The following is a 57307-nucleotide window of genomic DNA, read 5'->3' on the forward strand; positions in this document are numbered from 1 at the left end:
TCAGTGCGGTCTTTCCGCGAAAGGCGGTCGCGAGCTGGACGAGCCGGCCGTCCTGATCGATCAGCGTCGCGCGCGGCAGCGGCTTGCCGATGTCGACCGCGATCACTTTGCCGACTTGGGGAAGGCCGGCGGCGAACGCGGGGGCTGCGACCGGATCGCGCAGCGTCCACGGCGTCGTCGAACGGTCGAGGAAGGCGTCGACGCCCGTTCCCGGCCGCAGCGAAATTGCCGGCGTCAGCCGAAAGCGGCGCGTTTTCGCGGGGACGGTCAGGGTGATCGCGTCGCCGCGCACGATGGCTTGCCCGTTGCCGAGCGGCGCCATGACCACGCCGTGAAACGGAAGCAGCGTGCCGAGCAGCAGCAGTAGACGAATCATTGCAAAAGCGTTCGCAGGTCGGCCGCGAAGTCACGGAGCGAGTCGTCGTCGCTGTGCACCACACGCTCGTCCCCCGAGCGGTCGATCAAGAACGTAAACGCGCTATGCTCCTCGTCGTAGTCATCGCTGCCGCGCTTGCCCGGGATTTTCTTCGACCACACGTGATAAAGATGCTCGACTCTGTCGATCTGGGCCTGCGAGCCGGTCAAGCCGACGATTTTGGCGCCGCTGAACTGCCGAATCCATTTGCGCATGACCGCAGGCCGGTCGCGAAGCGGGTCGACGGTGACGAACGCGATCTCGGCGGTCTTGGCGGTCGCGTGGTCGCGCTGCAGGGCATGGGAGAGCCTGGCCAGCGTATCAGGGCAAGTGTCCGTGCAGTGCGTGAACCCGAAGAGGAGCGCCACGACCTCTCCGCGCTGTGCGGCAAGCGTCCATGACCTTCCGATATCGCTGGTGAGGGTGAAGTTGGGCGCGGGGCTTGGCGGAAGCGCAGTTCCGGTGAAGTGCGGCGAGACCGCGCACGCGACCGGCAACGCAGAGAGAAGTACTGCAAGGGGGAGACGAAACGTTCGCTTCATCACCCGCCGGGATGGAGAATCGTCTGGATCATCATCCAAACGCCGAGCACGACGATGACCGCGGACAGTGAAAACGTGATCGCGTTGCCGAGTACGGTGTTGCGCCGGTCGCCGATCACGCGCTTGTCGTTGACCAGTACCAGCAAGAAGCCGAGCACGATCGGGAGCACGAAGCCGTTGAACGCCTCGACATAGAGCGTGATCGCGATGAGCGGCAAATTCGGAATCAAGACGACGGCGGCCGCGACCGCGACACACGCGACGTAGAGCGCGGTGAAACGCTTGGCGCGCAGGCCGTCGTTGAGCGAGCAGCGCCAGCCAAAAGCTTCGCCGAACGCCCACGAGGTAGCCAGCGAAACGACGAACGCACCGAGCATCGATGCGCCGATCAATCCGACGCCGAAGGTTACGCCAGCAAACCGTCCGACCAGCGGCTGGAACGCGAGCGCCGCATGCGCTGCGTCGCTGACCTGGATGTGGTGGACGAAGAGCGTCGCGGCGGTCGTGATGATGATCGCGCACATGATGCCTTGCGTGAGCACCGCGCCGAGCGCAGTATCGAACCGCGCGAAGTTCAGATCAGGCAGTTTCAAGCCCTTGTCGACCGTCGCGCTCTGTTGATAGAAGATCATCCACGGCATGATCACCGCACCGATATTCGAGGCGATCAGCATCAGGTAGCCGTAGTCGTGCAGCGGTTGCGAACCGAAGATGCCTTGCATCACGATCGCGTGGACCGGCGGATGCGCCGCGAACGCAGCCGGAATGAAGAGCAACTCGATCGAGCAGAGCGCGAACGCGAACACCTCGGCGCGTTTGTAGGACGCGGTGAAGATGACCACGACCAATGCGAGTGCCGCGAGGATCACGAGCGGTGCCGCCGGCAGTCCGAAGATCAGCGCCGCGCCCGCGATGCCGGCAAACTCGGTGACGAGCGCCGCGACGTTGGTGATCAGCATCGTACCGAGCGACACCCACGCCCACCCGAGGCCGTAGTGCTCGCGGATCAAGCGAGCGTGACCTTTGCCGGTCGTGATTCCCAGACGTACCGTCATCTCTTGCACGACGAAAAGCGGCACGATCAAGAGCAATTGCAAGAGGATGAGCTTGTAGCCGAACTGCGCCCCGGATGCGGCGGCGGTGGTGACACTGCCCGCCTCGGTGTCGGCGAACGCCACGATCAATCCCGGCCCGGTCACCGCCAGAAAACGCAGGATCAGCCCCCAGACGGAGCGATGCGGCGAGGCGCCGGCAGCGGCCGGCGTTTCCAGGGTGGCCATGGCCCTGTTAGGTTAGCCTAAATTAGGTATCAGACCCTCCATGAAAGATCGCTGTCCTTGCGATTCGAAAGGGCCCCGGTATGCCTCTCGCCGTCCTGCTCGTCCGCCTGCTGCTGGGATTGCTCCTCATCGGCGCCGGAGCGCTCAAGGTCGCGCACCCGGCCGACCTTGCCTCGGCGATCGCCGGTTTTCGCCTGCTGCCGCCCGAGGTCGTCGCGCCGATGGCCGTGATTCTGCCATATTTCGAAATGTTGCTCGGACTCTATCTGACCCTCGGCCTCTTCACCCGCCTCGCGGGCATCGTTGCCGCCGCGCAGTTCGTGCTCTACGCGGGCGCGATCGCCTCGGCAGTGCTACGCGGGATCCCGGCGAACTGCGGGTGCTTCGGACCCGGCGACGTCGCAGTCGCCGACTGGCCGCACGTCGCCTTTGACCTCGCCCTCGCCGCCGTGGCCGCGTTCATCGCTGTCGGCGCCCCGGGTACTCTTGCGCTCGATCGGAGATTGCGTTCTCGATGAACCAACGCGTGCTCGCCGTACTCTCGGCGGTCGTCATCCTTGCCCTCATCGTCGCCGGCGTGCTCTACGCCCGCCACGCGTCACAACTGCAAAACGCGTCGACCGCGCCGGTCAACGCGGCGGCGGAGATGGGACAAAAGGCGCCCGAATTCGCCATTCCCTCGACCGCCGGGTATTTCGATCTCGCCAAGGTCAAGAAACCGGTGTTCCTGGAGATCTTCGCGACCTGGTGTCCGCACTGTCAGCACGAGACCGTGGTGCTAAACCAGCTCTACGCGGCGTATGGCTCGCGCGTCGCGTTCATCGCGATCCCCGGCAGCGACACCGCGATGGACGGTTCGTCGCCCGAATCGCAATTCGACGTGCTCAATTTTCAGATTCGCTTCAAAGTCAAGTATCCGATCGGGGCGTACGATCCGAATTTAACCGTCGCCAAACTCTATCTCAAGGGCGGCTATCCGACGATCGCGATCATCGATCGCAACAAGACGATCACGTATCTGAACAGCGGCGAAGTCCCCTATCAGGAGTTGGCTAGCGCCCTCAACGCCGCGCTGAAGTAAGTCTAGTCTCCCGGGGGGAAGATGTAGTCCGGCGGCGGGACCGTCGGTTTTCCGATCTCGAGGACGATCTGTTGATGCGAACGCATCGGGATCGTGCGCAGGTCACCGTTGTAGAGCGCGCCGTTGACATACGCGATCACCGGACCCTTCAAACCCGCGACGTCGTCGCGCGTGAGCGGTTGGCCCCACTCGTCGAAAAGCATGCCCAGAACAAATCCGCTGCTGCCTTCCGGAGCGAAGACCGGCGATTCGATGTGGATGATGCCGTCCGGGAAGTGCGTGTGAATCCAATACAAGCAGCCCTGCGGAGGAACCGGCGCGGCGCCGAGCAGACGCGGCACTTGAACTTGCGTTCCGTGGTAAAAGAGCGCGAGATGCGTGTGGACATGGAGCGTATCGTACTCCATGCCTCCGCATGTAATGGTGTCGACCGGTTGACCCTGCCCGCCCGTCGGCGTATCGGGCAGCCCGTTTTTTTGCAGCTTGATCATCGGCTTGCCGATCACGTCTCCGTCGTGCAATTGGATCGGCTTTCCGACAAAGGCGCTCGAGGGTGCCGGGGTCGGGGTCTGCGTATCGTGCGCTCGCAGCCGCTGCTGCTGCATGTTCGAGAACCAGCTGGCGATGCCGAAGATCGCAATGACCACGACGACCAGAACGGCCGCGCTGATGTACACGATCGTCATCGGGTCGCGCTTTGGCGGAGGGGCAGAACCGCCGCGCGCTTGGCGGCGGCGCTCGGAACGGGAGTTTGACATCGGTCCTCGTTATCGGATGGAGAGGGCTTCTTGCTGCGCCGGGTCGAGCACACGCGCCGGCACGAGATAGTTGGTGACGTAATCCTGGACCGCCTCGGCGAGCGGTGTGAGCGGCGCGGCATAACCGCTCGAGCGCAAGCGTTCGATGATCGCCTGCGTCGAATATTGGTACTTCGCGCGCAACTGCTCGGGCATCTCGATGAACGTAATCCGTTCGGGGACGCCAAGCGCGGCGAAGATCGGACGAACGAGCTCGAGCCACGTCTGTGCGCGGCCGGAACCGATGTTGACCAAACCGGTGAGCGAGCTGGCTGCAACGTGGATCGTCATCTCGACCGCGTCTTTGACGTAGATGAAATCACGCCGCTGCTCGCCGTCGGCAAACTCGGGACGGTAACTCTTGAACAGCTTGACGCTGCCGCTCGCGCGGATTTGCTCGTAGGCTTTGTGAACGATGCTGCGCATCTCGCCTTTGTGGTCTTCATTCGGGCCGAACACGTTGAAATACTTGAGACCGACGATCTTCGCGCTCATACCGCTGTGCTGCGCGTAGAGATCGAAGAGTTGCTTCGAGTAGGCGTACATGTTCAACGGGCGCAGCGTGCGCAGATCGGCCTCGTCGGAGAGTCCGTCTTCGAGCCCGCCGTAGGTGGCGGCGGAGGAGGCGTAGACGAAGCGCGCTTCCGAGTCGAGGGCCCATTGCGCCAACGCCTTCGTGTATTCGTAATTGTTGCGTACGAGGTAATCGGCGTCGGTCTCCGTGGTCGAGGAGCAGGCGCCGAGATGGAAGACCGTCCCGACTTGACCGTAATAATCGGGTTGCTCTGCAATGCACTCGGCGAAGTCTTCCGCGTCGACGTAGTCGAGGAAGCGCAGCGGCACCAAGTGGCGCCACTTCTCGGAATCGTCCAAGCGGTCGACGGCGATGATGTTCTCGATTCCGCGGCGGTTGAGCGCCCAAACGAGCGCACTGCCGATAAGTCCGGCTGCGCCGGTGACGACGATCGGGCGTTGGAAGGAATCGTTCATCTGGCGAAGCGGGCTATTCCGCGCGCCAAAAGCGCGAGTCCTCCCAGGAATCCTTCAGCCGCTAGCGCGCGCAGGTCGCGCAGGTGCCGAAAAGCGTCACCGCATGACTGCTCACGCGGAACTTCGGCGGTACGAGGGTTCGTAGATTTTCGACGCACCCGGACAGATCGAAGACGCGGTCGCACTTCTCGCACTGAAAGTGATGGTGGTGGCCTTTGTCAGAGCGTTCGTAGCGAACCGGCTCACCGGGGATCTCGACGGCTTCGATCCAGCCCTCGCTCAAGAGCGCACTGACGGCTCGATAGACGGTTGCTACCCCCAGGCCGTCGATGTGTTTTGAGGCGGCCTCGAACAGCTCGGCTACGCTCAGCGGATGGTCGGCGTGTTCGAGGACGGCGTGGACGGCGTCACGCTGTTTCGTTTTTCGGCTGTTCTGAATCACCACAATCCCTCGCCCTACGGCATTTCACCCGAGCCCACCGGTCCCGCCTTCCGGCCGAGTCCGGGTTGACTTCATGATAATGATAACATATTATCATGTAGAAATCGCAAGTTCCCGAAGCGAGAGGATACCTCATGAAGCCGTTCCTGCGGCGTTGTTCCGGCACAGCGCTTATCGCTGCAGCCTTGCTCCTGTTCTGGGCTGTACCGTCGTTGGCGGGCGACCCGAGCGCGTTTATCACGGGATCGGTGATGCAGGACGGCAAGCCGGTTGCGGGCGCGGCGGTCACGGCCGCCGGAAATAACCTGACCACGCATACGACGACCGATGCGCGCGGTCACTTCCGCTTTCCGCCGCTCACGCTCGGGTCGTATCTGCTCACCGCCTCGTACGGTAACGCGACCGGAGCGGCGCGCGTCGATCTGACGATCGGCGGAGCCGCGATAACGATCCCGCTGGGAGCGCTCAAGCAAATCGCCGAGGTCGCCGTTCGTTCTGCAAGCACCGTCCACGGTAGCGGCGGCGACGTCGTGCTCAACAGCACCGCGCTCACCGAGATGCCCTACAACAACACCTTTTCGGAGATGATGATCCAAATGCCGGGTGCCGCGCGCGGCGCGAACGGCGTCGTGCACATGAACGGCGATCACGGCGTGATCGACTATCAGCTCGACGGCGTCATGCTGCCCGAGGAACTCAATCGCGACATCGGCGGCGAGATCAACCTGAACGACGTCTCGTACATCGATCTCATCGAGGGCGCGTATCCGGCGCAGTACGGACTGAAATTCGGCTCGGTGTTCAATATCTCGACGCGCGCGGGGACGGGGCCGGCGGGCTTCGACGGTAACGCTTCCTACGGCTCCTTCGGCACGGTCAACTCGACGATCGGCTTCCACTCGCCGCTCGCCGGCGGCGGCGGCTACGACATCGCGTTCAGCGGCATGCAGACGGACCGCGGCTTGGATCCACCCGATTTCAACTCGCCGCATAACCAGGCCAGTTCGGTGAATCAGTTCGCGCGTTTCACGCTCCCCAGCGGCGGAAACAACTACACGAACGTGACGTTCGTCCACAGCACGGCCACGTTCCAAATCCCGAATGACGTGGACTTCGGCGAGCCGGCGAATACCGACGACAACGAAAACCAAGAAGACGTGTTCCTTTCGGTGCAGTACCACCATTCGATCGGCGACGTCGGCGCGTGGAACTTCGGGCCGGCGTTCAAATCGTCGAACATCGAGGATTTCGGCGACGCGCCGGGCGACTTTGCCTACGGCGAAACGATCAATCTTACGCCGCCGCCCTACGGCAACGGCGGCACCTCGGCGGATTGCGCCATGGATCCAAATCCGAACTATCTGCCCACGACATGCGCCGTCTCGCTGAACGACAATCGCACCGCGTTCGACTACATCATGCAGAGCGATTTCACGCGCAGCTACGGAAACCACACATTCCAAGCCGGTGCGACCTACGATGGTACGCTCGTCGACAAGTATTACGCGGTCACACTGCAGCCGGACAACTTCCTTGCGCCGCTGCTTACGCCGGCCACGCCGGACGCACCGACTACCGTCGTCGACAGCGCGCCGAATATCGGCAACACGTATTCGACGTACGCGCAGGATACGTGGCGCATCTCGCCCATATGGGAAGCGGACTACGGCGTGCGCTACGATTTCTTCACCATCAAATCGACGTCGTTTTTCGACGGTTTCGGTTCGACCAGCCCGCGCCTGAAGCTGACGCGCTACTGGTCGAATCGCGCCAATGTCTACGCCTACATCGGCCGGTTCTTCGAACCGCCCTCGTTCGAGAACGTCAGCCCGCAGGCGGCGTACCTGCTGAACATCCCGCTGCAGTGTAAGGTGCCCACAGGTGCGCCTCTCTCCGACTGTCTGACACAGCCGGCGGCGCAGTACGATCTCAAGCCCGAACGCGACACGGACCTCGAAATCGGCGGTCATCTGCCGCTCGGCAGCGGCGACCTCGGTTGGCGCGTCTGGCAGAAGAACGCGAACGACCTGATCGACGATACGCAGGTCGGCGTGACGGCGCTGCACCAGGACATCAACTACGTGCTCGGGCGTATATCGCAAGAGGCGCTCAACTACACGCAGCCGCTCCCGCGCGGCGGACGGGCTTACGTAGCCTTCGCCCACCTGCTCTCGCTGAACAGCGGATGCGAGACGCAGCTTCTCGCGCCGTGCTACGGTCAGCCGACCGGCTTCACACCGGCCGACCACGAGCAGATCTGGACCATCAACGGCGGCTTCTTGCTGCGCGACATGCGCGGCGGATGGTTCTCGATGGACGAGGAGTACGGCAGCGGATTATCGTCGGCAGTGTGTCCGACGCAGATCCTGTTCTGCTCGGAGACGCCACACATCATTTTCGGTGCTGAGAAGGGCGTCGCGATCGGTCCGAAGACGGCCCTGACGTTCGACATTCAGAATCTTCTGAACGATCACTACTACGTAACGCTGCTGAACGCGCAGGGAAACCACTATGCCGCTCCGCGCACGTTCAGCGTGGGCGTGCGGTTCTCGCCGTGAACGCCGAGACTGATACGCGCGTACCGGTCACGGTTCTAACCGGATTCCTTGGATCGGGCAAGACCACGCTGCTCAATCGCATCTTGAGCGAGCAGCACGGCAAACGCATCGCGGTGATCGAGAACGAATTCGGCGAGATCGGCATCGATCACGAACTGGTAGTCGGCGCGGACGAGGAAGTCTTCGAGATGAACAACGGATGCATCTGCTGCACGGTGCGCGGCGATCTCATCCGGATTCTGCCCAGCTTGATGAAGCGCCGCGAGAAGTTCGACTACATCCTGATCGAGACGACCGGCATGGCCGATCCCGGACCGGTCGCTCAGACATTCTTCGTCGACGACGAGATTTCGTCGCAGCTCCGTCTCGACGGCATCGTGACATTGGTCGATGCGAAACATGTCTCCGAGCGTCTCGTCGACAGCAGCGAGGCCAAAGCGCAGATCGCCTTTGCCGACGTCGTGATCCTGAATAAGACCGATTTGGTCGTCGAAGCGGACTTGGCGCGGCTCGAAGCGCGAATTCGTTCGATGAACGGCGCGGCTCGAGTGCTGCGCGCGCAAGGCGCCTCGGTCGAGATGAACGAGATTCTCGACCAAGGGGCCTTCACGCTCGCGCGAGCGAAAGAAGTCGACCGCAATTTTCTCGAACCGGAATATCCGTTCGAGTGGGCGGCGATCTATGCGCTCGATGCGGGTAAACATAGGCTGATGCTCGCGCCGGGCCCGGATGCAACGATGAACCTCGCGGTTCGGCGGCTGGACGGTGCGGATGCTTGCGCACTCGAGGCGACGCTGCGTGAGGTCACGCTGGCGTTCTCTTCCGAACGGCGTACGGTGCTCCCTGACGGCGAAATTCCCGCCGACGGCTCGTGCGCCCAATTGCAGCTGCGGGGCTCGCCGATGACGTTTTCCGTCACGATCGCACAACGCGGCCTTTATGCGCTTTACACCGAGCACCGGCCCGAGGAATATGCGATGACGCTCGCGCCGGCGGATGGAGAAGCGAAGGTTCCATCCTTCAGCCGCTACTTCAAGCCCGATCACGAACACGATCGCAGCATCTCCTCGGTTGGCATCGAGCATGCGCAGCCGGTCGATGCGGACCGCTTCAACGCGTGGCTGCGCGAGTTGGTCGCCAAACGCGGGCAAGATATTTTTCGTATGAAGGGCGTGCTCAACGTGCAGGGTCACGACCGCCGCTGGGTCTTCCACGGCGTGCATATGCTGGTGACGGGAGGTCCCGATCGCGATTGGGGCGACCATGAGCGCGCGAACTCGCTGATCTTTATCGGACGAAACCTCGACCGGTACGAACTCCTCTCGGGGTTCGAGCAATGCCTGGCGTGAGCGCGGCGCTCGACGTCGAGATCTTCTGGAGCGCCGGCATCGAAAGTCACATCGCGGATCTGCGCTGGACGAGCGATCGTACGACGCTGGTCGCCGCGGGTGTCGACGGCGATATTGCCTGTATTGACGTAAAGAACGGTACGATCGCGCGGCGTTGGAAGGCGCACGATTTCAGCCTCTCGTCCATTTCGGTGGTTCCCGGCGGCGATCGCGTGGCGAGCTGCGGGCAAGACCGCGCACTTCGCATCTGGAGTCTGGTCGATGGTGCGCTGACGGCGGAGTGCGAGCTTGCCGATTCGTGGGGCGTACGCGCCGAGTTCAACCCCTCGGGTGATGTCATCGCGGTCGCTGCCGGCAAGCATTTGGCATTCGTTTCGCCGACCGGCTCGCTCGTGCGGCAGTATCCCCCGCTCGCGAGCACGATCAGCGACATCGCGTGGCATGGTGCGAGGCTTGCGAGCTGCGGCTACGGCGGCGTGCACGTATGGAAAACGGATCTCGATGCGCGTGCCGGCCTCTTCGAGTGGCGGGGCTCGTCACTTGTGGTTGCGTGGAGTCCCGACGGGCGCTTTCTCGCGACGGGTGATCAAGACCGTACGGTTCATTTTTGGATCGTGGCGCGCGGCAAAGATCTCGAGATGTCCGGTTATCCCGTCAAGGTGAAGGAGTTGGCGTGGAGCGCTGATTCTCGTTATCTCGCGACCGGCGGCGGCGCCGACGTAACCGTCTGGAATTGCAGCGGAAAAGGGCCGCGCGGCACCGAGCCGCTCGTCCTGGAAGGGCACGAGGATCGACTGAACGCTCTCGCCTTCTCGCGCAGCGGCATGCTCGCAAGCGGTTGCGACGGCGGCGAGATTCGCCTGTGGAAACCCCTGCGCGGCAGCGACTCCCTCGTGACCTTCGGGACGCCGGCCGCCGTTACCAAGCTCGCGTGGTCGCCCGACGACGCGCTGCTCGCGATCGGCGATGCAACCGGCGAGGTCCACTGCGCCGCGGTGCGCATGTAAGAGCAATCACGCGCGAACGCGCTCGTTATAGACGCGCGCGGCAAGATACGTCGACGCGGCGAGGACCGAGATGATGAATCCTACCGGCAGCGTGGTGTAGTATGCGATGACGATGCCGCCCCAGCTGCACGTCAGGTTGAGCACCACCGCGAGCACGACCGCCTGCAGCGGATTCTTCGCAAGCAACGTCGCGGCCGCAGGCGGGGCGACGAGGAGTGCAAACACGAGCAGGCTGCCGACGATTGGAATCGTCGCGGCCGCGGCCAAGGCCAAGCACACTAAGAACGCCGAGTTCAGCCGCGTCAGCGGGACGCCGCGCGCCCGCGCTCCTTCGAGATTGACCGTGGCAAAGAGCATCGGACGAAACAGCGCGCCCAGCATAGCGAGCGTTATCAGCGCGAGCACGGCCGTACCGGCGACGGCCGAACGGCTGATGCCGACGATCGACCCGAAGAGGAGCGAAAAAACCGAGGTCGCGTAGGTGTTGTTCAAGACCAGGAAGAGCGCGCCGGTTCCGAGCGCGGCCGTCATCACCAGCGCCGTTGCTGCGTCGCGGCGCGCTCCACCGACGCTCAACACGCCGAGCCCCGCTGCACCCGCGAGCGCAAATGCAATCAGTCCCCACAGCGGTTCCAGTCTCAGCAGAACGGCGCCGGCGGCGCCGGCGAAACTGATCTGAGCGAGCGCGTGCGCCGCAAAACTGTTGGCGCGCAGCACGACGAAAATGCCGACGACTCCGGTGAGCACGGCAATAGCACCGCTCGCGAGGAACGCGTTTTGCATGTACGCTTGGCTCAACACGACGCGAACCTACTCCGCTTCCTCGTCGATCAGTACCGAGAGGCGGCGTCGACGTACCTCGGCGCGTGCCGCGACGAACGCGGCAAGCGAGAGTGCGCCCACGAAAAAGCTCACCGGCCAGCCCTTGCCGCCCGGCGGCCAGTAGTAGCTCTCGTAGGCCAGAGCGATGCTGAGGGTGATGACCGCAAGACCGATCGCCATCGAGAGCGCGATCGCCGCCGAGGTTCGCTTCGTCAAATAGGTTGCGGCCGAGGCGGGCCCCACCAGCAAGGCGGTCGTCAACAATACGCCGACCAATTGCGCGGCCTCGGCGACGGCGACGCCGAGCAGCACCAGAAACGCGCCGCCGATGAAACCCGGTGAAACACCGCGCGCCTCCGCGCTGTCCGGACTGATCGTCGAGTAGAGCAGCGGCCGGTACAGCACCGCGAGCGCGATCAATGCCGCGCTCCCGATGACGATCGTAACGTGCAGCACCTCGGCCTGCACCGCAAAGATCGAACCGAACAGCAGCGACGCCGGTTCGCTGACGTAGCGCGTTTGAATCCACAAAAACAGCGATCCGAGGCCGAGCGCCACGGTGAGCACCGTGCCGGTCGCGATGTCGCGCTCGCGCACGCGATCGCCCAGGCGGCTGATCAGCAGACTTCCCAGCACCGAAAACGTCAGCAGTCCCCCGAGCGGGCTCACGCCGGCCAGCGTTGCCCCGGCACCGCCGGTGAATCCGACATCGGTGATCGCGTGACCCGCGAACGATGCGCGGCGCATCACCACGAACACGCCGATCGCCCCGCACAGGACCGCGACGACCGCGCCGGCGATCAACGCCGCGCGCACTTCCGGGTCCACGAGCATCTGCGCGATCACGGATGAGCGCACGATTCGTCGCCGGCGACGACGATGACGCGATCGCCGACGCGCACGACGTCGACGTGATAACCGTAGAGATCCGAGAGGACGTCTTCCCTCACGACGTCGGCGACCGTTCCCACCACAGCGTGGCCCGAAGCCAGGTAGAGCACGCGCGACATCACGCCGGTGAGCGGGTTCATGTCGTGGGTCACGAAGAGCACGGTCATACCGCGTTCCCGGGCAAGGCGCGCGACGAGATTGACGATCTCTTGCCCGCTGCGCATGTCCAGATTCGAGAGCGGTTCGTCGAGCAGCAGAATCTTCGGCTGCTGCAACAGCACCTGTGCGATGAAGAGCCGCTGCTGCTCGCCGCCGGACAGGCTCCCGATCGGCTTATCCGCGTAGTCGGTCGCGTCAACGGCCTCGATCGCCTTCGCGATCTCTTGGCTGCGCGCGCGTGAGGGCAGCGCAAACCCCCAGCGCTCGCCGTCGAGCCCGAACGAGACGTAATCCGATCCGCGCAGCGGCAGGTCGGGATCGACGACCGTGCGTTGCGCGACGTACCCGATCGAACGGTTTCCGCGCCGAACCGGGCGGCCGAAGATCGAGACGGTTCCGCTGCTCGGCCGGATCAGCCCGAGCAAGGTGCGCAGCAGGGTGGTCTTACCCGCGCCGTTGGAGCCGATGATGCCGATGAATTCACCGGCCTCGACATCGAAGGTGATGTCGTGAAGAACGACGCGATCGCCGAGGCGTACGCTCAAGCGATCGACCGAGATCGGATGATCGCTCAGTACACGTGCTCCGTCGATGTTCCGTTTCGAAGTGCCCGCCAAACGGCTTGGACTTCGGCGAGCATCCAGCTCTGGTACGTCTGTCCTTCCGGCATCGTTTCGTAGACGCCGACCACCGGTACGCGCGCGGATCGCGCGACTTCGAGCAACTGGACCGTTGTCGGCTCGACCGTCTGCTGATTGTACACGAACATGCGCACCTCTCGGCCGCTCAATAGCGTCCGTACCGCCGAGACATCCTGCGGCGCGGGATCGTTCCCCTCTTCGATCGCCAATTGAAACGATCGCGGCGTCTTGATGTCCAGTCCGATCGCCTCCGCCGTGTAGTTGAACACCGGCTCGGTCACCGCGATCGGCGTACCGGCGTACCGTTTGCGCAGCAGCGCGATCTGCGTCAGCCAAGGCTGCAGCGAGCGTACGAAGCGCGCGCGGTTGGCCTCGAAGACCGCGCGATGCGCCGGATCCAACCGCTCGAGCGCGGTCGCGATCGCGCCGGCGACGAAGGGCATCGTCTGCGGGCGATACCAAAGATGCGGATTGTCGCCGGCATGCAGTCCGAGCGACGCTCCGACGTCGATGACCGCGCGGCCCGGATGCGGCGAGGCCGCTTCGAGTTTCTGCATGAAGGCGTCGTATCCGACACCGTTCTGCACGATCAAATCCGCCGATGCGACGAGCGAGGCGTCGCGCGTATCCGATTCGTACGAATGAGGATCGGTGTTCGGATTATTCAAAATGCTGGAGACGCGAACGTAGGGACCGCCGATCTGTGCGATCACGTTCGCGTAAAAGTTCTCCGCACCGACGGCCTCGAGCGGCTTCGCGCTCGCGGCAGCCGTTCCGGCCCCGACCAGGATCGCAGCGGCAAAAAGCCGCCCAAGAAGCTTCCACATCTATCTGATAATACATTATCAATAGGCAGAAGGCAACAGAGCGGCTCAACGCCGGCCGGACGCTCGCCGCACGATGCGGCCGAACGCTTACATCTTTGACATCGACGCCGCCTTGGCCGTCACGTGGAAGATCGACGTGTTCCCGTTGACGTCGACGGTGACCGTGTAGCTGCCGTTGGGCAGATAGACGTTGTTACCGTAGTGCGTCGACTGCGCGCCCTTGCCGATCGCCTGCATTTCGACGATCGGCAGGTTGCGTGCGGGACCCGACGCCGGGGCGTAGCGGATCGCTACGGTCGCGGTCGTCTGCGCTTTACCGGTTGCATTGTCGTAGACGTGGACGATGAGGTGGTGATTCGGGTGCGTCGGGGCATCGAGCCGGACCGGCGCGGCGCCGCGGACGACCAGCATGCCCGCTTTCGGATGCTCCTTGGCATACTGCGCCTGAGTGTAGAACGGTTCGGCCGGGAGCAGCTGCAGCACGATGCGGTATGGGCCCGCAACCTTCGTCATCGTGACGCCGGCGCCCATATTCATCGCCAGCGCCGGGAGGCCGATGGCCGCGGCGATCGCGAGCGCGAGGACCGAAGTGAAACGTGCAAATTGGTGTGTCATGTGCATAGCCCTTTCTTAGGATGTAACAGTACGCAGAGTAGCATCGAGGGTCGTGAACGACGTTTCGCCGCTCGTGAGGTACCGAATGCGATCGTGAGCGATGACGACGATCGTGGGATAGCCGCCTTGGAGATAGCTTCTGGCAACACGTAGCGACGGATCGAATGCGACCGGGTACCGGACGTTGAACGCTTGGATGAAGGCGGCTACGTCCCGCGCGCTTTCGGGCGACTGCCGGTCGGAGCCGTATGGGCTCGCGGTTACGGCGATGAAGCGAACGCGCGAGGAATATTTTTCGTAGAGGCGATTCATCGTCGCAGTCTCCCGTTGGCAATGCGGGCACCACGTCGCGAAGAGTTCGAGAAGAACCGGCTTACGCGCGCTGCTCAGCGAGAACCGGCCGCGATCGGTGGTGACGCTGAAATTCGGCGCCTGATCGCCGGTCGAGATGAAACTGAGGATCGGAGCCTGGGATGCGGCGCCCTGGACGCTGTGCCGGCCGGTGACGACGGCAAAGATGCCGAGGCAAACGACGAGCGCGACGCTCCCCCAGATCAGGTAGGGGCGTGCCGATGGTGACGATTTGCGGCGTGCTGCTGCGCGCCGAGATTGGCGAGACATGTGCAATCCTTATTCGAGTTGGAGCGCCGGGGGGCGTGCCGGCCCCCCGGAGCTTCCCTAGAACGGTTCCGTTACGCGGAACAAGAACGTGCGGCCATTGGCGATTTGGGTCGTGTTGAACCCGTTCGCGATCTTGATCACGTACTGATGGTTCAGCACGTTCAGCACGTCGAGCGAGATGCCGAGCCCTTGCGAGTTGGGGCCTTTGCCCGGCAACACGGTACGGCCGGCACTGAAGTCCAACGTCGTGTGCGCGGGAAGCGTGCCGTTCAGGCTTGCGCCGTTGACGTTTTGGAATTGCACCGGAAAGCCGCTGCCGTAATCGCCTTGCAGCGTTGCGAACCACGCGCGGGCCGCGCCGAATCGCGCCGTGTAACCGGCGGTCGAATCGACGGTTTGCGAGTGATCCTCGATGCCGAGCTGTGCGGGCGAGGAGATGGGGAGACCTTGGTTGACGTCGACCGGGAAGAGGAACGTACCGCCCGAAATGCCGCCGGCGTACGAACCGGAGATCGTCGAGGTCAGGAACCAGTCGTTCCCGTTGCCTTGGCGATCCTGCAGCCGGATCTCCAGTCCTTGGTTGTGTCCGATCGCGTTGTTGTAGACGGCGAAGAGCGGCGTGTTGAGCAGCTGGGTCGTGTCGAGTACGTTCACGACGTTCTTCTCGAAGAGATTGACCCAACCGGTCAGATTGCCGTCGAACGTGTGCTGCACCCCCATTTCGTAGTAACTGTCCATCTCGGGTTGCAGATCGTAGACCGGCGTTGTCGTGGCGCAGCCGCTCTGCGCCTGGAAGACCACGCACGCGTCGCGCACGTCTTCGAGGAGCGGCGCGGCGTAGTAGCGGCCGTAGAACACGTGGAAGACGTTCTTGCCGCCATCGGAGATGTTCACCCCGATGCGCGGCTCTATCATATAGCCGCTGGTGTAGCCGGTCGAATGATCGTAGCGCACGCCGTAGTTGAAGACGACGTTTTGTGTCGGCTGCCACTTGTCTTCGGCGTAGAGCCCGACCTGAGATCCGGCTTGCGCTTGCAGCGCCGGCGGTGCGGCGTAGTATCCGTTGGGGTAGCCGTTGGCAGGCGTGGCGGGGGTCGGGGTTTCTACCGCGCCGGTCGTCGGGTTGAGCGTCCCCGCGAGCGCGCAGTCGACGTAATAACACGCAAACTCTTGCGATCCGGTCGCGTTTTCGCGGTTGATGTCCATGCCGATCTTCCAGGTGTGGCGATCGCTGGAATGGAGCTCGGAGACGCGCAGGCCGATGTAGTTAGCGTAGGTGGCCGACTGCAAGCCGACGTTGTTGATGTAGTTGGGCGTGTAGCCGTCGACGTTGCAATCCGGATAGTTGTCGGAATCCCCGTCGGGGGCGCAGCCGAAGTTCGGCCCCATTCCGAGCACGTCGTTGGGAAAATCGCCGTCGTAATCGACCCGCGTCGAGCGGTACCAAGGGATCAACTGGAAGACGCTGTTGCCGTCCTTGGACACTTGCGTGAAGTTCAGGTTGGCGAAACGGTCGTACTCGAGCTGCGTGTCGTCGGTACCGGCCGGCGTATAGATCGGGTCGTTGGGATTATTCGGGTCGGTATTGATCGGAATCTGGAACTGCGAGAACTGATTGCCATAATCAAAGGCAATCGTCGATTGATCGCTCAGTTTCGTGACCCAGCGCAGAAACTCGTCGTTCGCCGAGCTGGCGTCGTGAATGGCTTGATAGGTCGGCGCGTCGAGACCGCGATTCGTGCTCGATCCGTTGAGACTGAGAAAGAGCTCGTTGTTGCCGAAGCGCGAGACCGTATCGAATTCGCCAAGCGCCTGTGCTTCATTTCCCGCTCCGCCGGTGATCGTGCCGTACGTGCCTTGGGGAATGTCCTCGAAGCGGTCGGTGATGATGTTGACGACGCCGCCGATGCGGTCGCCGCCGTATTCAGCCGGGATTGCCCCGGTGAGCACTTCGATCGAGTTGATGGATTTCGGATCGACGATCTCGGCGAAGTTCGACGTGGTCGCGAGCGGTAGCGGCGCACCGTCGATGTCGTACGTCACGCCGTGAAAGCCGTTGATCACCGGTTCGTTGTACGAGAACTGCACCACGCCCGGAACCGTCTCGATGAGGCGATTGAGGCTATCGCGCACCGGCGAGGTTTGAATTTCGGATTGGTCGATCGTCGTGGCGGCGACGGGCGTTCCACCGACGCCGGCGGTTGCCGTGACCGACGTGACGGCGATCGTTTTGAGCAGATCGAGATCGACCGTTGCGACCGCATCGGTATGGACGTCGACGTCGACCGTACGAGCCGTCGCGCCGCTTTCACTGACGGTCAGCCGGTAATGCCCGAACGGCACTGCCGCGAATGAGTACTCACCACGTGCGTTGGTACTGGTGGTGAAGCGCTGGCCCTCACCCGCGAGGATGACGGAAGCGCCGGACTGCGGCGTACCCGACTGGGTGATGACACCGTGCACCAACCCGGTCGCCGCCGCGAGAAGGGGTGATGCGGAGAAAAACAGGCACGCGGCAGCGATTGCCGCGATAAGTCGAGACATAGGGTCTCCTCTGAAGAGTAGTGATGCTAAACGGGGAGAAGCATCACGCCCGGCGGCGGCCGGGCAAAGCGCCGGTAGACGAAAACGGCGCGGCGCGCAGAGGAGCGATGAGCGAACCGGCGGCGATAACACACCGGGCGCCGGACGAAAGGCCGGGACGCGATCGCAAAGGCAAATTCGGCGATCGCACGCAGCAGCCACCCGAAAAGGAAGGAAATCGCGGCGGCGGCGGCCGCGAGGCTCAGAGCGATCAGCAGGATCGGCGCATCGTAGGGGTGGGGCGGTTCTACGCTCTCGATGAGCGCGAACCAGATCGTGGCCGCGGCCGCAAGCAGGGGAAGAGGCGGTACAAGCGTGCGAAGACGCGCCGCCAGAACCGAGCCCGTCGCGTACCGGCGCGCGCCCACGCACGCCAGGCTGCCGGCAAGGACGGCGAGCACTCCTGCGCCCGTCAAGGCCAAGAGCTCGACCGCTTGGTGGTAGCCGCCGCCGACCTGGTGGCTCTCGCCGTAGCTCATGGCGTGGGCCAAGAGCGAAGCGAGCAACCCAAGGACTGCGAGGCCGGGCAACTGCCGGGGTCTCACGATTGTTACCATTCTACATGGGCCGCAGGGTGTGCCTGGAGCCCGCGTCGTATCAGGTGGGCCCGATCATGAATAGCCGTCTTCCCTTAGAGAACGCTGATACCGTCAGCTTGGTGTGCGCACTGCTGGTGCGCTTCCCCGAACTGGCATCGATTCGCTCGATGCCGGCCGAGGGCAGCGTTCGTCTCACCTTTGCCGTGCGCGCGCGGCTGGACAAGCGCGCTCAGGCGGCGCTGGGTGAGGCGGTCGAGGATCACGTCAACGGCTATCTATTGCTCGCCAAAGACGAGGCGCACACGCTGCGCGTCGAGTGTGAAGGCGATCGGTCGACGACCTTCGTGCACGTGACCCGGGATACCGAGAGCTTCTCAAAGGACGAACTCGAGCTGCTCGTTTCGCTGCTGCGCGAGCGCTTCGCCGACGCGCTGGTCCACAATCCGCCGCCCGAGGATCATTTGGACGCCGATCCGGCGGCACAAGACGAAGCGGCAGTCTACGCGATCGAGGCGCTGCGCGATCCGACGCAGTCCAAGAGTCTGGTCGGCTTCCGCGAAGAAGCGCGGGTGTTGGTCTACTTTTTGAAATCACAACGGAAAGCGAAGGCGTCGTCTCGCCGTTAGAACCGTTAACCCTGCTGTTGATCGGTGACGTGGTCGGCTCGCCGGGCCGCGACACGCTCAAACGCTGCGTGCCGTTGGTACGCGACCAGTATCACGTTCACGCTTGTATCGCCAACGGTGAAAACGTTGCCGGCGGCTTCGGGCTGACCGCACAAACGGCGGACGAGCTCTTTGCCACCGGCGTCGATTTCATCACCAGCGGCAATCACATCTTTGACAAACGCGACTTCAAGACGTACCTGGACTCGAGCGATCGGGTGCTGCGTCCGGCGAACTACCCGCCGGGAAATCCGGGGAGAGGTCACGGAACGTTCGTGGCCGACGGCACGACGATCGGCGTGCTCAACGTGATGGGACGCACGTTCATGCCGCCGGTGGACGATCCGTTTCGGTGCGCGGATGCGCTGATCGACGAACTTCGCGCGCAGACGCCGGTCGTGATCGTCGACGTGCACGCCGAAGCGACCTCGGAGAAGGTTGCGCTCGCGCGCTTCCTCGACGGCCGAGCCTCGGCGATCTACGGAACCCACACGCACGTGCAGACCGCCGACGAGCAGATCCTTCCGGGCGGCACGGCCTACATCTCCGACCTCGGGATGACCGGGCCGACCGACGGCGTGATCGGCATGGAGCAAGCGGCCGTACTCGATCGCTTTATCACCGGGCTTTCCGATCGCTTCAGCGTGGAGAAATCCGGAACCAAACAGTTCTGCGCCGCGGTCGTACGCATCGATCGGTCCAGCGGGCACGCGGTCGAGATCAAGCGTATCTTTCAACGTGGCATAGCATGACTGATGAAGCGCACGAACCAGCCCCGGGCACGCTGAAGGTCTCGGCCAAGAGCAACCCCAACGCGGTCGCCGGCGCGCTTGCCGCGGTCATTCGCGAGCGCGATTGGGCCGAGATCCAAGCCGTGGGCGCGGGCGCGATCAACCAGGCGATCAAGGCCGTCGCGATTGCGCGCGGCTATCTCAGAGACAGCGGCCTCGACGTAATCTGCATCCCTTCGTTCATTACGATCGCGATCAGCGAGAATGAGCGAACCGCGATCTCGCTTGCGATCGAGCGCCGCAAGTCGTGATCGTCGACTTTCACAGTCACACCTCCGAGAGCGACGGCACCCTTACCCCGCAAGAGCTGGCCGAATTCATGGGCGAGCGGCGGGTCGAAGTATTTTCGATCAGCGATCACGATACGCTCAGCGCCTACGGAAAATTTACGCCGCCGCACGGATCGGTGACGGTGAGCGGTGTCGAGATCAATACCACGTACCGCGGGAACGAAGTACATCTGCTCGGTTACGGGATGCAGGTGGATTCACCCGAGTTGCTGGCTGTGCTCGAACGCAATCGCCATGCGCGCCGCGAGCGCGCGGCGCGCATGGCCGAGCAATTGCAGCGCGCGGGGTACGGCGTTACGTTCGACGACGTCCTGCGCGAGGCGCCGGACGCGAAGGCCCTGGGCCGTCCGCACGTGGCACGGGCGCTGATCACGCGCGGGATGGCGCCGGATATCGATTGGGCATTCCGCAACCTGCTGCGCAGCGGCATGCCCGGTTACGTGCCCTCACTCTACATCACGCCGCAACAGGCGATCGAGCGGATCACCGCGGCGGGCGGTGTCGCCGTTTTGGCACATCCGGGGCGTCTCAAAAACCGCGCGCTGATCGACGAACTCGTTCCGGCGGGGCTGCGCGGTTTGGAAGTCTTTTATCCGCTGCACGATACCGAAGATATCCAAATTTTTCGCGCGACTGCGGCGCGGTACGGCCTGGTGATGACGGCCGGCGCCGACTTTCATGATATACGTTACCATACCGGCGGCGTGGGAATGGAGGTGGAGCGCGAGGATATCACCCCGTTTTTGAAAATGGTGACCTGATGAAATCCAAGAGCTTTGCACTGATTGCGGCAACGCTCGTGATGATGGTCCTTCCCGCTGCCGCAAGCCCCGTCAATCCCTCCGCGCAAACCTTGATGAGCGCCATGCATTGGCGCAGCGTCGGTCCCGGCATCGGCGGCCGCGTGGTCGCGGTCGACGGCGTTCCCGGATCGCCCGACACGTTCTATTTTGGCGGTGTCGACGGCGGCGTCTGGCGCAGCACCGACTACGGGCTGGTCTGGACGAACCTTACCGACGGGAAGTTGAACGCATCGAACAGCATCGGTGCGATCGCCGTCGCGCCCTCGGATCCGCGCATCATCTACATCGGAACGGGCGAGAGCGACATTCGGGGCGACGTCGTCACCGGTGACGGCGTTTTCAAGTCGACCGACGCAGGCGAGACCTGGCGCTACGCGGGTTTGGTGCGAACGCATACGATCGGCAAGATCGTGGTAGATCCGCACAATTCGAGCGTCGTCTATGCAGTCTCGATGGGCCACGTCTTCAAGAGCAATCCCGACCGCGGCGTCTTCAAGTCGACCGACGGCGGGGCCACCTGGAAAAAAGTGCTCTTCGTCAACGATAAGACCGGCGCGATCGACCTGGTGATGGATCCGCACGACGCAAACGTGCTCTATGCCGCGATGTGGCAGGCCTACCGCACGCCCTGGACCCTGCAGGACGGCGGGCCCGGCAGCGGGCTGTACAAGACGATCGACGGCGGTGCGCATTGGACGAACCTCTCCCGCACGCCCGGTTTTCCGAAGGGACTGCTCGGGCGCATCGGCGTTACGGTCGCGGCGAGCGACCCGCGCGTCGTGTACTCGATCGTCCAAGCCAAAGACGGAGGCATCTTCCGCTCGAGCAACGGCGGTGCGAGCTGGACGCGCGTGAACGACCACATGGAACTGCGTCAGCGCGCCTTCTATTATATGGCGATTTACGCTGACCCGAAGGATCCGAATACGGTCTACGTTCCGCAGGTCGAGGCCCTTTGGGTTTCGCGAAACGGAGGCCGGAGTTTTACGCGCCTGCATACGCCGCACGGTGACAACCATATCGTTTGGGTCGATCCACGCAACACGAACGTTCTTCTCGAGGGGAACGACGGCGGAGCAACCGTCTCCACCGACGGCGGCAAGACCTGGAGCGGCGACCACAATCAGGCGACGGGGCAGTTCTACCACGTCGCACTTTCGGACGATCGATTCCCGTTCCGCATTTACGGCGCGCAGCAGGACGAGGGTTCATTCGAAGGACCCAGCGCGAGCGCGGACGGCATCATTCCTACCACCGACTGGAAGCGCACCGCCTACGGTGAAAGCACGTTCATCGCGCCGCAACCCGGTGACTCGAAAGTGGCGTACGGCAGCGGCTATTTCAGCATCATGCTGCGCTACGATCGGGGCATCGATGAATATCAAAGTGTGAGCCCGTGGCCGCTCTACCGCGAAGGCGCGTCCTCCGGTGAACTCAAGTATCGCTTCGGCTGGACGCATCCGATCTTGTTCTCGCCGGCCAATCCCAAAGAACTCCTCGTCGGCTCGCAGTACGTGCTGCGCAGCGACGACGAGGGGCAAACCTGGCAGAAGATCAGTCCCGATCTCACCCGCAACGTTGCGACGACGGAGGCGCCGAGCGGCGGTCCGATCGATCTGGATCAATCCAGCGCCGAAATCTTTCCCGATGTTTCGGCGCTGGCCGTCTCTCCGCTCGACGGTAACGTGATCTGGGCGGGGTCCGCCGACGGACTGGTGCACGTGACGACCGATGGCGGCGCGAACTGGTCGCTGGTTACGCCGCCGGCGTTGCCGCAGTGGGCCGAGATCTCTTCGATCGAAGCCTCGCACACCGAAAAGGGCACCGCGTATCTTTCGGCGTCGCGCTACATGTGGGACGACTTTCATCCGTACGTGTACGAAACGACCGATTACGGCAAGCATTGGTACACGATCACGAGCGGTTTACCGGACGACCAATACGTGTTCACCGTGCGTCAAGATCCCGACGACGCGCAGCTGCTCTTTGCTACGACCAAGAGCACGGTGTACGTGAGTCTTGACGGGGCCGCGCGCTGGCAACCGCTCACGCTCAACCTTCCCAACGTCCAAGTGCGCGACGTTGCGATCGACACGCGTCAGGGTGAGGTCGTCGTCGCGACGCATGGGCGATCGTTTTGGGCGCTCGACAATCTCGCGCTTCTCGAGCAATTGACGAAATCGTCGGCGCAGCACGCGGGCGGAGCGCAGCTCTTCGCGCCGCAAGCGGCGTGGCTCACGCACGTGTACGGCTCGAGCCCCTACGGCGGGGGAACGGCGACCGGCAACGGCGAGAACCCGCCGTTCGGGGCGACCGTGTTCTTCTACGTGCCGAAAAGCTATAACGGCAGGACGCCGGTCACGCTGACGTTCCGCGACGAGAAGGGCAATCTGATCCGCCGTTTCGCGCTGCACCGCAAGCCGGCGCCGCGCAAGCCGCGGGAGCCGGACGAACGGTTCCGTCCCACGCAAGAGGCGGCAAAGGCCTACGAACGGCTCACCGCGATCGCGCCGGGAATGAACAGCTTCCAGTGGGATCTGCGCTATGCCGACGCGACCGAAGTGACCGGCTTTGAACCGCCGGTGGCGGCGGGTGGCCTCGACGATACCGTCGAGGGGCCGCAGGTCGTGCCGGGCAACTACACGGTAACGCTCGATTACGGCGGAGCGACCGCGACGACGAGTTTCACCGTTGCGCTCGACCCGCGTATCAAGCTGCCGGACGACGCGCTTGCGGCGCGCTTGGACCTCGGGATGAAGATCCGTTCCGCGTTGGATACGCTCGATCGCACGATCGACACCGCAATTGCGACTCGCGAACGTTTGCGCGCAGCGGTGGCCGCTCATAAGGTCAGCGCCGCCCGCGCGGCGGGTGCGCTGGCGCAGCTCGACGCCGCAATCGACGGGGTGGTGCAGCTCGACATCCACTCGAGCGAAGGCACGCTGCTGCACGAAGCCAAGCTGCGCAGTTACCTCGCGTATTTGGCGGCCGGGGTCGATCTGGCGTACGTGAAGCCGACGCCCGCACAGTACGCGGTCTTCGACCAGCTCAGCGGCCAGGCCACGACCGGCGAGGCGAAACTCAAGAGCGCAACGGCGGCGGGGAACGCGCTACTGTAGACGAGCAAACGGGATTGGTTCGGGCGGCTGCGCATCGCCCTCATCGGGGCCGACGTCGCGCCCGAGCCACATCACGTCGTACCAGCGTCCGGCTTTCCAGCCGACACGGCGATAGATGCCGATGGGTTCGAAGCCCAGCGCGCGGTGAAGGCCAACGCTCGCGTCGTTCGGGAGCGCGACACCGGCATAGGCGCGCCGGAAGCCCTGTTGCTCGAGCAATGCGAGGAGACGATCGTAGAGCGCGCGCCCGATACCGCGACCGCGAAAACGTTCATCGAGATAGACGGACACGTCGACCGCCCAGCGGTATCCGGCGCGCTCGCGGTGTCGTCCCGCATAAGCATATCCTGCAATCGCGCCGTCGCACTCGGCCGCGAGCCAGGGTGTCTGCTCGAGGGTGCTGCGGATGCGCCGTTCCATCTCCGCGTCATTCGGCGGCTCGTTTTCGAACGATGCGTGTGTGCCCGCGACGATCGGCGCATAGATTGCGGCAAAGGCCTGCGCATCGTCTACCCTGGCTACGCGAATGATGAGGCTCACGAGCGGGGTGCGAGCATGACCGCGACGGCGCGGCGCACCGATGCGAGCTGCGCGGCGGCTTCGCGCTCGTAGCGTTCGAGAGCGTGCGTTTGCGCGTCGACCGCAGCCCGGTCGTGCATGAAGCGGTGATTGATGCGCACGTTATAGGCGCATGCGGCGAGAGCGGCGTGGGCGAACTCCGCCGCACAGCCGATATCGCTGACGAGATTCTTGTTGTTCAAGTCGAGCGCGCTCTGCGTGAGACGCAAAATTTCGAGGGCGTTGAGCGCCACCGCCAAGGGCTCGGCGGCGGCGTGCGCGAGCGCAAGTTCCAGCGCCGCGCGGCGCGCTTGCTTCTCGGCGTCGGTGGATTTGGGCATGGCGCTGGCGGCGACCACCCGGTCGAAGGCCGCTTCGTCGCGTTCGCGCGCGCGCACGAGCTCCTCCCGCAGAGCGTCGGCGCGTTCGACCAGCTCGAGCGCGAGCTGGTGAGCTGCCGCGTATTTCGGATTGGCCGAGGAAATCCGCGCCACCATCGCCACCAGCGCGGCTCCGGCGGCTGCGACCATGGTCGCAGCGCTGCCCCCGCCGGGGGTTGGCCATTCGCTGGCAAGTTGTGATAAGTATTCGGGGAGCGTCTCCACGCCGGGGGCTTTCCGCACCCGGCTCGAAAAGCGCTTTCTCTCGCCCTTCGCTCGTTAGGAGTTCCATCGTGCCCGTCACGGAAAAGCTTGCTGGTGATGTCAAAGACCGCAGCTTGGCAGACGCCGGCCGCTCGCGTATCGCGTGGGCGGGAGCGTACATGCCGGTGCTTGCGCAAATTCGCGATCGTTTCGAGATCGGCAAACCCTTGCGTGGTGTGCGGATCGGCGCATGCCTGCACGTCACGACCGAAACCGCAAATCTGATGCTCGCGCTGCAGGCCGGCGGCGCCGAGATCGCGCTGTGCGCCAGCAATCCGCTCTCGACGCAGGACGACGTTGCCGCCGCGCTGTGCGAGTACGGCATCCCGACCTACGCGATCAAGGGCGAAGACAACGCGACCTATTATTCGCACATCGAGTCGGTGATCGCGACCAAACCACAGATGTCGATGGACGACGGCTGCGACCTCGTGACGACGATCTTCACCAAGCACAATCATTTGCTCAAGGAGATGATTGGCGGCTGCGAAGAGACCACGACCGGCGTGATTCGTCTAAAAGCAATGGAAAAAGACGGCGTGCTGCCGTATCCGGTCATCGCGGTGAACAACGCGCTGACCAAGCACATGTTCGACAACCGCTACGGCACGGGTCAATCGACCATCGACGGGATCATTCGCGCTACCAACGTGCTGATCGCGGGCCGGACGGTCGTCGTGGTCGGGTACGGCTGGTGCGGACGCGGCATCGCGGCGCGCGCCGCCGGGTTGGGCGCGCACGTCGTCGTGACCGAAGTCGATCCGCGCAAGGCGATCGAAGCGGTGATGGACGGTTATCGTGTGATGCCGATGACCGACGCGGCCAAGACCGGCGACGTGTTCGTGACGGTGACCGGCAACTACCACGTGATTCGCGAAGAGCACTTCCACCTGATGAAAGACGGCGCGATCGTCTGCAACTCCGGTCATTTCAACGACGAACTGGATCTGGACGGTATCAAGCGTCTTGCGAAGGGCGTCAATACGCCGCGCGCGTTCGTCGAACAGTACGAATTCCACGACGGCCGCAAGGTCTGCATTCTCGCCGACGGACGGCTGGTGAACCTGGCTGCGGGCGAGGGTCATCCGGCAGCGGTGATGGACATGTCGTTCGCCAATCAGGCGATGGCGGCTGCGCATCTGGCGAAGAATCACGCCAATTTGAAGAAGCACGTCTATGACGTGCCGGTCGAGATCGACGAAGAGGTTGCCAAACTGAAGCTCTCGTCGATGAACGTCGAGATCGACGTGCTCACGCCCGAGCAGGTGAAGTACATGGCCTCGTGGTCGGAGGGAACGTAGTATGGCCGAATATCGCAGACTCTTCACTTCGGAGTCGGTCACCGAGGGCCACCCCGACAAAGTTGCCGACCAGATTTCCGATGCGGTGCTCGACGCGCTGCTCAAAGACGATCCGTACTCGCGCGTTGCGGTCGAAACGTTTGCCATCACCGGACAGATTCACATCGCCGGCGAGGTGACGACCAAGACCTACATCGACATCCCGCGGATCGTACGCGAGACGATCGCCGACATCGGCTATACGAAGTCCGCCGTCGGATTCGACGCCGAAACGTGCGGCGTGAGCGTCTCGATCGACGAACAATCGCCGGACATCGCGATGGGCGTCGACAAGTCGCTCGAGGCGAAAGGCGGCCGCGACGACGAATTCGAGCAGACCGGCGCGGGCGATCAGGGCATGATGTTCGGGTACGCCTGCAAGGAAACGGTGGAGCTGATGCCGCTCCCGATCGTGCTTGCGCACAACCTGACCCGTCATCTGGCCGCCATGCGCAAGAACGGCGACATCCCGTACCTGCGCCCGGACGGCAAATCGCAAGTCACCGTCGAGTACGACGGCGACCGCCCGGTCCGCGTCGACGCCGTGGTCCTCTCGACCCAGCACGATCCGGATATTTCGCTCGAAGTGATCCGAACCGAAGTCACCAACAAGATCATCAAGCACGTGATTCCGAACGGAATGCTCGATAAGAACACCCGTGTCTTCGTCAATCCGACCGGCCGTTTCGTCATCGGCGGGCCCAAGGGCGATGCCGGCCTGACCGGACGCAAAATCATCGCCGATACCTACGGCGGCATGGCGCGTCACGGCGGCGGTGCGTTCTCGGGCAAGGATCCGACCAAGGTCGATCGCTCGGGCGCGTATGCGGCGCGCTGGGTCGCAAAGAACGTCGTCGCATCGGGGCTGGCGGATCGATGCGAGATCCAGGTCGCCTACGCAATCGGCGTTGCCGAACCGGTGAGCGTGCTGGTCGAAACCTTCGGCACCGCAAAGATCGCGGAAGAGCTGATCGCGAAGGCCGTCAAAGAAGTCTTCGATCTGCGTCCGGCGGCGATCATTCACTACCTGAACCTGCGCCGCCCGCTCTACAAGCAAACCGCGGCTTACGGTCACTTCGGGCGGCCCGACCTCGACTTGCCGTGGGAGCGGCTCGACAAAATCGATGCGCTCCGAGCAGCGACCGGGTTTACCGGTGAGGCCCTGCGCGTCCCGAACTTCGCGCAGTAATGAACGTGTTCTCGGCGCTCGCCGCCGTCATCATCGCGATCACGACGGTCCAGCACCCGACGCTCCTGCGAGCCGGGACGCGCATTCAGTGCGTGCTCGGCACGACGGTCGATTCGAGCACGGCGCGCAGCGGTGACGAGTTCATCCTGCGCGTCGCCGATGACGCCCACCCCTCGCTCTACGGTGCGGTGATCCAGGGCCACATTACGCACGTGCGTCAAGCGCGCGGGATCCTGCCGGCGGAGATTGCGTTCTGGTTCGACGATATTACGTTCTTAGATCGTACGCGCGAGCCGATTCGAGCGTACGTCATCGCACCGAACGTGACGCAGCGCGTGGCGGTGCCGCCTCAGGCGGCCGTTCCGCCGCCCGGACCGCCGCGCTTGCCGAATACCCAGAGTGGTCCGCCGGCCCGTTCGACGATCGTGTGGCAGACGCAGATCGGCACACGCGCCGGGCAGACCGCGCAGACCGGCGGCGTTGCCTATGCCGCAAAGACCGGCGTGCCGCTGGTCGCTCGGCAAGGAATGCTGGTCACGATCGAACTCGCGAGCGACCTCACGACTCCTTAATCTGGACCGGAACGCGGCGCGAGGTTCCGGCGTTTGGGTGGATAAGGAGGCGACATGAAGTTTCGTAACAGTTTCATGGCGGTGGTCGCCCTGGTTGCCTTCGTCGGCACGACGCTGGTCGCGTCGGCCCAAGAGTCGCTGACGCTCTATCAGGGCGCGCAGATCAACGCGCGCATGCGCACTCCGATCGACACGGGCAAAGCGCACGTGGGCGACCGGTTCGTAATGGACGTCGTGCCGCCGTATCCGAGCGGCAACCCCGCTTTTCAGGGGGCGATCATTGCCGGTGAGGTTACGAGCGTGACGCCGGCGGGGCAAGGACGCAAGCCCTCGATCGGTTTGCAGTTCGATTATCTTCGCCTGGCGGACGGCAGCACGGTCGATATCTCGGCCACGATGACCCAAGACCAGCGCAAACAGGAAGAAAAGAGCGGCGTCAAGGTTGCACTCTCGACGCTTGGAGGCATGTTGCTCGGCAACGCGATCGGGAAGACGATCTTCCACACCGGCGGCGGCGGCATTCTGGGCGCGGCCGGCGGCCTGCTTTACGGAATAAACGGCAAAACGAACTTTACGTTACCCGCTGGATCAAACGTGCAGATCACGCTTAACCAAACGGTGACGATTCGCCGCCAAGCGCCGAACACACAGCAGTAACGATATGCTTCTCGACGTCGTGCTGGCGTGGTTGCATTTTCTGTGTATCTTCTTTCTCGTCAGCACGCTCGTTGCGGAGCTCGTGCTGTATCGGCAACGAATGGACCGCTTCCGGTTGGAGCAGCTGCGGCGGGTCGATACGCTCTTCGGTATCAGCGCGGTCCTGGTAATCATCAGCGGGATCTTGCGCGTGACCTTGGGCCTCAAAGGCGCCGCGTTCTACATGCACAATCCGTTCTTCTGGACGAAGATGGCGCTCTTTCTCGCCGTCGGGCTGCTCTCGATTCCGCCGACGGTTCACTACTTGCGCCTTAAGCCCGCGTCCGACGGGGCCGGAAGCGTCGAGATTCCTCCGCGGGCGTTTCGCGCCACCTGGACGTTCCTGAGTTGCGAGATCGTGCTTTTGGCCCTCATCCCGTTCTTTGCGACCATGCTCGCCCACGGGTACCAGTAGGGTTAACTAATTTCTTAGTTGACAAACCGGCGGCCGGGAAGTAGCATGGAGGTATCAACTAATTATTTAGGAGATACCGGAAATGCTCGCTCGCTTCCTCGTCAGCTCGATCGCCGCCCTCGTGCTCGTTTTCGCCGGAATTGCGGCACTGGGGACTGCGATCACGCCGCCCGCGCTCAAGATCATCGCCACCGTCGTCGCATGCCCCCATCCCGATTCGAGCTACGTGGCCAGCTACGCGCGCACCTTATAGCCGCGGCCGACAAGGCTGCTTGCATCAACGCACCGCAATCCAGTAGAATCCCGCAGTACCCCTGCGCGTTCCGGATTAGCTCAGTTGGTAGAGCAGCTGACTGTTAATCAGCGGGTCGCTGGTTCGAGTCCAGCATCCGGAGCCAAGTAACAAACGACCACCCCACGATGGGGTGGTCGTTTGTTACTTCCACTCGTGATGCTGTGACGAGAACCGTCATCCTGAGCGAGCGCAGGATGCGCGAGTCGAAGGACGAGTCCAGCATCCGGAGCCATTTCGACCGGCAGAATCCTAGAGAAGCGGGGGATTCTGCCATTCCCCGGCGTGTCAACCTGCCGATTCTCGGTTTGGTGGCACAGAAGTGGCACGCCACGACCGAGGCGGCGGAAAGGTGCGCTATAAGGTGTCTTGTGGCACAGTGACGCTGGTCGCTGAGCCCCAAACAAGCTCCGATGCGCATTTCGCATCCTTACGGCGACCACAAGAACCTGTGACCCGATATCGTAACGATTGACCTACTCGACGGGTTTGCAAGGGGCCCATTTCCGTGGTGGCCGGCACTGGGTCGATATCCTCATCAGTCTTCTTGGCCGCCCCCTCGCGAATGCGATCCATATGTTAGTTGGTTTGAGTAATGTCGGCGTCCTCAGCAGTCGGCTAAGGAGGACGACGCGAGGCGCGAAAATGCCAACTTGTAAGACCCGCGTGTGGCATAATCCATTCGGCCCATAATTGGATTGACCACATTAAGTGTCGGCCCACCAAAAACGTCGCTCGCCAAGATTCATTTACTGGCGCGTGGATGCGCCGCAGGTGTCCTAATATTCGGCTGGAACAAAAAGTAACGGGTGTGGGCTTGGCAATTGTTTGCTCCCGCGCGCAATTCGTTAATCTTCACGTAACGGAGGATCGCTTTTGTGATTCGTGAGACTGCACGCAGAGACTTAGCACATCGTCTGATTCTGGCGTGGATCGTAGTGGTAGCGCTTCTCTTGACCTCCGTGGGAAGGGTTGCCGCCGTCACCGCGAGGTCTGCAGCAATTGGAAAACCGGCGACCGAGGCAATCACGAGCCTCTCTCAATCCCGCGAGGGCCAAGCGCCCACGTGGGTCATCGCGTTTTCGGCGGCTAAACCGCTACACCGAGTTTCTAACCAGGCGAGTGTCACAGAGCTGTTTTTAAGCAATACTACGTGCCCTTCGACTGCAGCAATACGCACGGAAAGCGTTGCTCGCGTCTCACCTAGCAATGCGGCGTACATCTCCTGTAGCGAGGAGGGAAACACTGCCGAGTTACAGTTTAGATCCGCGCTGAACGATCGAATATTACTTGCGCCGGGCGCTACGTCTCTTACAATTAGTATTCTTGCGGCACCCTCAATGGCCCAGAGGCGCCCTCACATCATTCCGAAAGGGACAACGCTGGGGAGGAATTTTTTCAACGTCGAGGGCCTGCAGCGAGCATCCGAAATGGAACAGTCTGCAGAGCGCGACAATCTCCAGCTCCTCATAAAGACCAACCGTGGCACGACCATCGCGAACAACGCGACTACCAGACTCGCCTCGCTACCGAAGCCGTTTCGACCGATTTTTCTTAACAGCGGCCCGTTCGCTGGCGAGGCAAATGGAAGAGTCGTGAGCGGAACGAGGGTTGAATTCTTGGGGCACGGGGGCGACGAGCAGACCGCGCTGGAGTTAACGCGCGTGTACTACTTTGTCTATGACTCCAGGACCGGCTCGCTGCTATTGGCTGGGGATCAATTGGCACCCGACGACTTGGCAGTTCGCTATGGATTGACGCCAAATCGGCTCGCGGGGGTAAAATAAAGTGAGTCAACACTACGCATTTTCGACGGTGGCGCGGTGCGCTGTCATTCTGTCGGCCGCATTCATTCTGGTCGCGTGCGGCTCGTCGGCATCTGGATCGAGGAAGGCAACAACGGCTACTGGCACTGCGGGCATTATCGGTATTGACAATTACGACGGCTCACTAAATTGCCCACCCATTAGTCCGTATCCGGCACAGGCAGAAAGTGCTACGCAGCAGACGTTTACGGCGGATGGTTGGGGCACGCAGACTCAAAATGACCCTCCGAATATGACCAACTCGATGTTTACCTCGATTATGAACAGTGTGAACGCGCTGTTCTATTTTGGACACGGTGCCACTGGTATTGTCGCGTTTCCTAACGCGTGCTCGTCCCTGGAAGGTGGCAACACACCACCGAGCAGCACATATTGGGGCATTGGTGACTTGGCAGGGCAATATCCTAAGGCAACCGGCGCGCTCAACTCGACTTTATATCTTGGCTGGATGTTCTTGTTTAGCTCAGACACTGTCGCACCGGATGCCGAACAGGACTCCAGCGACGCGTCTAATGCGCCTGGTGCGGTCGCGAACCCGTGGGAACCCCTGTTTTACAACTCCGGCATACCCCTTCACGGCATATATGGATATTGGCAATCACCCGGGGAGTGCACGGTAGAGGGAGCAGAAGACAACCGCGCCTGCGACGTCGAGTCAGAGGACAATCCGCCGGTGGCTTCGATGCTACTTCAGCAAATCTGGAATCCGACTGCGAATGGCGGAGCGGACATCCTGGACGCTTGGCAACAATCGAATGAGGACAATAACGAGTCAACGTCGTGGTCGGCTGAAATGGATAACGATTACGCCGTTCTGGATACCTTTTCGGGAACGCCCAGCCGATCCCAGGGTGGCGTGTTGGAATTCGATAGCCCTTATACGGGCCTGGAATACACAGATATAGTCGTTAAACCCGTAGCTGGCGTTTTAAACCCGGTGGCTGATAACAATGAAACTTTGAATGTAGCCTCCGCGGTCGCCTCGGGAGATTCCGCCATGTCCGCCGGGTCGTACACGACGGTAACGAGCGGTGGTACCACCACTTACACGTCTGTCGGCGGTCTTCAGGTAACGTATTACCAAGGCACGTCGGGCGGCGTAACGTACCATGGACATGCGCTGGAGAATCCGATGGCAGTTTCACTTTCCACTGCCGAGACCGCCGCAACCGAGTTTGTTGACAACTCCTTTGGCATGCCATCAGACGCGACGCTGTCGGACGTAATCTCATTCTACCTGAAGGTGACCGGCGGAACCAATATGTTAATCGGTTATGAGTTCGTGTGGACACATTCGAGCGGACCAGTGTTTGGCGGCGATGCAATCAAGGTTGATGTTGAGGATTATCACTACATCGGCAGTTCTACGTGCGAGGAATGGATAGAGGACGGGTCGCACTTCATTTGCGGCAAGTACGTCTACACGTACGACGACGAGCCAAATGTCTCGTATGGCTATCGCTTATGGCGTAGCACCGGGGGAGGTGTGGGATCCACGATATCGCGCTATGACACGGGAACGAATACGATTGATGCCTACACGGCTTCGCTTGCGACACCCGAGTCGGGTAACATCGCATCGTATGAGCTGGGATACTGGACAAGCTCGATATCGGTTCCGACCACCATTGCGGAACCGGCCTGGATCTTTACGTCGACGACCGGACGTACCTACGCCGTAGATGCCGGTTCGGGAGCGCTTATCGGAACTGAAAGTCTTTGATGTTCTGCTCATCTTTAGAGTCGCAATAATCGTGTACTTGCTGTGGGTGATGTCGTAAAGATCGGGGGATTGCTCCGGCTAGGGCGATGGCGGGCGCGCGCACTTGGTTGTGCGATTCTTTACACTGTGCTGTGCACAGGAGGCATCGCGCTAGGGGCATCGGAGTTTGTTACGGGCGTTAAGGTCGAGGGTCTCGCCGGTGGCTACACGCGGGTCGACATAACCTTTGCCGGAAACGCGCCGCCTAATTTTCAGCTTTCCGGCGATGGCGGACAGACCGTGCTCGTTCAGATTCCAGATTCTTCTGCGAGTGGGGTTGTTCTCAATCACCCGTATCTCGGTGCCAACGGGGTCTCGTCTGTCACGGTTACTGACATCGGCGCGGTGACCGTGCGCATCGATCTTACTCAGCCGCTGCATGTTGTAGCGGTAGCCTCCGGGCATGATCTCGTCCTCGACGTCGATACGTCGCCAGCGCTTTCGTCCGCCCGGACGCAATCCACTTCTACCGGGCCAGCGATTGAAGGCGCCAGGACCTATGTCGTGGTGCGTCTTCAGTATGCGGATGTCGGCGAGGTCGCAAACCTACTTGTAAGTGGGCAGCAAGTTCAGCCGACTGCTCCGTTCCAGCCCCAAGGGTCCATCTTTAGCCTGCCGACCTCCGCCGGTTCGCAGAGTGTAAATAGTGGTGGCATCAGTAGCCTAACCGGGCCGCAGGAACCGCTCGGAGCTAGGTTGAGCGATTCAGTCGCGTATGATCGTCGTCTCAACGCGATTATTCTGTCTGGAACCCCGGCGGAGATCGCCGCGATGCGAAATCTCATCGCGCAAGTAGACGTACCGGCGCAGAGCGTGATGCTTGAGTGCAAAGTCGTTGAGATGAGTGAGGCGACGGCCACTGACTTGGGGCTCGGTTTGAATGCGGGTGCGGGCACGCCTGTCGCGGTGGGGACAGTAGCTGCCGGCGGTACGCCGGGATCGAAGCCGCAATATAATTTATCAGCTCAGGCCAATCTTTACGCGACGATAGAGCGCGATGGCGGGAAGGTGCTCGCTTCGCCGAGTGTGCTCGCCACGGACAACGTGGCGGCGCAGATTCTGACCGGCGACGCGTTGCCAATCATCACAACGACTATCTACCCGGGAGGCACGGCAGTAACGCAAAGCAGTGTTAATTACATTGCGGTTGGCGTAAATCTCCAGATTCAGCCACACGTAGCGAGCGATGGCTACGTTACTTCGGATATCTTTGCTGAAGTGTCTAGCGTGACCGCATATGTGACGACGTCGCAGGGAAGCGTGCCCGAGATTAGCCTTAGGCAGATCACTACACTGGCCCGCGTGAGAGATGGCCAGCCGTTTGTCGTCGGAGGTCTCTTTCTCAACGAGGAGATAACGTCTATGACCCGGATTCCTGTCTTATCCGAGCTACCTCTGCTCGGTGGGCTATTCCGAGCGCGTCACGACTCATCGAGTCTTTCAAATCTTTACGTCGTTGTCACTCCCCACATTTTACATTCGAGCGCGGACCAGGGGTCGCAGTAAGGCCTGATCGTGCGGTATCTGAACGTAGTTGGATCGATCTTCACCATCGTTATTTTTGCGCTGGGCTGTACCCATCGGCAAACCGCAAATCAGCCAAGCGACATTCACTTCATGAGCCCTGGCGTGAAAGAAATCGTGGCAGCTTTGCTGCGCACTGCCTCCGAGCCGGCGAAAGCTCCACCGATGAAGAGCGAACGCTTACGCCAGCTTATCGGTCTGCCGCCGCCGCCGCCGCATTATGAGGCATTCGGGATCCCAGATCACGGCCACGGTTTTGTTTATCGCGAGATCATAGGCGAAAACGGTGACCGCTTCTTCATACGGCCGATCAATTGGTACGTTGGACGCGTACCTTACCGCTGGCAAGATGTACTTTCAGCGGCGTTACAGCTGGCTCGACCGCTGCTAGCTGGGTACAAGGATCACCCTCTCGCGAGCGGCGCTCTATTTACTGCGCAAGGAAAGCCCGCTGTTGAATTTATCACAACGGTGGGCTCGAGTCCGGCTGGAATCGATAGCGATTTTTTGGAAGTCCTCGTCTATCTGCCAGGATCGACGCTGTTCGATGTCATTGTGCCATGCCGCGGATGGACGACGCCGCTGCCGCGTCCGACGCCGGGTCCCAAAGACTGCGAGAGCCGGTGGGAGAAGCTTGCCGAGCGCACATGAGGCGCCAGGCAGTCGGGACGATTATCGCTGCCGCAGTTCTAATCGTGTTAGCCTCAAATGCCCGGCCTCTTCAAGCGGAGGGAGACGCTAAGCGCGTCCTCTTTGTTGGTGCTAGCGAGACACTTGGTTTCGGGCTCAGGCCAGGAGAGGATGCTTACCCGCAAATACTTGAGCATACTTGCGGATTTAAACCCATCGTTAATGCAGCGGTAAATCGCCCAGTTCTCGGGCGAAACGTCTCGGCCGTGAACGTTGCTGCAACCGTAATCTTCATATCGCAGTTTGATGCGTCCAGCGATGTGACCATTAGCTCCATCCGGTATTGGCTTAAACGCTACGAACGGGTAGTAATTGTCGAGGCCCCTTTAACCGGCGAAGGTGGCCTGAGCTTTTCCGACTTACTATTCGCGCAGCGTGCGCTTTATCAGAAGATGCGTACGGTTGCAGATAGCCTGAGGATCCCGGTAGTGCTCCTTCGGCTTCCATACTCACCGAGTGAGTATCTGCAGGCGGATAAGATCCATCCTAACGCACTCGGCCAGCGGGAAATAGCGCGGCAATTGCAGCCGTATCTAGGGGAACTGGGCATCTGCAGAACGTCACCAGATCCAAGATTGTCGGTGGCGCCTGCTGAAAGCAAGACCACAGCTCGGGGAGACTTGTCATGATCGAACTCGTCTGCCGGCAGCGTCAAATCCTTGATGCCAGGCGCGCTTCACGCAATGCGAGGACGCTGTCGAGCGCTGGCACCGAATCGCGCGGAACCAATTGCACGCGCAACGCTTCCCCGCCTCAAGGTCGTCGCCAAGCGGCTCACCGCTCGACCGAGTCCAGCAACCCCGGTTGAATCGAATCCGGCGCGTCAAAACAGCGGCGGAAGCATCGCGGAAATTCACGCCATAGGCTCGAAGAGACAGCAGGTGAGGCGGCTTTCGGTACCGCGATGGCTGCGGCGAACACTGTTCCTCATCGCGGTATATGCTGCCGTGATGTACGTTTTCGTGCAGCTTCCCGGCGGCTGGCACGACTGGGATTGGGCAGCGTTCAACGTTCTCGACGCGTTGCAGCACGGGGGCCCGGCAAAGCCCGACCCGTCGATCGTCTACGTCGATTTCATGTACGACGCAAATAGCGCCGCGATACCTCAGCGAAGACGCGCCCTCGCGACGTTCATCACGACGGCGGTCTCACAGAAACCCCGCGCGATCGTCCTGGACTTCGCGTTTTCGAGGTGCCCGGATACGCCGTGTGACGCGCAGTATTCACGGGCGAACGAAGCGCTGCTCGTAGCCCTCAACGCCGCGCATCGTAGCGGGGTAAACGTGTTTGCTACGATCACCGAGCCCAACGCCGTCGACGATGAAGGGCTTCCCGACAATCAGCCCGCGAACAAGCTCGATCGCGCGATTTACGAAGCCCTCGCGAACTACGGACACAGCGGCATCGAGGTTCATTCCGGGGAAAAACCGCCCGCGTACGCCGGCGAACTCTACTATCATGCCTGCATCCCGTTCGATCGCTGGCCGCCGCTCTTTTCGGGAAGCAGCCTGCAGGAAGATATCTGGTCGCTCGTCGATGTGGCGGCCGATTCGGATCACGAATCATTCCCGCCGCCGCCGGGAAGCCCGCACGTTTGCAATATTCGCATGCTGATACCCGCGCGTTACGGAGCAGTGATATCGGGAGCCGAAACGCATCGCATTACGGTGCAGCAGCCATTCCCGCCAGATGCGAACTTCGCGGGCAAGTTCGTCATCGTCGGTGCTGCCGAGCACGACGTGCATGAAGAGTCGCACCACCCCGGTCCGGATCTGCTCGCCTGGGCGATCGGCGATGAGCGCGCGTTTCTGCGGTTCGATCCGGCAACGCCCGACCGGCCCGGCGCGCTGCTCTTCCTCGTCATCGCGTTCTCGCTGATCACGGTCGGCGCATTCGTCGCGTTGTTTTTCGCATTGCGGCGACTGCCGCTCGGCGCGTTGCGCTCGGCATTGCCCTGGATTGCCGCAGGGCTCGCCTTGGGCTGCGGAATCGTAGTATTCATCGCTTTCGAAGTCGCGATGTTTACGATGGCGAATAAAATCCAACCGCAGGTCTCGCTCGTCGCGCTCGGTATGCTCCTGGCCGCAGTCCTCTGCGGCGTCTGGGGTGCCCGCATGGAGTTCGAGGTGTTGCAGCAGATCGGCGGCGACCCCACGCGCGAAGCATACGACTGGGACGTCTTCATCAGCTACGCGCATGAGGAGATGGATTGGGTCGTCGCCAACGTCTACGAGCCGCTGAAGCGCGCGCAGCCGGCAAACGGCAGAGCGTTGAAGATCTTCTTCGACAAAAATTCCATCCGGTACGCGGCCGTCTGGCAAGACAACATCGTGCATTCGATCGCCGGGAGCCGCTTCGTCGTTGCGGTTTTCTCGGAGGTCTATTTTAGCCGCCCGTATTGCAATTGGGAGATCCGCCGCGCGTACCGGAAGTTGATCGACCGCGGACTGGACTCGCGGGTCGTCTTTGGGGTGATGCGCGGAAAGGTCGCGGTCCCGAAGGCGATCGATGACATCCAGTACGAGAGCATCGAGGACAACCCGGGACTTATGGATCAGTTCATCGCTGAAATTACCGCGCGCCTGGAGCAAACCTGAGCAGACCTGAGAAAACCTGAGAATTTCGGGCGCGGCGAAGGAAGGAGGGCTCCCCCTCTTGGAGAGAAAGCGAGTTCGAGCCGGGTACGACTTTAGAGGGAGGTCCCCGAACCGTGAAATCGTTCAAGCCAGTACTCGTGGCAGTCGCTGCCTTCGCTTTTATCGCCTGCGGACTCTGCGTTCAGGCGTCGGCCGGCACGCTCGTACCGCCTACGTGCGGCGGCTTCAGCAATGCCTGCGGCTCGTCCATTCCTGGCGGCCAATAAGAGATAGGTCGCGGTAAGTCGCCCGCGGCTGCGCGGGGACACCATCGAGGCAGCACGCTGCCGGCTGCGGCGGCTTGCTTGGTTTTTTGTGTTGCGGCCATCGGACCGGTGCGCGCCGACGGGCGCCTTCCGAGCGTGGTCGATATTCGGGTCGGAAGCCGCAGCGACGCCGATCATGTCGACGGTGTGACGGTTCGAACGGTCGCCGGTCAGGTATCGGAACGTCGCCTCGAATTGGGCGATAGGATCGGCAACGAAACGATCACCGTACCCGCGAATGACACGATCGTGCTGGGCGCGCCGGACGGCCGCGGCCGAATGACGCTCGAGCCCGGCGGCACGTATTCGTTTCAAAACACGGGCAGGCTCGAGAAGACGACGGTGGAAGCCCCGGGGCGCGTCGAGGTCCACGATCCGCTCGGGTTCTTCAGTAACATAACGGCAGGGGGCGTCGCGGCTTCTTCCGAGGACCCCGACTTCTCGATCGCGGTGACCGCTACGAAGGTGACGCTCACCTCCGCGAAGGGCCTCGTCTATGCGGAGGCGCTTCCGGGCGTCAGCGTCGTCGCGAACGCGCCCTGCACCACGATGCCGCCCGCCTACGGCGTGCGCTACGACGAAGTTTCGCCGGATGCGCTTCGCACGATCACCTATACTCGCGGGATACGCCCGGCGGCAAACGTAACGCTGGCCGACGACCAGCGTCTAGCAGCGACGGGCAACGCGTACGCCGAGTATAATCTCGGCTCGCGCTACGAAAACGGCCGTGGTGTCGCCAAAGACGATGCGATCGCATTGCACTGGTACCAAAAGGCCGCCGATCAAGGTCTTCCCGATGCCGAGAACAAGCTCGGCGCCATCTACGATTCGGGACGCGGCCTCAAGCGCGACTATGGCAAGGCGCTGCATTACTACAAACTCGCCGCGGCTAAGGGCTTTGCCGAAGCCGAGAAGAACGCCGGTTCCGTCTACGACGACGGGCGCGGTGTGCCCGTGAACTACCCGACGGCGCTGCACTTTTACCGCGAAGCTGCCGCGCAAGGCCTTGCGAGCGCGCAGGACAAGATCGGGGTTCTCTATCGAGAGGGACACGGCGTCAGGAAGAGCTACCCGACGGCATTACAGTGGTTTCGCCTCGCCGCCGCACAGGGGTTGCCCGACGGACAGTTTGACCTCGGGCTGATGTACGCGGTCTACTTTGACGAAGCACGCGTGCCGCAGGACGAGGGAGCCGCGCTGCGACTGTTTCGTCTCGCCGCTGCCCAACGATATGCGCTGGCGCAAACCGAAATTGGCATCTTGTACTTGTACGGAGTGGGCGTGCCGCAAAACTACCTTGCGGCGCGGGAATGGACGAAACGTGCCGCCGATCAAGGATCCCAGTGCGGCGAGAGAAACCTCGGCATGTATTACGAACTCGGCTTGGGTGTCCCGCTGGACTATGCGGCGGCGTTGCATTGGTATTTGCTCGCGGCGGCCCAGGGCAATGCTCAGGCGGACTGGCGGATCGGAGCGTTCTACGAAAACGGCGACGGCGTTCCTCAAAGCTATGCAGCCGCGATGCACTGGTATCAACTCGGAGCGGCGCTGGGCTGGGCCGGAGCGAAGTTCGCCATCGGAGAGATGTATTATAACGGACGCGGCGTGACGCGGGACTATACGACCGCCATGAAGTGGTATCGGTCGGGGGCGGAAGATGAGTCCGAGGCGGCTGTGCTCCCCTCGGCGCGGCTCGGCGATATGTATTATGAGGGGATCGGTGTACCGCGTGATTACTCCGCGGCGCTGCATTGGTATCTCATCGCAGCCTCGCCGCTCCCGCCGTATGCCACGATCTTTCCCGACCTTTATCACCTGCTCGATCCGGCTCGCGGCCGCGCGCACTATCGGCTCGGCCTGATGTACTACTACGGCTACGGCGTGCCGCGCGACCGCGTGAAAGCGCTCCAGTGGTTCAAGCTCGCTTGGGCCGACGGCTATCCCGAGGCGAAGTTCGCTCCGTAGGAACCGCCAGGCGCGGATCGACGAGCCGTCGTAGCTGGAACGCATGGACGAGGAAGACGATATCCGCAAAGAGGTCGAGGCTGCCGACGCCACCGGAATGGTTGCAAACCAAGAATTGCTCGCGTCGTTCCCTGCCGCGGCGCTGCGCGGTGCGCTTCCTCCCTCGCACCATGCGCACCAGTCGATCGGGCGGCTGCAGGGCGAGCTCGCGAAGCCGCGTCCTAGCCGGGAAGCGCTCGAAGAACATGTGAACGCGCTGCGATCGGTTCGCGAACTCGAGGCGACGATCGCAAATTGGTGGGACAGCCCGATCACGCAGCGGATCGTTTTCGACCTCACCCAAATCGGGCTCTAGTGAACGATAAGCCCGCCATCGGATTCATCGGAACGGGGACGATGGGCAAGCCGATGGCGCGCAACCTTCTGCGCGGCGGTTACCGCGTGTACGTGCACAATCGCACGCCCGAACGGCTGAGTTCGCTGGTCAGTGAAGGCGCGTACGCGCCGGGACCGCCCGCCGCGGTCGCCTCGCAGGCCGGGATCGTCATCACGATGCTGCCCGGCGTCGACCAACTCGAGTCCGTGCTCTTCGGAGACGACGGGATTGCGCAGGGGCTACCGGCCGGCGCGCTCTTCATCGACATGAGCACCATCCATCCGCAGGCCGCACGCGAGGCCGCGCACCGTCTGGCGGAACGCGGTATCGAAGCTCTCGACGCACCGGTGAGCGGCGGAGAGATCGGGGCGCTCGAAGCCACGTTGGCGATCTTCGCCGGCGGTTCGCGAGCCGCGTACGATCGCGCCGAACCGGTGCTGCAGTGCATGGGCGCTCCCGCCTACATGGGCGCATCGGGAACCGGACAGATCGCAAAACTGTGCAACCAGCTCATCGTCGTCGCGACGGTGGAAGCGGTCGCCGAAGGATTGGCGCTCGGAAAAGCATGCGGAATCGACGTCGAGCGCCTGCGTGAGACGATGCTCGGCGGCTTTGCGGCAAGTCGCGTTCTCGACGTGCACGGTAAACGGATGATCGCGCGTGACTTCACGCCCGGCGGCGCGCTGAAGCTTCATCTCAAGGATTGGGAATCGATCCAGTGGGCGATGACGCAGGCCGGCCTCGACTTGCCCGAAGCACGCGCCGTATTCGAACGTGTCACCCAAGCCGTCGCACGCGGATTGGGCGATCGCGATCAGAGCGCCCTGTACCTATTGCTCAACCAACCCGGGAATCACCGGTAACGGGCGCAGCCCTGCGCGCGTGAGGGTGCCGTTGAGTTCCGGAATCGAACGTGCATACGCGTTGTACGCGCGTAGCGCGCTGCGGTACTCCGCATCGATGCGGGCGTAGAAGTTCGCCGCGGCGGGCGTGACGATGCCTTGCAGCGGGAACGTTCCCATCGTCGTGAAGGCCTGATCGAGATTCTCGCGCAGCGCGCCGGGCCGTGAGACCGAGTCCTCGCTGTTCGTATAATCCGCGGTGAGCGCAGCCATTACCGCCGCATGCGCACCACGCGCGCGCGCGAGCGCCGTCGCGCCGCTCGACCTCGCCGGTTCGGCGTCGAGCGCCTTTCGGATCGTATCGAGATGGTTGAGCATCGTGTCTACGCTCGAGTAGATGCGCGTGAGCTTCATGAAGGCGTCGTAACTCTGCTGCATCTGCGCGAGCGTTTCGGTCGCCTTCGGGTCCGCTTTCACCGCGAAGCGGCGCACGAACGTGCGGCCGTCGAGCGTGATGCGCGCCGCGTAGGTGCCGGGCACCACCATTGGGCCGTCGTCCGGACCTTCGAACGCCGGGTTCGCAGCGCCCGTCCATTTCACCGGCGGCGCAACGTCGAAATCCCACACGATGCGGTTGAGCCCGGCGGCGTTTTTGCCGGTGAGCGTGCGCAGCACGTGTCCGGCCGCATCGAGAATCGAAATGCGCGGCGCGGCAGCTTGCGGCGTGGCTTGATAGTAAGTAATCGGCACGCCGTACGGCGGATTGGCCGCAGCGTAGTTCGTGTACACGCCTTCGGTGTTGTTCGTGAGGTTGTATTCGTACGAGGTACGCGGCTGGAACAGCCATGCGCGCGCCGCGACCGCGGTGGGAAGGTCTTGCAGCGGGCGGATGTCGTCCATCACCCAGATCGACCGACCGTGCGTCGCGAGCACGAGATCGTCGAATTGCGGTTGGATGCGGATGTCGCGAACCGAGACCGCCGGCATGTTGTTGCGAAGACTCTGCCAGTGCCTGCCGCGATCGTACGAAACCCACACGCCTTCTTCGGTTCCGAGATAGACGAGAGCGGGATTGCGGTCATCGGGGCGAATCGAGCGCGTCCACAGATCGGGCGACAACCCGTTCACGATCGAACGCCAGTGCGCGCCGTAATCGCGCGTCACCCACACGTGCGGGGCGCCGTCGCCCATCAGGTGCGCGTCTTGTACCGCGTAGGCGGTACCGCGCTCCAGCGGCGAAGGTGCGACGGTTTCGAACCGGCCATAGGTGTTGGCGCCCGGCGGCGTGACGTTCTTCCAGTGCGCGCCGCCGTCGCGAGTCATCTGCACGTACCCGTCGTCGGTGCCCACCCAGATCTCACCGGGTGAAAGCGGCGAGCCTTCGATATCCAGAATCGTGTCCGAATACTCTGCACCGGTCACGTCGTGCGTGATCGGACCGCCCGCCGGCTGCTGATGCGCTTTGTCGTTGCGGGTGAGGTCCGGGCTGATCGCGCGCCAGGTGTATCCGCCGTCGGTCGATTGAAAGACGACGTTGGCACCGAACCACGCGACACGCGGATTCCACGGCGCAAACCCGAGCGGCGACTCCCAATTGAAGCGGTAGGGGCTCGTCGAGATATCGTAATCTTGCTGCACGCTCGTCCAATATGGTTGGACGATCGTGTATTCACGCGAATCGCGCTTGTAGGTGAAGAGCGCGCCGTCTTGTCCGTCCGACCAGATCAGATTCGGATTGCGCGGATCGGGGATCGCCCACTGGCCGTCGTCGTCCCAAACGATCGCGTACCAGAACGCGTTCGTGTTGCCGGCGAGGTCGAGCGAATTCGACGGTCCGCAATAGGAGTTGTTGTCTTGCAGGCCGCCGCAGATCGTGTACGGGTTGTCGTTGCCCAGGCCGACGCGATAGAACTGTCCGATCGGGAGGCTGGCCCAAAACGTCCACGTCTTGCCCGCGTCGACCGTGAGCGCGTAGCCGCCGTCTTCACCCACGATCATGCGCTTGGGATCGTTCGGCGCGATCCATATCGCATGAAAATCGCCGTGCACGTTGTCCGCAATCGCTTTGAACGTTTTGCCGCCGTCGGTGCTTTCGGCGAGCTGCGTGGAAGCGGTGAAGACGTGATCGGGGTTGCTCGGGTCGACTTCGACGTGCGAAAAGTAGAAGGGCCGCTCGTCGACCAGCGTATTCGAACTCACCAGCTTCCACGTCGCTCCGCCGTCGTCCGAGCGCCAGAGAATGCCGTGTTTCGATTCGATCAACGCGTAGACGCGATTCGGGTCGCTCGGCGCGACCGCGAGACCGATGCGGCCGGTGATGCCGCCCGGCAAGCCGTGACCGGTGAGCCGGCTCCACGTTTTGCCGCCGTCGGTCGAACGGTAGAGGCCGTCGCGCGCGCCGCCGCTGCGGAACGTCCACGGGCGGCGCTGGAACTCCCAGACGCCCGCATAGATCACGTTCGGCGCCCGCGGGCTCATCGCAAGATCGGAGACGCCGCTCGTTGGACCGATATCGAGCGTCTTGCGCCAGCTCTTGCCGCCGTCGAAGGTCACGTACGCGCCGCGCTGCGAGGAATTCGCGAAGACGTCGCCGAGCGCACCGACGATTACGTGTTGCGGATCGCTCGGGTCGATGAGAATGCGCGAGATGTATTTCGTTCCGCGCAAGCCCATGTTCGTCCAGGTTTTTCCGCCGTCCGTCGTTTTATAGACGCCGTCGCCGTAACTCACGTCGTTGCGCGGATTCGATTCGCCGGTTCCGACCCAGACCGTCTCGTCGTCGCCCGGATCGATCGCGACGGCGCCGATCGCACCGACGCCCGCCTTGTCGAAGACCGGCACCCAGGCCGCGCCGCCGTCGGTGCTCTTCCACACGCCGCCCCCGGCGGCGCCGATGTAGTAGAGGGCCGAATCGCGGCTCGATCCGGCGACCGCGGTCACGCGGCCGCCGGCGATCGCGGGTCCGGACGCGCGCCAGTCGAGGTTCGACGTGGGGAGCTTTGCAGCGGCCGCGGCCGCCGGCACGAGCAGCAGCGCGAGAATGACAATCAGGCAACGTCTCATGACGTTCAGGAATCGACGTTGCGTTACCGAAATACTTCGCCTGGGGGCGTTAGGCTCGTGAACTTCGTGATCTCGATCATCATTGGAATCATCGCTTCTGCCAACCTCGTACAAGCCGGGCCGTCGCCGACGCCGAATCCGTTCGTCGACGGGCCGACGATTTACGCCGAAAAATGCATGGCCTGCCATGGCGATCAGGGCCAAGGCACCGCCGGTGTACCGATCCTCTCGGGCAACGGCGCGGTTACTGCCGCCAATCCCGACAACGTCATCGCGATCGTCAAGCACGGAAGACGCGCAATGCCGGGCTTCGAGAATCAACTCACCGAAGCCGAAATCGCAGGCGTCGTAACCTACATCCGCACCGCCTGGGGCAACGAGGGCACCTCCGTTGCTCCGTATCAGGTCGAGGCGGTGCATTAACCTACCACACCGCGATAGCCCGGCAAGGGGTCGCCTGAAATGAAACCGCGGCTATCAACGGGAATTTTCGATCGAACGCCTGCGATACATCGCGCGCGTCGTTCCGTTATCAGGTGTACCTCCATGACGTTTGACCAACGTGTCTATGCGCGACCGCTCGTTACCGAAGCGGTTCTTTCGCCTGCCCAGAAACTCGCCGCACAGGAGCCGCCGGCTGCCGCACATCTGAGCGAACAGGAGCGAGCGGCCGCCGAACTGCTCATCCGGCACCTGTTCGCGACCTCCGAACACCGGATCGACGGCGTGGAATACCACGCGGCGTACGCGCTTGCGGAGGGCGCGGTCGGCGGAGACATCGTCGACGTGTTCCATTTCGACAACGGAAACGTGGCGCTATCGATCGCCGATATTTCCGGCAAAGGTGCGGCGGCAGCGGTCCACGCCGCGGTCGTCAAGTACGGATTGCGCTGCTACGCGTCCGAAGGGCTGACGGCGGAACGCGTTCTGCGTTCCCTCGATCGCGTCTACATCGAGAATAACGCATTCGAGCGAACGGAGTCGTTTGCGAGCGTGTTCGTCGGAATTTTAGACCGGGATCGCCGCTCGCTCGCGTACGCTTCGGCCGGGCACGAGCCGGTGATGTTATGCCGGCCGGGCGCGGCGCTCGAGGTGCTGCACCCGACGGCACCGCTGATCGGCGTATTCGACGACCAGAACCATCTCTTCAAGCAGCGGCACATCGAGATCGAACCGGGGACCATCCTCGTCCTCACGACGGACGGCGCAACCGAGGCGCGCTCGCCGGGCGGTGAACTCTTCGGGATGGAGCGGCTTGCCGCGGCCGTATCGCACGCGGTCCGCTCGGCGACCACGATGGAGTACGTCGTCGGCGCCGTGATGCGGGAAGTCGAGCGATTTTGCGACGGACGCCTGCGGGACGACATCGCCGTGCTAGCGGTCAGGGTTTTCTAGAGGCGAGGAAGGCCCCCATGAGCTTTTCCGCGCTCGACGCCCACGGCAAGCGCACCATGCTGGACGCGGTGAACGGTCTTAGCGCAGAACCAGCGTGACGTTTCGAACCGTGCGCGCGTGTTGGATGCGAAGCACCAGCCGCGTGCCGGCGCGCGCGTCGACGAGCGAGATCAGATCGGCCCACGAGTAATTCGACGCATCTTTCCCGTTGATGGCGACGATTTGGTCGCCGGGAACGATGCCGGCAGCGGCACCCGCGGAGCCGGCGCGGACCAGAAGGATAATGAACGCGCCCGGAGTGTTTTTCACAAAGCCGAGTCCGGAGCGATTGACGCCGAAGGGCGTCACCCTCCGCTCGGGATCCAAATGCAGCGTCCCGTTCGCGTAATCGAACGTCGGAATGAAGCGCGAAAGAATGCTGAAACCCATGTTGCCGGCTTCGGTTCGCGAGGCGAACGAGCCATAGGTCATTTGCGTGAAGTTCGCGGCAACGCGGCGCAGAACGTGTCCGTCGAGGCGGAAGCGCGCAAGTATCTGCGCGCGTCCTGCGTTGCTCCCGCCCGTTCCTTGACTAACGGTTTTCTGGCCGCCGGAATAGCGCTCGAGCAAACCGGTCTGCTTGAGAAAATCGCCGAAGAGAATCAAGATCCCCGCATTTCCGGTGTCGGTACCGAAGAGACCCGGATGGCCGTCGGCCGCAGCATCAACGACCGGCATGTCCTCTTGATACTCGAACATCAAACGAAGGGAGGAACCAATTCCGCGGTGGTGATATAACGCGAGCGGCGTGAAGGTCACGGTGCGCTCGCCATAGTCGAGGCGAACCGCAAAGCGCTCGAACCACTCGAGCCCGAGAATGCCGGCCAACGGCGTTTTTTTGCCGCGCTCGTAAAACGAGTATGGATACGGAATCACCAGGACATGTTGATCGAGCAGCTCCGCCTTGCCGATGCGCAGGCTCCGCACGAACGTGTATTGAGTCGAGATCGTTCCGGAACCCGATCCGCCGCTCTCGCCCGCACCTTGCGCGTGTAAACCGAGTGCCTTCGCGGCCAGCGTGGTAAGAATCGCGTGTCCGCCGGTATCGAGGATGAACGGCATCGGCGTATGACCGTCGACCGATGCCCAGACGACGAGCTGCCGGCCTTCAAGCCTCATCGGAACCCTCGTTGACGTCGCGCCGCCGATCATGCGCATGTCATTCGGCGCGGTGGGCTTCGCGAAGTCGGAGTTGCGCGCGCGCGGGCGCACGACGTAGCGCGTTACGCTGAACGCGAACCCATCGCCGGGCGAACTTTGCGTTCCAACCGAGATCGAAAAGGGCAACACGCGCCCGCCAACGGTGCGATAGTCGGCGTACCGTGTGACCCCGTCATCCATCGGGAGCGGCAGTTGTTCGCTCACGCTCGCGAGCAAGTGCGTTCGCGTATCGATGGCCAGGTCGGCCGAGATGCCGCCCACCGGCCGAACGCGAATGACCACGACGGACCGGCCGTCCTCGACCCGCGTGCCGAGGCACGTGATCGTGGCTCGCGCGAGCGGATCGAAGTACTCGCGGCGATCGAGAAACGCGCTCGTAATTGCGCGTTCGCGCGCGAAGGGCGTGTCGTAAGGGTGGACACCGCCCGAAATATCTTGCGCCCAGGTCGTGGTGCCGTCGTATACTTCGGCGCTCGGTCCCATGGCGGCGACGTTGAACTGCTCGGCATAGCGTCCGCGGGCCACGTCCGTATCGAGGCGACCGGTTCCGTGCAAGCCGGAGATTGCGACCAGACCGTTCGCGGAGGTCTCGACCACGCCGTGCCATGTGTTGCCGCCGACAGCTACGCGCATCTGCGCGAACACATACGGCGCACGGCAGGCCGGCGGAGCCGATGGGGATGCAATCATACGCCGGTCAGGATAGCGCGCCGCGAGCTGCCGGTATTGAAGATCTTTAGCGAGCGAACGTGCGCCGGTAGGCGGCAGGCGAGAGACCGAGCGCGGCTCCGAACGCGCGCGTGAGGTGGCTTTGGTCGCTGAAGCCGCATTCTTGAGCGATGCGCGCGAGCGGTGTGCTGGTTGAGAGCAGCAGTTCCGAAGCGCGGCGTACGCGGGCCCGGCTCCGGAACCCGCTGGGCGTCATCCGGATGTAGCGGCGAAACTCGCGGCTGAAATGGGTTTGATGTACGCCGGCAAGCGTTGCCGCCTCGCGCAGCGGCTGAGCGGTCGACCATCCGAAATATTCGATGGTCGCTTGGAGCCATGCGGGGAAGACCGGCAGTTGGGTTTGCCCGCGCGATTCCAGCAACAGGCGCAGGCGTGAAAGGGCCACGCGCGCTTCGGGCGTGCCGTCGCAGCGTGTGAGGTGGAGGGCGGCAGCTTCGACGAATCCAGGCGTCATCGTCTCGTCCAGCTCGACGTTGAGGCACCGCGTCGCGCTCGTGAAATAATCGGAATGCTCTTCGCTCGGCGGGTGGAGAACGATGGACCCTTTCGAGTACGCACTCGGAACGCCGTCGCGGACTTCGGTATACGAACCCTCGAGGACGATCGTCGCGAAGGAGATTCCATGCCGGTGGTACCGCAGCGAGCTGGCATCGCGGTGCACGCTCTCGAAAACGCCCGAGTGATCAGTGCGCATCGCCCGGAGTTCTCCGTGCCGGCGCCCGACCCTAGCCGGCGCGGGGTATGATGAGATGCATGAGCGTTCACGTTTATGGAATCAACCACATAGCGATCGAGGTCGGCGACGTCGATAAGGCGGTCGCGTTCTACGAAGACGTGTTCGGACTAGAAAAGCTCGACGAGGGCGAGGGCGACGCGTTCTTCAAGATCGGCGAACATCAGTTCTTGGCAATCTTCGAGGTCGAGGAGACGCATCCCGATCGCACCCGCCACTTCGGGCTGATCGTGCAGGAGGCCGGCATCAGGTTTTGATGCGCTGCTTCCTGCGCACCACCGTTTCGTAGGCCTTCTGAAGCTCGAGCCGCACCGATCTCTTGCTACCGCGCCGCGGCTTGCCCAGATGCGACTCGCGCAGTTCGGCCATGAACGCGTTCCACGTCGGCGCGCCTCCCTTCTCGAGCAGCTCCGCGCGAATCGAAAGTTCTTCACTCACGGGAAGAAATCGCCGGCCCCATGCTCCGATCTGAGCGAGCACGGGCACGAGCGCAATCCCCGCTTCGGTGAGGCTGTAGATCACTTTTTGCTGGTGGGTCGCATCATGGCTGCGGGTGATGATGTCGTGCTCGACGAGCGTTTGCAGTCGCGCAGCGAGGATGTTTGAGGCAATTCCCTCTTCGGATTTCGTGAGGAGCTCGCGGAAGTGCCGGCGGTCGCCGAAGATCATGTCGCGGATCACGATTAGACTCCACTTGTCGCCGAGCACCTCCAGCGTGAGGTTGATCGGACAGCCGGAGCGTTGTTCGTTATGCAAAGTGCCAGCTCACTGTCTTCCTTGTAGGTTTCTAAATCCGGTGGTATATTGCAACTAGTTGCATTTACATTGCCAGAACCGTGACACCCTGTCAACAACGGAGGAGTGAACGTGAAGGTTTTCAGGTCCTTGTCGGCTTCGATCGTGGCCGCGTGTATGCTCGTTTTGCTCGGTTCGACCCCGGAAGCGCGTGCCGCCAATGCCGGGCCCACGGCTGAAAACGCCTATGCGGCTGAACGCGCGATCAACGCCGCTTGGCTCTCGAACAACGCGGACGCGCTCGGGCGGCTCCTCTCCGGCGATTGGGTGGTCATCAACTCACGGGGAAGCATCGGCGACAAGGCGGACGTCCTCCAGGGTATCCGTGCGGGCGCATTCAGGCGAAAGACCATGGTCCTTTCCAACCCAAGAATTCGCCTGTACGGGAATGTCGCGATCGTAACGACGCATCTCGAGACATCTGGTTTATTGGCGGGGAAATGCTTCCACGTAGCCGAGACGCAGACCGACGTCTTGAACTGGCAAGACCGCGCTTGGAAATCGGTGCTGTTGCACGAGACCAAGATCCCTGGGCCGGAAACCGGCTGCCGGTGACGAAAGCTGCCGCATGAAACTGGAGCGTTACGATCATGTGTTGATCAAGAATCTGGGGGTCGAGGGGCAGGTCATCGAGGTCGACACGCGATCGATCGTCGTCCGCTACAAGAAAGCCGACGGCGAACTGGTCGAGCACCGCTTCAAAGCCGAGGACCTCGAATACCGCCGCAAACCGCAGATGGAGTAGATGCCGTGCTGAGCTTTGCCAAAGACATCCGGCCGCTCTTTACCGACATGGACGTCGCGCACATGAAAAACGCCGGTATCGATCTCTCGAGTGCCGAGAGCGTCAAAGCGCACGCCGACGCGATCTACGCAACCGTGAGCCAAGGGACGATGCCGCCGCCGAGTTCCGGCGAAGCGCGCTGGTCACCCGAAATGTGCGAGCGTTTCAAACAATGGCACGCGCAGGGCGCTGCGCCGTGAGCGAAGAGAAAATCGTTTCGCGCGGCTTTACCGGACGCCGCACGGCCGGCGAAACAAAGCTGCCGCCGGGACAATATCTCACCCACGATTTTCCCGTGCTCTCGGCCACGCCCACGCCCCACATTCCGCTCGATACGTGGGAGTTCACGCTCACGACGGAGACCGGCGAGACGCGCCGTTGGAATTGGGCCCGGTTTCGTGCGCTGCCCAGCGTGAGCCTCACGACCGACATCCACTGCGTCACGCGTTGGTCGAAATTCGACACCGGCTGGGAAGGTGTTGCGATCGATACGCTGCTCGAGGGCGTGGAGAGTTCGGCCGGCTATGCGATGGCGCACTCATACGGCGGCTACACCACCAATATTCCGCTTGCGGATCTGCGCGACGGCAAGGCGTGGATCGCGTTTCGTTACGCCGGAAAGGAGCTCGAACCCGAGCACGGCGGTCCGGCGCGCCTTCTCGTGCCCCACCTTTATTTTTGGAAGAGCGCCAAATGGTTGAACGGTCTGACGCTGATGCGCGAGGATGAACCGGGCTTCTGGGAGCGGCTCGGCTACAACATGTACGGCGATCCATGGCGGGAACAGCGCTACACGGGCGATTAGACTGGCGGGAAAGTACGCTGGTCGAACGCAGGCGAGAATCGGTAAGCGCGTACACGCTCGTGCTCGACGTGCCGCAGTGGGCGGGACATGACGCCGGGCAGCACGCCGATGTCCGGCTCACCGCACCCGACGGCTACAGCGCCGCGCGTTCGTATTCGATTGCGAACGCGCCCAGCGGGAACCGCATCGAACTCACGATCGAAGAGCTCGCCGACGGCGAGGTCTCGCCTTATCTTGCGGAGTCGCTCGCGCCCGGTGATCCGCTCGAAATCCGTGGGCCGATCGGCGGATGGTTCGTATGGCGGCCCGAGCAGACCGAGCCGGTGCAACTGGTTGCCGGCGGTTCGGGCATCGTTCCGCTGATGGCGATGATTCGTACGCGCGCGCAAACGCGAAGCCGTGCCCCGTTTCGCTTACTCTACTCCGTGCGTTCGCCGCAAGCGGTCATTTATGCCGACGAACTGCGGCAGCGCGCGGCCGCGGATGCCGGTCTCGAGATCAGCTACATCTACACGCGCGGCGTTCCGGACGGTTGGCCGCGCCCGGCTGGGCGGATCGACGCGGAAACGATCGCGCAAGCGACGTTTTCAGCGCACATGCAGCCGGCATGTTACGTCTGCGGTCCGACGCCGTTCGTCGAGGCGGCGGCGAATTTGCTCATCGAAGCGGGTCACGACGCGGCGCGAATCAAGACCGAACGCTTCGGACCGAGTGGCGCCCCGGCCTAGGCGAACGTGCGCACGGCGTGGACGGGATAGAATACCTCACCCGGCGCGCGAAATGCGTCGATCTGCTCGCGCTGCTCGAACCGGTAGACGATCGCGCTCGCGCGATCGTCGTCGGTGGTAAAGAGGCAGACGCCGCGAAATCCCGGCGCCTTCGCGGCTGCGTCGATTGCCGCTCGGGCCGCTTCACCACCGATCAGCGCGTGCTCGAACGCATAGGCGTCGTGCGTGGCGGGATCGATCCTCCCTTCGCCGCTGCATGCGGCGAGTCGATAGAGTGCGATGGCATGTGATTCGGCGACGGCATGGCGTTCGGTGAAGAGATGATGATCGTCCCATGCCGCGTTCAGATGCCGGAACGCTTCGTGACCGTCCAAATGCACGAGCACGATCACCCGCCGGTGGTCGTGCGCGGCCAGCACGGCCGCCTCGCGCGCCCTCGTCCCGGAGGCGCGCGCCTTCTCGATGAGCGTCTCATACGAGGAAATAGCGGCGTCTTCGCGGTTCGAGGCGACATGCACGACGTCGATCGCCCACCACGAGCCGGGTGCAAACGCGACGACGGGTCCGCCAACCCGATGATCGGTTGGCGCATGCCGCTGAAGATCTTCATGTGGGCGTGTCATAGGACCCTTGAGTATACTCCGGAAACCGCAGAAGAGCGAGATGGGTCTAAACGATATGAGATGTCGCAGCAACTCGCCCTTTTCGAGACGGATTCCCGCGTCGTCCTCGACGATGCAAGCGGATCGATCCTGTACTATCGGAACGTGCTCACACCCGCGCATACCCAGCGCGTCTTCGAAAGGTTGCTCGCCGGCGTGCCGTGGCGAAGCGAGCGCCGCATGATGTACGAACGCGAGGTCGACGTCCCCCGTTTGGTGGCCTCGAGCAGCGTCGACGAGGCCTTGTTGCCGCCGCTCGCGGAGGTGCTGCCGATCGTCGAGCGCCGCACCCGTTCGCGTTACACCCATATCGGCATGAATCTCTATCGCGACGGCCGCGATAGCGTTGCGCCGCACAACGACAAGCTCCACGAACTCATCGTCGGTCAGCCGATTGCCTTGCTCTCGTTGGGCGCGACGCGGAAGATGACGATTCGGAGTAAGGGATTGCCGCGCCGGATTCTCGATCTCGATCTCGAGCCGGGCAGCGTGCTCGTGATGTCCTACCTCACGCAGTACGGCTACGACCATGGAATTCCGAAGACAAGCGAATCGGTGGGCCCGCGGATCAGCCTTGCGTTTCGTGTACGTCCGCGTTAGCGCGGAGGAGGAAGAGCCGACGCGCGGCGGCTCGTCTCCGCGGCGGTCCGCGCCGTCGTCGAATCGTACGACGTGACGCCGGCGTAGATCCACCACCCGGCGACGTTACTCGACGAAACGGCAGCCGTTGCGGATTCGCCTAGACCGACCCAGACCAACGAGTCCTGCGCGAGATTGATGTAATGCCCGGTGTTCTCTTCGAACGGACAACTCACCCAACTGCCGTTCGGCACGTCGTACTCGCTCTCGCAGTTTTCTTTTTCGTTCGCGAAGAACGCCGACTCCGCGGCTTGCCAGTCGTACGGCCCGGCGTTCGCGTCGGCGACGCCGCCGTTGCCGTCCTCGAAATAGCCGGTCTGTGACGACGCCTCGTCGCCGAAGACACCCTCGGTCGAATCACCGTACGGATATTGGCCGTCCGCGACGGCGGCCGCCTCGGCGCGCGCGGCCTCTTCGTCATACTCGTCGATCACCACCGGACCCGTCGCCGGAGTCGCGACCGAGGCGCGATCCGAATTGATCTGCGCGAGCCACGCCGACTCGTACGACGAGAGTTTCGAAATGTTGACTTCCCCGAGCGCGGCGTTTGCGCCGGCGATCGTCACGCTGCGGTGCAGGATGGTGTAGGTTTGCGCGAGGGCCGGATTGCCGTCCATGGCGATGGTGAGGAAGTAGCTGCCGTTGGTCAAGCCGCCGATACTCCAGCTTCCGTTCGCTGCGGTCGTCGTTGTTTGCCGCGGAGCAACCGGAGAGCCGCACGCTTCCCAGCCCACGCAATCCGAGGCAGGAAACGCGCCCAGCGTGACGGTCGCGCCGGCGATCGGCTTCTGCGTCACGTAATCGGTCAGCGTGCCGGAAACGACGTCGCCGGTCGTGATCGCGGGCGAACCGGTGGCGTTGGGTGTCGGCGCCGCGGGAAGGTAGCCGTTGGCGACCGCACCGCCGCCGGCGCTGCTGCCGGCCCCGCCGCTGCCGCCGCACGCAACCAGGCCGAAAAATGAAAGCGCCGCAACGCAGAAAATCGCACGCTGAGAGAAACCGCGCATGTAGCAAGAATCGGCAAAGAATCCGGACGGTATTAGAGCAAGCGGGCGTTCGGCACGGGCAAGAAAAGCGCTCGGATAAGGTACCCCGGTAGGGTATCCGAGCCGCGTGACGCAATCGACGCGCCATGAGTCATACGATTCGTGAGAAAGCCAAACTCCTGGCGCGCGTGCACCGTATCGCAGGACAGGTCCAAGCCGTCGTTCGCGCCTTGGAAGCAGAAGCCGAATGCGGTGAAGTATTGCAACGGATCGCCGCCGCGCGCGGCGCGATGAACGGGCTGATGTCCGAAGTGCTCGAGGATCACGTACGCGCGCACGTACTTTCGCCGCGATCGGTCAAGGCGGCGGACCGGGAACGCTTTGCCGACGACTTGACTCACCTGGTGCGTCGTTATCTGAAATGATCCCGTCGGCCTCGCAAGCGCTGCTGCTTTTGGCCGCGGTGATCGTCGTGGGCATCCTGCACACGCTCGTACCCGATCATTGGGCGCCGATCGCACTTCTCGCGCGTCAGCGCCGCTGGACGCGAACGCAGACGGCGCGCGCAGCGTTCGGGGCAGGACTCGGGCACACGGTCTCGACTCTTGCGATCGGAACCGTTGTATGGATCGCCGGAATCGCATTTGCGGAGCGCTTCGGCCATGCGGTTGCGCTGATCTCCAGCGCCGCACTGATTGCCTTCGGCAGTTGGATCGCGGTCGGGGCGTGGCGTGAGTTACGCGAAGGGCACGACGGGCGCGACCGGCACACGACGGTATCGCCGCGCGGATCGCGCCTCACGCTGATGTTGATTCTGGGGTCCTCGCCGATGGTCGAGGCGATACCGACGTTCTTTGCCGCGGCCCGCTTCGGACTCGGGCTGATCGTCGCGATGTCGCTCTGCTTCGCGGTCAGTACGACCGCGACGTACGTCGCGCTGTGCGTGCTCTCGGATGCCGCACTGAAACGTCTGCACCTGGGACCGCTGGAACGCTATGGCGAGGTGCTCAGCGGCGGTTTCGTCGCCCTGATCGGGGTCGTGTTCCTGATATGGCCCGTGGCCTAACGGGGGCAGGATCAAGAAATCGGCGTCCCTGCCGAACCCATAGATAATGGCGTCAAACGCGATCTCGATTTCGGTTGCCTGGGCGATCGGGCAGTATCAGCAGGTGCTGCGCACCGTTACGTCGCGCTCGGGCGTCGGTCCGGTGCGCCTGCCGAAGGATCCGCCCGACGTCGTTCGCTACTTTCGCGCGATCGGCGTCGGACGGAACATCGACGTCTACGCATAATCCGCGGTGGTCGTCGCGTCGGCTCCACGCATGGTGGCGGCCGCGTTGAAGATCGGCGTCGCGATGACCGCGACGACGAGGTTCAGGATCAGCGCGTAGAACGGCCCGTATCCTACCAGCGTGCCGCCGAAGAGATGCAGCGGGAAGGCGGCGGTGAAGTTGGTCTCAACCGCCATGTACGTTCCGGCGGCAATTCCGACGACCCAGCCGAGTAAGAGCGCTTTCGGATTGAGCCAGTTGGTGTAGAGCCCGACGACGAACGCCGGGAACGTTTGCAGAATCCAGGCGCCGCCGAGGAACTGGAAGCCGATCGCGTACTTCGGCTTGATGAAGATGACGAAGAGCAGCGCGACCAGGCAGATCGCCAGCGTGACGATTTTTGCGGTTCGCGTCTCGACCGCGTCGCGCTGCGCCGAGAACTGCCGGAAGATGTTGCTGGCGAAGAGGTTCGCGCCGCCGATCGCCATGATCGCCGCGGGTACGAGCGCCCCGATGACGATTGCCGAGTAGCCGACGCCGGCGAACCAATCCGGAAAGATCTTCGCGAAAAGCGCCGGGATGGCAAACTGCGGGTTCGTCACCTTGACGCCGGCCGCGATGGCGGCGTATCCGAGCAGCGCCAAAAACCCGAGCAAGAGCGAATAGATCGGCAGCAGCGCCATGTTGCGCTCCACGACCGCCCGGCTCTTGGCCGAAAGTATCGACGTGATCGAGTGCGGATAGATGAAGAGCGCCAGCGCCGATCCGAACGCGAGCGTGCCGTACACGAAGTACTGCGGCTGGCCGAGGAGCAGCGATGCCGGTTTGGGTTTGGCGGCGAGCGCCTTACCGGCCGCATCGAAGATACCGGCCCACCCGCCGAACATGTGCGTGACCGCGACGATCGCGCAGATGATCGTGAGATAGATGAGCGTGTCTTTGACCAGCGCGATCAGCGCCGGCGCGCGCAAGCCGCTCGTGTACGTGTAGGCTGCGAGCAGAATGAATGAAATCGCCAGCGCCACCTCGCCGTGGCCGAGCGCGAAGAAACCGCCGAGCTGCTGGAAGACGACCTCCATGCCGACCAGTTGCAGCGCGATATACGGGACAATCGAGATCACGCCGGTGATGGCGGTGACGACCTCGAGCGAACGGTCGCCGAAACGGTCGCGTACGAAATCGGCGGCGGTGATATAGCCGCGATTGCGCGATACGCTCCAGAAGCGCGTGAGGATGAGAATACCGAAGGGATAGGCGACGATCGTATAGGGCAGCGCGAAGAACGCCATCGGCCCGGCCGCGTATGCCAGGGCCGGCACCGCGATGAAGGTGTACGCGGTGTAGAGGTCGCCGCCGATCAGAAACCACGAGATGATCGTGCCGAAGTTGCGTCCGCCGAGGGCCCACTCGTGCATGTGCTCCAGCGTGCCGGTCCTGCGCCAACTGGCTGCGGCAAAACCGAGAATCGTAATGCCGATGACGAGAACGATGACGATAATCGAACTAGCTTGCATCGCGCTCGCCTCCGCGAATGAGGGCGATATAGATTGCTAACACGATGCCCGAACCGATCGTCCAGGCCAGTTGATACCAGTAGAAGAACGGCATGCCGAACAGCGGCGGATCGAGCCGGTTGTACAGAGCCGGAAAGAGCGTCGCGATAAAGGGAACGAGCAAGAGCACGTTCCACCAAGAATTTCTTCTCATGGGCCCCCATTGCGCGCGAGGTGCCGCGCCTCCCTGGAAGGCTCGCCGAACGCGCGCTTGGTCCCGTTTCCTAAGCCCTCTTTCAAGCACGTCATCTATGCTCGGTGACTATGCACCCTGATCCCGCAGCGGAGCTCTTGAATTTCTCCGGCGCTACCCTTTGGAGCAGCGGTCGCGTGGACGACGCGATCGTCGCGTTTCGGCGCGCCCTCGATAGCGACCCCGCCTACGCGCAGGCGGCGCGCAATCTCGGCAACGCGCTGCGCGAAGTCGGCGATCTGGACGAGGCCGTGCGCTGGCTCCGGCGTGCGGTCGAACTCGACCCGCGCGATACCGTCGCCCATCGCTACTTGGTCGAGTCACAGCCGGCTGATGCGGCACAGCGAGCGC

62 protein-coding genes and 1 tRNA gene (2 of these 63 running past the window's edge) are annotated in these 57307 nt (G+C 62.7%); 39 read left to right on the forward strand and 24 right to left on the reverse strand.

Annotation, left to right across the window (positions count from 1 at the left end; translation table 11 throughout):
* The 3 genes in view from VMF11_07340 to VMF11_07350 are tightly spaced (at most 44 nt apart) and all read right to left on the reverse strand, a layout consistent with a single transcriptional unit that may run on beyond the window.
* Positions 1-376: the 5' portion of an SCO family protein gene (locus VMF11_07340; protein ID HTU70121.1), read on the reverse strand. 575 nt of this gene lie to the left of the window's left edge; 376 of the gene's 951 nt are visible here — the first part of the coding sequence; it begins with the start codon at positions 374-376; its stop codon lies off the left edge, out of view.
* A complete protein-coding gene (locus VMF11_07345; GenBank protein HTU70122.1) occupies positions 373-912 on the reverse strand; it encodes an SCO family protein in 540 nt (179 codons plus the stop codon). Before VMF11_07345 ends, VMF11_07340 begins: the two co-directional genes overlap by 4 nt.
* 44 nt (positions 913-956) lie before the next feature.
* On the reverse strand, positions 957-2237 hold the full coding sequence (locus VMF11_07350; protein HTU70123.1) for a divalent metal cation transporter: 1281 nt from the start codon (positions 2235-2237) through the stop codon (positions 957-959).
* 80 nt (positions 2238-2317) lie between these two features.
* Here VMF11_07350 and VMF11_07355 point away from each other — a divergent pair, with 80 nt between their 5' ends.
* Positions 2318-2755 (forward strand): MauE/DoxX family redox-associated membrane protein, encoded by a 438-nt coding sequence (locus VMF11_07355; protein ID HTU70124.1) that lies wholly within the window; start codon positions 2318-2320, stop codon positions 2753-2755.
* Positions 2752-3318, forward strand: coding sequence for a TlpA disulfide reductase family protein (locus tag VMF11_07360; GenBank protein ID HTU70125.1), 567 nt, complete (start codon positions 2752-2754; stop codon positions 3316-3318). The genes VMF11_07355 and VMF11_07360 overlap by 4 nt, the downstream gene beginning before the upstream one ends.
* A gap of 2 nt (positions 3319-3320) precedes the next feature.
* Here the strand turns inward: VMF11_07360 and VMF11_07365 are convergent, their stop codons facing one another.
* The 3 genes from VMF11_07365 to VMF11_07375 all read right to left on the reverse strand — a co-directional run bounded on the left by VMF11_07365 (position 3321) and on the right by VMF11_07375 (position 5547).
* Positions 3321-4004 (reverse strand): hypothetical protein, encoded by a 684-nt coding sequence (locus VMF11_07365; GenBank protein ID HTU70126.1) that lies wholly within the window; start codon positions 4002-4004, stop codon positions 3321-3323.
* An 81-nt stretch (positions 4005-4085) separates the two neighbouring features.
* Positions 4086-5105, reverse strand: coding sequence for an ADP-glyceromanno-heptose 6-epimerase (gene rfaD / locus VMF11_07370; protein HTU70127.1), 1020 nt, complete (start codon positions 5103-5105; stop codon positions 4086-4088).
* Positions 5106-5166: 61 nt separating this feature from the next.
* Positions 5167-5547 carry a transcriptional repressor gene (locus tag VMF11_07375; GenBank protein HTU70128.1) on the reverse strand — a complete coding sequence of 127 codons (381 nt, stop codon included), beginning with the start codon at positions 5545-5547 and terminating at the stop codon, positions 5167-5169.
* A gap of 134 nt (positions 5548-5681) precedes the next feature.
* Between VMF11_07375 and VMF11_07380 the strand changes: the two genes are divergently transcribed.
* Genes VMF11_07380 through VMF11_07390 form a run of 3 tightly spaced genes read left to right on the forward strand, consistent with a single transcriptional unit; the run spans position 5682 to position 10461 of the window.
* Positions 5682-8105 carry a TonB-dependent receptor gene (locus VMF11_07380; GenBank protein HTU70129.1) on the forward strand — a complete coding sequence of 808 codons (2424 nt, stop codon included), beginning with the start codon at positions 5682-5684 and terminating at the stop codon, positions 8103-8105.
* Positions 8102-9454, forward strand: coding sequence for a GTP-binding protein (locus VMF11_07385; protein ID HTU70130.1), 1353 nt, complete (start codon positions 8102-8104; stop codon positions 9452-9454). Before VMF11_07380 ends, VMF11_07385 begins: the two co-directional genes overlap by 4 nt.
* Entirely contained in the window at positions 9451-10461 is a 1011-nt protein-coding gene (locus VMF11_07390) for a WD40 repeat domain-containing protein (GenBank protein HTU70131.1), read from the forward strand. The genes VMF11_07385 and VMF11_07390 overlap by 4 nt, the downstream gene beginning before the upstream one ends.
* 6 nt (positions 10462-10467) lie before the next feature.
* Here VMF11_07390 and VMF11_07395 read toward each other — a convergent pair whose 3' ends face one another.
* From VMF11_07395 to VMF11_07430, 8 genes are all read right to left on the reverse strand, one after another.
* Complete coding sequence (locus tag VMF11_07395; protein ID HTU70132.1) at positions 10468-11262, reverse strand: metal ABC transporter permease; 795 nt, start codon at positions 11260-11262, stop codon at positions 10468-10470.
* A 9-nt stretch (positions 11263-11271) separates the two neighbouring features.
* Entirely contained in the window at positions 11272-12129 is an 858-nt protein-coding gene (locus tag VMF11_07400; GenBank protein ID HTU70133.1) for a metal ABC transporter permease, read from the reverse strand.
* The gene (locus tag VMF11_07405) at positions 12126-12950 is read right to left on the reverse strand and encodes an ABC transporter ATP-binding protein (protein HTU70134.1); all 825 of its coding nucleotides are present in this window, start codon (positions 12948-12950) and stop codon (positions 12126-12128) included. The genes VMF11_07400 and VMF11_07405 overlap by 4 nt, the downstream gene beginning before the upstream one ends.
* Positions 12905-13801, reverse strand: a complete 897-nt coding sequence (locus VMF11_07410) for a zinc ABC transporter substrate-binding protein (protein HTU70135.1) — start codon at positions 13799-13801, stop codon at positions 12905-12907. Before VMF11_07410 ends, VMF11_07405 begins: the two co-directional genes overlap by 46 nt.
* Before the next feature lie 87 nt (positions 13802-13888).
* Positions 13889-14416 carry a cadherin repeat domain-containing protein gene (locus VMF11_07415; protein ID HTU70136.1) on the reverse strand — a complete coding sequence of 176 codons (528 nt, stop codon included), beginning with the start codon at positions 14414-14416 and terminating at the stop codon, positions 13889-13891.
* A 15-nt stretch (positions 14417-14431) separates the two neighbouring features.
* The gene (locus VMF11_07420) at positions 14432-15037 is read right to left on the reverse strand and encodes a TlpA disulfide reductase family protein (protein ID HTU70137.1); all 606 of its coding nucleotides are present in this window, start codon (positions 15035-15037) and stop codon (positions 14432-14434) included.
* 57 nt (positions 15038-15094) lie between these two features.
* The gene (locus tag VMF11_07425; protein HTU70138.1) at positions 15095-17581 is read right to left on the reverse strand and encodes a TonB-dependent receptor; all 2487 of its coding nucleotides are present in this window, start codon (positions 17579-17581) and stop codon (positions 15095-15097) included.
* Between the two features lie 26 nt (positions 17582-17607).
* Complete coding sequence (locus tag VMF11_07430) at positions 17608-18165, reverse strand: hypothetical protein (GenBank protein HTU70139.1); 558 nt, start codon at positions 18163-18165, stop codon at positions 17608-17610.
* Between the two features lie 68 nt (positions 18166-18233).
* Between VMF11_07430 and VMF11_07435 the strand changes: the two genes are divergently transcribed.
* Genes VMF11_07435 through VMF11_07455 form a run of 5 tightly spaced genes read left to right on the forward strand, consistent with a single transcriptional unit; the run spans position 18234 to position 23827 of the window.
* Positions 18234-18785 (forward strand): hypothetical protein, encoded by a 552-nt coding sequence (locus VMF11_07435; protein ID HTU70140.1) that lies wholly within the window; start codon positions 18234-18236, stop codon positions 18783-18785.
* Between the two features lie 17 nt (positions 18786-18802).
* Complete coding sequence (locus tag VMF11_07440; protein ID HTU70141.1) at positions 18803-19576, forward strand: TIGR00282 family metallophosphoesterase; 774 nt, start codon at positions 18803-18805, stop codon at positions 19574-19576.
* Complete coding sequence (locus VMF11_07445; protein HTU70142.1) at positions 19573-19866, forward strand: stage V sporulation protein S; 294 nt, start codon at positions 19573-19575, stop codon at positions 19864-19866. The genes VMF11_07440 and VMF11_07445 overlap by 4 nt, the downstream gene beginning before the upstream one ends.
* Positions 19863-20666 (forward strand): PHP domain-containing protein, encoded by an 804-nt coding sequence (locus tag VMF11_07450; protein ID HTU70143.1) that lies wholly within the window; start codon positions 19863-19865, stop codon positions 20664-20666. The genes VMF11_07445 and VMF11_07450 overlap by 4 nt, the downstream gene beginning before the upstream one ends.
* Complete coding sequence (locus VMF11_07455; GenBank protein ID HTU70144.1) at positions 20666-23827, forward strand: hypothetical protein; 3162 nt, start codon at positions 20666-20668, stop codon at positions 23825-23827. The genes VMF11_07450 and VMF11_07455 overlap by 1 nt, the downstream gene beginning before the upstream one ends.
* Here VMF11_07455 and VMF11_07460 read toward each other — a convergent pair.
* On the reverse strand, positions 23819-24367 hold the full coding sequence (locus VMF11_07460; GenBank protein HTU70145.1) for an arsinothricin resistance N-acetyltransferase ArsN1 family B: 549 nt from the start codon (positions 24365-24367) through the stop codon (positions 23819-23821). The two genes, VMF11_07455 and VMF11_07460, sit on opposite strands and share 9 nt — an antisense overlap.
* Complete coding sequence (locus VMF11_07465) at positions 24364-24990, reverse strand: cyclodeaminase/cyclohydrolase family protein (GenBank protein HTU70146.1); 627 nt, start codon at positions 24988-24990, stop codon at positions 24364-24366. Before VMF11_07465 ends, VMF11_07460 begins: the two co-directional genes overlap by 4 nt.
* 68 nt (positions 24991-25058) lie before the next feature.
* Between VMF11_07465 and ahcY the strand changes: the two genes are divergently transcribed.
* The 16 genes from ahcY (at position 25059) to VMF11_07545 (ending at position 41441) form a co-directional block, all read left to right on the forward strand.
* On the forward strand, positions 25059-26330 hold the full coding sequence (gene ahcY, locus VMF11_07470) for an adenosylhomocysteinase (GenBank protein HTU70147.1): 1272 nt from the start codon (positions 25059-25061) through the stop codon (positions 26328-26330).
* Position 26331: 1 nt separating this feature from the next.
* Positions 26332-27558: a methionine adenosyltransferase gene (gene metK, locus VMF11_07475; GenBank protein ID HTU70148.1), complete on the forward strand. Its 1227-nt coding sequence runs from the start codon at positions 26332-26334 to the stop codon at positions 27556-27558.
* On the forward strand, positions 27558-28130 hold the full coding sequence (locus VMF11_07480; protein HTU70149.1) for a hypothetical protein: 573 nt from the start codon (positions 27558-27560) through the stop codon (positions 28128-28130). The genes metK and VMF11_07480 overlap by 1 nt, the downstream gene beginning before the upstream one ends.
* A 54-nt stretch (positions 28131-28184) precedes the next feature.
* Positions 28185-28787 (forward strand): hypothetical protein, encoded by a 603-nt coding sequence (locus VMF11_07485; GenBank protein HTU70150.1) that lies wholly within the window; start codon positions 28185-28187, stop codon positions 28785-28787.
* A gap of 4 nt (positions 28788-28791) precedes the next feature.
* Positions 28792-29241, forward strand: a complete 450-nt coding sequence (locus VMF11_07490) for a DUF2214 family protein (GenBank protein ID HTU70151.1) — start codon at positions 28792-28794, stop codon at positions 29239-29241.
* A gap of 82 nt (positions 29242-29323) precedes the next feature.
* Positions 29324-29494 carry a hypothetical protein gene (locus VMF11_07495; protein HTU70152.1) on the forward strand — a complete coding sequence of 57 codons (171 nt, stop codon included), beginning with the start codon at positions 29324-29326 and terminating at the stop codon, positions 29492-29494.
* Between the two features lie 69 nt (positions 29495-29563).
* Positions 29564-29639, forward strand: a tRNA-Asn gene (locus VMF11_07500).
* 1324 nt (positions 29640-30963) lie between these two features.
* Positions 30964-31320 (forward strand): hypothetical protein, encoded by a 357-nt coding sequence (locus VMF11_07505; protein ID HTU70153.1) that lies wholly within the window; start codon positions 30964-30966, stop codon positions 31318-31320.
* 1 nt (position 31321) lies between these two features.
* Positions 31322-33082, forward strand: a complete 1761-nt coding sequence (locus VMF11_07510) for a hypothetical protein (protein ID HTU70154.1) — start codon at positions 31322-31324, stop codon at positions 33080-33082.
* Between the two features lie 42 nt (positions 33083-33124).
* Positions 33125-34627 carry a secretin N-terminal domain-containing protein gene (locus tag VMF11_07515; GenBank protein HTU70155.1) on the forward strand — a complete coding sequence of 501 codons (1503 nt, stop codon included), beginning with the start codon at positions 33125-33127 and terminating at the stop codon, positions 34625-34627.
* Positions 34628-34636: 9 nt separating this feature from the next.
* Entirely contained in the window at positions 34637-35296 is a 660-nt protein-coding gene (locus tag VMF11_07520) for a hypothetical protein (GenBank protein ID HTU70156.1), read from the forward strand.
* Positions 35297-35541: 245 nt separating this feature from the next.
* On the forward strand, positions 35542-35964 hold the full coding sequence (locus VMF11_07525) for a hypothetical protein (GenBank protein HTU70157.1): 423 nt from the start codon (positions 35542-35544) through the stop codon (positions 35962-35964).
* A 252-nt stretch (positions 35965-36216) separates the two neighbouring features.
* Entirely contained in the window at positions 36217-37932 is a 1716-nt protein-coding gene (locus VMF11_07530; protein ID HTU70158.1) for a TIR domain-containing protein, read from the forward strand.
* A 344-nt stretch (positions 37933-38276) separates the two neighbouring features.
* Positions 38277-40202 (forward strand): tetratricopeptide repeat protein, encoded by a 1926-nt coding sequence (locus VMF11_07535; protein HTU70159.1) that lies wholly within the window; start codon positions 38277-38279, stop codon positions 40200-40202.
* Between the two features lie 43 nt (positions 40203-40245).
* The gene (locus tag VMF11_07540) at positions 40246-40557 is read left to right on the forward strand and encodes a hypothetical protein (protein HTU70160.1); all 312 of its coding nucleotides are present in this window, start codon (positions 40246-40248) and stop codon (positions 40555-40557) included.
* Positions 40557-41441, forward strand: a complete 885-nt coding sequence (locus tag VMF11_07545; protein HTU70161.1) for an NAD(P)-dependent oxidoreductase — start codon at positions 40557-40559, stop codon at positions 41439-41441. Before VMF11_07540 ends, VMF11_07545 begins: the two co-directional genes overlap by 1 nt.
* Here the strand turns inward: VMF11_07545 and VMF11_07550 are convergent.
* The gene (locus VMF11_07550; protein ID HTU70162.1) at positions 41409-44483 is read right to left on the reverse strand and encodes a hypothetical protein; all 3075 of its coding nucleotides are present in this window, start codon (positions 44481-44483) and stop codon (positions 41409-41411) included. The genes VMF11_07545 and VMF11_07550 overlap by 33 nt on opposite strands.
* 57 nt (positions 44484-44540) lie before the next feature.
* On the opposite strand from VMF11_07550, the gene VMF11_07555 reads away from it, so the two are divergent.
* Positions 44541-44906, forward strand: a complete 366-nt coding sequence (locus VMF11_07555; GenBank protein HTU70163.1) for a cytochrome c — start codon at positions 44541-44543, stop codon at positions 44904-44906.
* A 123-nt stretch (positions 44907-45029) separates the two neighbouring features.
* Positions 45030-45878: a PP2C family protein-serine/threonine phosphatase gene (locus VMF11_07560; protein ID HTU70164.1), complete on the forward strand. Its 849-nt coding sequence runs from the start codon at positions 45030-45032 to the stop codon at positions 45876-45878.
* 78 nt (positions 45879-45956) lie between these two features.
* On the opposite strand, the gene VMF11_07565 is transcribed toward VMF11_07560, so the two are convergent.
* Together VMF11_07565 and VMF11_07570 are read right to left on the reverse strand one after the other, a co-directional pair.
* Positions 45957-47711 (reverse strand): aspartyl protease family protein, encoded by a 1755-nt coding sequence (locus VMF11_07565; GenBank protein ID HTU70165.1) that lies wholly within the window; start codon positions 47709-47711, stop codon positions 45957-45959.
* A gap of 103 nt (positions 47712-47814) precedes the next feature.
* Entirely contained in the window at positions 47815-48501 is a 687-nt protein-coding gene (locus tag VMF11_07570; GenBank protein HTU70166.1) for a helix-turn-helix domain-containing protein, read from the reverse strand.
* 59 nt (positions 48502-48560) lie between these two features.
* On the opposite strand from VMF11_07570, the gene VMF11_07575 reads away from it, so the two are divergent.
* Entirely contained in the window at positions 48561-48797 is a 237-nt protein-coding gene (locus VMF11_07575; protein HTU70167.1) for a VOC family protein, read from the forward strand.
* On the opposite strand, the gene VMF11_07580 is transcribed toward VMF11_07575, so the two are convergent.
* Entirely contained in the window at positions 48787-49296 is a 510-nt protein-coding gene (locus VMF11_07580) for a helix-turn-helix domain-containing protein (protein HTU70168.1), read from the reverse strand. The genes VMF11_07575 and VMF11_07580 overlap by 11 nt on opposite strands.
* A gap of 129 nt (positions 49297-49425) precedes the next feature.
* On the opposite strand from VMF11_07580, the gene VMF11_07585 reads away from it, so the two are divergent.
* Genes VMF11_07585 through VMF11_07605 form a run of 5 tightly spaced genes read left to right on the forward strand, consistent with a single transcriptional unit; the run spans position 49426 to position 51652 of the window.
* Positions 49426-49890, forward strand: a complete 465-nt coding sequence (locus tag VMF11_07585; GenBank protein ID HTU70169.1) for a nuclear transport factor 2 family protein — start codon at positions 49426-49428, stop codon at positions 49888-49890.
* 13 nt (positions 49891-49903) lie between these two features.
* Complete coding sequence (locus tag VMF11_07590; protein ID HTU70170.1) at positions 49904-50080, forward strand: hypothetical protein; 177 nt, start codon at positions 49904-49906, stop codon at positions 50078-50080.
* A 5-nt stretch (positions 50081-50085) separates the two neighbouring features.
* A complete protein-coding gene (locus VMF11_07595) occupies positions 50086-50319 on the forward strand; it encodes a hypothetical protein (protein HTU70171.1) in 234 nt (77 codons plus the stop codon).
* Entirely contained in the window at positions 50292-50924 is a 633-nt protein-coding gene (locus VMF11_07600; GenBank protein HTU70172.1) for a sulfite oxidase-like oxidoreductase, read from the forward strand. Before VMF11_07595 ends, VMF11_07600 begins: the two co-directional genes overlap by 28 nt.
* On the forward strand, positions 50894-51652 hold the full coding sequence (locus VMF11_07605) for a ferredoxin reductase (protein ID HTU70173.1): 759 nt from the start codon (positions 50894-50896) through the stop codon (positions 51650-51652). The genes VMF11_07600 and VMF11_07605 overlap by 31 nt, the downstream gene beginning before the upstream one ends.
* Here the strand turns inward: VMF11_07605 and VMF11_07610 are convergent.
* On the reverse strand, positions 51649-52275 hold the full coding sequence (locus tag VMF11_07610; GenBank protein HTU70174.1) for a hypothetical protein: 627 nt from the start codon (positions 52273-52275) through the stop codon (positions 51649-51651). The genes VMF11_07605 and VMF11_07610 overlap by 4 nt on opposite strands.
* Positions 52276-52335: 60 nt before the next feature.
* Here VMF11_07610 and VMF11_07615 point away from each other — a divergent pair, with 60 nt between their 5' ends.
* Positions 52336-52914 carry an alpha-ketoglutarate-dependent dioxygenase AlkB gene (locus VMF11_07615; protein ID HTU70175.1) on the forward strand — a complete coding sequence of 193 codons (579 nt, stop codon included), beginning with the start codon at positions 52336-52338 and terminating at the stop codon, positions 52912-52914.
* Here the strand turns inward: VMF11_07615 and VMF11_07620 are convergent.
* On the reverse strand, positions 52911-53960 hold the full coding sequence (locus VMF11_07620) for a carboxypeptidase-like regulatory domain-containing protein (protein HTU70176.1): 1050 nt from the start codon (positions 53958-53960) through the stop codon (positions 52911-52913). The genes VMF11_07615 and VMF11_07620 overlap by 4 nt on opposite strands.
* Before the next feature lie 125 nt (positions 53961-54085).
* On the opposite strand from VMF11_07620, the gene VMF11_07625 reads away from it, so the two are divergent.
* The 3 genes from VMF11_07625 to VMF11_07635 are packed head-to-tail and all read left to right on the forward strand — an operon-like array spanning position 54086 to position 55231.
* Positions 54086-54364, forward strand: a complete 279-nt coding sequence (locus tag VMF11_07625; GenBank protein HTU70177.1) for a metal/formaldehyde-sensitive transcriptional repressor — start codon at positions 54086-54088, stop codon at positions 54362-54364.
* Positions 54361-55005, forward strand: a complete 645-nt coding sequence (locus VMF11_07630) for a hypothetical protein (GenBank protein HTU70178.1) — start codon at positions 54361-54363, stop codon at positions 55003-55005. The genes VMF11_07625 and VMF11_07630 overlap by 4 nt, the downstream gene beginning before the upstream one ends.
* A gap of 46 nt (positions 55006-55051) precedes the next feature.
* On the forward strand, positions 55052-55231 hold the full coding sequence (locus tag VMF11_07635; protein HTU70179.1) for a hypothetical protein: 180 nt from the start codon (positions 55052-55054) through the stop codon (positions 55229-55231).
* On the opposite strand, the gene VMF11_07640 is transcribed toward VMF11_07635, so the two are convergent.
* Positions 55222-56724 (reverse strand): sodium:solute symporter, encoded by a 1503-nt coding sequence (locus tag VMF11_07640; protein HTU70180.1) that lies wholly within the window; start codon positions 56722-56724, stop codon positions 55222-55224. The two genes, VMF11_07635 and VMF11_07640, sit on opposite strands and share 10 nt — an antisense overlap.
* Positions 56714-56917: a DUF3311 domain-containing protein gene (locus tag VMF11_07645; protein ID HTU70181.1), complete on the reverse strand. Its 204-nt coding sequence runs from the start codon at positions 56915-56917 to the stop codon at positions 56714-56716. The genes VMF11_07640 and VMF11_07645 overlap by 11 nt, the downstream gene beginning before the upstream one ends.
* Positions 56918-57027: 110 nt before the next feature.
* On the opposite strand from VMF11_07645, the gene VMF11_07650 reads away from it, so the two are divergent.
* On the forward strand, positions 57028-57307 hold the 5' portion of the coding sequence (locus VMF11_07650) for a sulfotransferase (GenBank protein HTU70182.1). 965 nt of this gene lie beyond the right edge of the window; 280 of the gene's 1245 nt are visible here — the first part of the coding sequence; it begins with the start codon at positions 57028-57030; its stop codon lies beyond the right edge, outside the window.

It is taken from the genome of Candidatus Baltobacteraceae bacterium (assembly GCA_035502855.1).
Taxonomy (GTDB): Bacteria; Vulcanimicrobiota; Vulcanimicrobiia; order Vulcanimicrobiales; family Vulcanimicrobiaceae; genus Aquilonibacter.

Coding starts and splice junctions, on each gene's coding strand:
- VMF11_07350 (HTU70123.1), bottom strand. CDS start 2,237: ATGGCCACCCTGGAAACGCCGGCCGCTGCCGGCGCCTCGCCGCATCGC.
- VMF11_07355 (HTU70124.1), top strand. CDS start 2,318: ATGCCTCTCGCCGTCCTGCTCGTCCGCCTGCTGCTGGGATTGCTCCTC.
- VMF11_07360 (HTU70125.1), top strand. CDS start 2,752: ATGAACCAACGCGTGCTCGCCGTACTCTCGGCGGTCGTCATCCTTGCC.
- VMF11_07365 (HTU70126.1), bottom strand. CDS start 4,004: ATGACGATCGTGTACATCAGCGCGGCCGTTCTGGTCGTCGTGGTCATT.
- rfaD (HTU70127.1), bottom strand. CDS start 5,105: ATGAACGATTCCTTCCAACGCCCGATCGTCGTCACCGGCGCAGCCGGA.
- VMF11_07380 (HTU70129.1), top strand. CDS start 5,682: ATGAAGCCGTTCCTGCGGCGTTGTTCCGGCACAGCGCTTATCGCTGCA.
- VMF11_07410 (HTU70135.1), bottom strand. CDS start 13,801: ATGTGGAAGCTTCTTGGGCGGCTTTTTGCCGCTGCGATCCTGGTCGGG.
- VMF11_07415 (HTU70136.1), bottom strand. CDS start 14,416: ATGACACACCAATTTGCACGTTTCACTTCGGTCCTCGCGCTCGCGATC.
- VMF11_07420 (HTU70137.1), bottom strand. CDS start 15,037: ATGTCTCGCCAATCTCGGCGCGCAGCAGCACGCCGCAAATCGTCACCA.
- VMF11_07425 (HTU70138.1), bottom strand. CDS start 17,581: ATGTCTCGACTTATCGCGGCAATCGCTGCCGCGTGCCTGTTTTTCTCC.
- VMF11_07435 (HTU70140.1), top strand. CDS start 18,234: ATGAATAGCCGTCTTCCCTTAGAGAACGCTGATACCGTCAGCTTGGTG.
- VMF11_07445 (HTU70142.1), top strand. CDS start 19,573: ATGACTGATGAAGCGCACGAACCAGCCCCGGGCACGCTGAAGGTCTCG.
- VMF11_07455 (HTU70144.1), top strand. CDS start 20,666: ATGAAATCCAAGAGCTTTGCACTGATTGCGGCAACGCTCGTGATGATG.
- metK (HTU70148.1), top strand. CDS start 26,332: ATGGCCGAATATCGCAGACTCTTCACTTCGGAGTCGGTCACCGAGGGC.
- VMF11_07480 (HTU70149.1), top strand. CDS start 27,558: ATGAACGTGTTCTCGGCGCTCGCCGCCGTCATCATCGCGATCACGACG.
- VMF11_07485 (HTU70150.1), top strand. CDS start 28,185: ATGAAGTTTCGTAACAGTTTCATGGCGGTGGTCGCCCTGGTTGCCTTC.
- VMF11_07490 (HTU70151.1), top strand. CDS start 28,792: ATGCTTCTCGACGTCGTGCTGGCGTGGTTGCATTTTCTGTGTATCTTC.
- VMF11_07495 (HTU70152.1), top strand. CDS start 29,324: ATGCTCGCTCGCTTCCTCGTCAGCTCGATCGCCGCCCTCGTGCTCGTT.
- VMF11_07505 (HTU70153.1), top strand. CDS start 30,964: ATGGAACAGTCTGCAGAGCGCGACAATCTCCAGCTCCTCATAAAGACC.
- VMF11_07540 (HTU70160.1), top strand. CDS start 40,246: ATGGACGAGGAAGACGATATCCGCAAAGAGGTCGAGGCTGCCGACGCC.
- VMF11_07550 (HTU70162.1), bottom strand. CDS start 44,483: ATGAGACGTTGCCTGATTGTCATTCTCGCGCTGCTGCTCGTGCCGGCG.
- VMF11_07560 (HTU70164.1), top strand. CDS start 45,030: ATGACGTTTGACCAACGTGTCTATGCGCGACCGCTCGTTACCGAAGCG.
- VMF11_07565 (HTU70165.1), bottom strand. CDS start 47,711: ATGCGCGTAGCTGTCGGCGGCAACACATGGCACGGCGTGGTCGAGACC.
- VMF11_07570 (HTU70166.1), bottom strand. CDS start 48,501: ATGCGCACTGATCACTCGGGCGTTTTCGAGAGCGTGCACCGCGATGCC.
- VMF11_07575 (HTU70167.1), top strand. CDS start 48,561: ATGAGCGTTCACGTTTATGGAATCAACCACATAGCGATCGAGGTCGGC.
- VMF11_07590 (HTU70170.1), top strand. CDS start 49,904: ATGAAACTGGAGCGTTACGATCATGTGTTGATCAAGAATCTGGGGGTC.
- VMF11_07600 (HTU70172.1), top strand. CDS start 50,292: ATGGCACGCGCAGGGCGCTGCGCCGTGAGCGAAGAGAAAATCGTTTCG.
- VMF11_07605 (HTU70173.1), top strand. CDS start 50,894: ATGGCGGGAACAGCGCTACACGGGCGATTAGACTGGCGGGAAAGTACG.
- VMF11_07610 (HTU70174.1), bottom strand. CDS start 52,275: ATGACACGCCCACATGAAGATCTTCAGCGGCATGCGCCAACCGATCAT.
- VMF11_07615 (HTU70175.1), top strand. CDS start 52,336: ATGTCGCAGCAACTCGCCCTTTTCGAGACGGATTCCCGCGTCGTCCTC.
- VMF11_07620 (HTU70176.1), bottom strand. CDS start 53,960: ATGCGCGGTTTCTCTCAGCGTGCGATTTTCTGCGTTGCGGCGCTTTCA.
- VMF11_07625 (HTU70177.1), top strand. CDS start 54,086: ATGAGTCATACGATTCGTGAGAAAGCCAAACTCCTGGCGCGCGTGCAC.
- VMF11_07630 (HTU70178.1), top strand. CDS start 54,361: ATGATCCCGTCGGCCTCGCAAGCGCTGCTGCTTTTGGCCGCGGTGATC.
- VMF11_07635 (HTU70179.1), top strand. CDS start 55,052: ATGGCGTCAAACGCGATCTCGATTTCGGTTGCCTGGGCGATCGGGCAG.
- VMF11_07640 (HTU70180.1), bottom strand. CDS start 56,724: ATGCAAGCTAGTTCGATTATCGTCATCGTTCTCGTCATCGGCATTACG.
- VMF11_07645 (HTU70181.1), bottom strand. CDS start 56,917: ATGAGAAGAAATTCTTGGTGGAACGTGCTCTTGCTCGTTCCCTTTATC.